This window comes from Bradyrhizobium sp. CW1 (assembly GCF_023100665.1).
GTDB classification, from domain to species: domain Bacteria; phylum Pseudomonadota; class Alphaproteobacteria; order Rhizobiales; family Xanthobacteraceae; genus Bradyrhizobium; species Bradyrhizobium canariense_D.
The window spans coordinates 3,693,382-3,749,961 of the sequence record NZ_CP064684.1; the positions used below are offsets into that span (position 1 = coordinate 3,693,382).

General features: G+C 64.5%; 51 protein-coding genes and 3 tRNA genes (1 of these 54 only partly in view). 28 read left to right on the forward strand and 26 right to left on the reverse strand.

From position 1 onward, the window contains the following. The 3 genes in view from IVB54_RS18125 to IVB54_RS18135 are tightly spaced (at most 54 nt apart) and all read left to right on the forward strand, a layout consistent with a single transcriptional unit that may run on beyond the window. Positions 1 to 4, forward strand: partial view of a YdcF family protein gene (locus IVB54_RS18125; protein ID WP_245288410.1) — the end only. The gene continues 746 nt to the left of window position 1, outside the view; 4 of the gene's 750 nt are visible here — the last part of the coding sequence; its start codon lies beyond the left edge, outside the window; it ends in the stop codon at positions 2 to 4. Between the two features lie 54 nt (positions 5 to 58). After that, positions 59 to 841 carry a DUF169 domain-containing protein gene (locus IVB54_RS18130; RefSeq protein ID WP_018455136.1) on the forward strand — a complete coding sequence of 261 codons (783 nt, stop codon included), beginning with the start codon at positions 59 to 61 and terminating at the stop codon, positions 839 to 841. A gap of 14 nt (positions 842 to 855) precedes the next feature. Next, positions 856 to 2,034 (forward strand): saccharopine dehydrogenase NADP-binding domain-containing protein, encoded by a 1,179-nt coding sequence (locus IVB54_RS18135; RefSeq protein WP_085353387.1) that lies wholly within the window; start codon positions 856 to 858, stop codon positions 2,032 to 2,034. Positions 2,035 to 2,192: 158 nt separating this feature from the next. Here IVB54_RS18135 and IVB54_RS18140 read toward each other — a convergent pair whose 3' ends face one another. Further along, positions 2,193 to 3,389: an FAD-dependent monooxygenase gene (locus IVB54_RS18140; protein WP_018455134.1), complete on the reverse strand. Its 1,197-nt coding sequence runs from the start codon at positions 3,387 to 3,389 to the stop codon at positions 2,193 to 2,195. A 146-nt stretch (positions 3,390 to 3,535) separates the two neighbouring features. Here IVB54_RS18140 and IVB54_RS18145 point away from each other — a divergent pair, with 146 nt between their 5' ends. Then, positions 3,536 to 4,012 carry a MarR family transcriptional regulator gene (locus IVB54_RS18145; RefSeq protein WP_051112981.1) on the forward strand — a complete coding sequence of 159 codons (477 nt, stop codon included), beginning with the start codon at positions 3,536 to 3,538 and terminating at the stop codon, positions 4,010 to 4,012. Here IVB54_RS18145 and IVB54_RS18150 read toward each other — a convergent pair. The 3 genes from IVB54_RS18150 to IVB54_RS18160 form a co-directional block, all read right to left on the reverse strand. Next, on the reverse strand, positions 3,981 to 5,237 hold the full coding sequence (locus tag IVB54_RS18150; protein ID WP_026232883.1) for an O-antigen ligase family protein: 1,257 nt from the start codon (positions 5,235 to 5,237) through the stop codon (positions 3,981 to 3,983). The genes IVB54_RS18145 and IVB54_RS18150 overlap by 32 nt on opposite strands. A 180-nt stretch (positions 5,238 to 5,417) precedes the next feature. Beyond that, the gene (locus tag IVB54_RS18155; RefSeq protein ID WP_018455131.1) at positions 5,418 to 6,968 is read right to left on the reverse strand and encodes an undecaprenyl-phosphate glucose phosphotransferase; all 1,551 of its coding nucleotides are present in this window, start codon (positions 6,966 to 6,968) and stop codon (positions 5,418 to 5,420) included. A 120-nt stretch (positions 6,969 to 7,088) separates the two neighbouring features. Further along, entirely contained in the window at positions 7,089 to 8,222 is a 1,134-nt protein-coding gene (locus tag IVB54_RS18160; RefSeq protein ID WP_085353585.1) for a glycosyltransferase family 4 protein, read from the reverse strand. A gap of 203 nt (positions 8,223 to 8,425) precedes the next feature. On the opposite strand from IVB54_RS18160, the gene IVB54_RS18165 reads away from it, so the two are divergent. Beyond that, entirely contained in the window at positions 8,426 to 10,702 is a 2,277-nt protein-coding gene (locus tag IVB54_RS18165) for an exopolysaccharide transport family protein (protein ID WP_247777419.1), read from the forward strand. Positions 10,703 to 10,885: 183 nt separating this feature from the next. Here the strand turns inward: IVB54_RS18165 and IVB54_RS18170 are convergent, their stop codons facing one another. Further along, complete coding sequence (locus IVB54_RS18170) at positions 10,886 to 12,067, reverse strand: GNAT family N-acetyltransferase (protein WP_085353381.1); 1,182 nt, start codon at positions 12,065 to 12,067, stop codon at positions 10,886 to 10,888. A 126-nt stretch (positions 12,068 to 12,193) separates the two neighbouring features. Between IVB54_RS18170 and IVB54_RS18175 the strand changes: the two genes are divergently transcribed. Continuing rightward, the gene (locus tag IVB54_RS18175) at positions 12,194 to 13,237 is read left to right on the forward strand and encodes a polysaccharide deacetylase family protein (RefSeq protein ID WP_018455127.1); all 1,044 of its coding nucleotides are present in this window, start codon (positions 12,194 to 12,196) and stop codon (positions 13,235 to 13,237) included. A 21-nt stretch (positions 13,238 to 13,258) separates the two neighbouring features. On the opposite strand, the gene IVB54_RS18180 is transcribed toward IVB54_RS18175, so the two are convergent. Then, a complete protein-coding gene (locus tag IVB54_RS18180; RefSeq protein ID WP_007603477.1) occupies positions 13,259 to 13,480 on the reverse strand; it encodes a DUF2842 domain-containing protein in 222 nt (73 codons plus the stop codon). 93 nt (positions 13,481 to 13,573) lie between these two features. Between IVB54_RS18180 and IVB54_RS18185 the strand changes: the two genes are divergently transcribed. Next, positions 13,574 to 14,656: a COX15/CtaA family protein gene (locus tag IVB54_RS18185; protein ID WP_247385782.1), complete on the forward strand. Its 1,083-nt coding sequence runs from the start codon at positions 13,574 to 13,576 to the stop codon at positions 14,654 to 14,656. A 13-nt stretch (positions 14,657 to 14,669) separates the two neighbouring features. On the opposite strand, the gene IVB54_RS18190 is transcribed toward IVB54_RS18185, so the two are convergent. The 4 genes from IVB54_RS18190 to IVB54_RS18205 form a co-directional block, all read right to left on the reverse strand. After that, positions 14,670 to 15,014 carry a hypothetical protein gene (locus IVB54_RS18190; protein ID WP_247385784.1) on the reverse strand — a complete coding sequence of 115 codons (345 nt, stop codon included), beginning with the start codon at positions 15,012 to 15,014 and terminating at the stop codon, positions 14,670 to 14,672. Between the two features lie 121 nt (positions 15,015 to 15,135). Continuing rightward, a complete protein-coding gene (locus IVB54_RS18195) occupies positions 15,136 to 16,416 on the reverse strand; it encodes an O-acetylhomoserine aminocarboxypropyltransferase (RefSeq protein ID WP_085353375.1) in 1,281 nt (426 codons plus the stop codon). Between the two features lie 137 nt (positions 16,417 to 16,553). Further along, positions 16,554 to 17,138, reverse strand: coding sequence for a CoA-binding protein (locus IVB54_RS18200; RefSeq protein WP_018455123.1), 585 nt, complete (start codon positions 17,136 to 17,138; stop codon positions 16,554 to 16,556). Between the two features lie 117 nt (positions 17,139 to 17,255). Next, positions 17,256 to 18,080, reverse strand: a complete 825-nt coding sequence (locus IVB54_RS18205) for an enoyl-CoA hydratase (protein WP_204511362.1) — start codon at positions 18,078 to 18,080, stop codon at positions 17,256 to 17,258. Positions 18,081 to 18,166: 86 nt separating this feature from the next. On the opposite strand from IVB54_RS18205, the gene IVB54_RS18210 reads away from it, so the two are divergent. From IVB54_RS18210 to IVB54_RS18235, 6 genes are all read left to right on the forward strand, one after another. Continuing rightward, positions 18,167 to 18,595 carry a PaaI family thioesterase gene (locus IVB54_RS18210; RefSeq protein ID WP_007603483.1) on the forward strand — a complete coding sequence of 143 codons (429 nt, stop codon included), beginning with the start codon at positions 18,167 to 18,169 and terminating at the stop codon, positions 18,593 to 18,595. Between the two features lie 157 nt (positions 18,596 to 18,752). Then, positions 18,753 to 19,217 carry a 50S ribosomal protein L13 gene (gene rplM / locus IVB54_RS18215; RefSeq protein ID WP_018455120.1) on the forward strand — a complete coding sequence of 155 codons (465 nt, stop codon included), beginning with the start codon at positions 18,753 to 18,755 and terminating at the stop codon, positions 19,215 to 19,217. Between the two features lies 1 nt (position 19,218). Further along, positions 19,219 to 19,698, forward strand: a complete 480-nt coding sequence (gene rpsI, locus IVB54_RS18220) for a 30S ribosomal protein S9 (protein ID WP_007603485.1) — start codon at positions 19,219 to 19,221, stop codon at positions 19,696 to 19,698. A gap of 229 nt (positions 19,699 to 19,927) precedes the next feature. Continuing rightward, positions 19,928 to 21,160 (forward strand): GGDEF domain-containing protein, encoded by a 1,233-nt coding sequence (locus tag IVB54_RS18225; protein WP_247777420.1) that lies wholly within the window; start codon positions 19,928 to 19,930, stop codon positions 21,158 to 21,160. 57 nt (positions 21,161 to 21,217) lie between these two features. Further along, complete coding sequence (locus IVB54_RS18230; protein ID WP_018455118.1) at positions 21,218 to 21,454, forward strand: hypothetical protein; 237 nt, start codon at positions 21,218 to 21,220, stop codon at positions 21,452 to 21,454. A gap of 101 nt (positions 21,455 to 21,555) precedes the next feature. Continuing rightward, positions 21,556 to 21,852: an antibiotic biosynthesis monooxygenase family protein gene (locus tag IVB54_RS18235; protein ID WP_018455117.1), complete on the forward strand. Its 297-nt coding sequence runs from the start codon at positions 21,556 to 21,558 to the stop codon at positions 21,850 to 21,852. Between the two features lie 6 nt (positions 21,853 to 21,858). Here IVB54_RS18235 and IVB54_RS18240 read toward each other — a convergent pair whose 3' ends face one another. Beyond that, positions 21,859 to 22,995, reverse strand: coding sequence for an AI-2E family transporter (locus IVB54_RS18240; RefSeq protein ID WP_039799329.1), 1,137 nt, complete (start codon positions 22,993 to 22,995; stop codon positions 21,859 to 21,861). Between the two features lie 136 nt (positions 22,996 to 23,131). Here IVB54_RS18240 and IVB54_RS18245 point away from each other — a divergent pair, with 136 nt between their 5' ends. Together IVB54_RS18245 and IVB54_RS18250 are read left to right on the forward strand one after the other, a co-directional pair. Beyond that, on the forward strand, positions 23,132 to 23,836 hold the full coding sequence (locus tag IVB54_RS18245) for a hypothetical protein (RefSeq protein WP_247777421.1): 705 nt from the start codon (positions 23,132 to 23,134) through the stop codon (positions 23,834 to 23,836). Between the two features lie 90 nt (positions 23,837 to 23,926). Further along, positions 23,927 to 24,700, forward strand: coding sequence for a gamma-glutamyl-gamma-aminobutyrate hydrolase family protein (locus tag IVB54_RS18250; RefSeq protein WP_018455114.1), 774 nt, complete (start codon positions 23,927 to 23,929; stop codon positions 24,698 to 24,700). 318 nt (positions 24,701 to 25,018) lie between these two features. Here IVB54_RS18250 and glnA read toward each other — a convergent pair whose 3' ends face one another. Next, entirely contained in the window at positions 25,019 to 26,428 is a 1,410-nt protein-coding gene (gene glnA / locus IVB54_RS18255) for a type I glutamate--ammonia ligase (RefSeq protein ID WP_007603494.1), read from the reverse strand. Positions 26,429 to 26,577: 149 nt separating this feature from the next. Beyond that, entirely contained in the window at positions 26,578 to 26,916 is a 339-nt protein-coding gene (locus IVB54_RS18260; protein WP_007603495.1) for a P-II family nitrogen regulator, read from the reverse strand. A gap of 380 nt (positions 26,917 to 27,296) precedes the next feature. On the opposite strand from IVB54_RS18260, the gene IVB54_RS18265 reads away from it, so the two are divergent. Together IVB54_RS18265 and IVB54_RS18270 are read left to right on the forward strand one after the other, a co-directional pair. Further along, entirely contained in the window at positions 27,297 to 28,796 is a 1,500-nt protein-coding gene (locus IVB54_RS18265) for an NAD(P)H-hydrate dehydratase (RefSeq protein ID WP_247777422.1), read from the forward strand. After that, a complete protein-coding gene (locus IVB54_RS18270; RefSeq protein WP_204511359.1) occupies positions 28,796 to 29,236 on the forward strand; it encodes a GNAT family N-acetyltransferase in 441 nt (146 codons plus the stop codon). The genes IVB54_RS18265 and IVB54_RS18270 overlap by 1 nt, the downstream gene beginning before the upstream one ends. A 1-nt stretch (position 29,237) precedes the next feature. On the opposite strand, the gene IVB54_RS18275 is transcribed toward IVB54_RS18270, so the two are convergent. Further along, complete coding sequence (locus IVB54_RS18275; protein WP_247777423.1) at positions 29,238 to 30,542, reverse strand: multicopper oxidase domain-containing protein; 1,305 nt, start codon at positions 30,540 to 30,542, stop codon at positions 29,238 to 29,240. Positions 30,543 to 30,695: 153 nt separating this feature from the next. Here IVB54_RS18275 and IVB54_RS18280 point away from each other — a divergent pair. From IVB54_RS18280 to IVB54_RS18315, 8 genes are all read left to right on the forward strand, one after another. After that, a tRNA-Leu gene (locus IVB54_RS18280) sits at positions 30,696 to 30,780 on the forward strand. A 173-nt stretch (positions 30,781 to 30,953) separates the two neighbouring features. After that, a complete protein-coding gene (tig, locus tag IVB54_RS18285; RefSeq protein ID WP_085362115.1) occupies positions 30,954 to 32,315 on the forward strand; it encodes a trigger factor in 1,362 nt (453 codons plus the stop codon). A 302-nt stretch (positions 32,316 to 32,617) separates the two neighbouring features. After that, positions 32,618 to 33,253, forward strand: a complete 636-nt coding sequence (locus IVB54_RS18290; protein WP_007611005.1) for an ATP-dependent Clp protease proteolytic subunit — start codon at positions 32,618 to 32,620, stop codon at positions 33,251 to 33,253. 440 nt (positions 33,254 to 33,693) lie between these two features. Beyond that, complete coding sequence (clpX, locus tag IVB54_RS18295; protein ID WP_007603503.1) at positions 33,694 to 34,965, forward strand: ATP-dependent Clp protease ATP-binding subunit ClpX; 1,272 nt, start codon at positions 33,694 to 33,696, stop codon at positions 34,963 to 34,965. A 322-nt stretch (positions 34,966 to 35,287) separates the two neighbouring features. Beyond that, entirely contained in the window at positions 35,288 to 37,711 is a 2,424-nt protein-coding gene (lon, locus tag IVB54_RS18300) for an endopeptidase La (RefSeq protein WP_247777424.1), read from the forward strand. Between the two features lie 87 nt (positions 37,712 to 37,798). Next, on the forward strand, positions 37,799 to 38,203 hold the full coding sequence (locus IVB54_RS18305) for a GFA family protein (RefSeq protein ID WP_018455108.1): 405 nt from the start codon (positions 37,799 to 37,801) through the stop codon (positions 38,201 to 38,203). A 63-nt stretch (positions 38,204 to 38,266) separates the two neighbouring features. Then, positions 38,267 to 38,343 (forward strand) — tRNA-Val (locus IVB54_RS18310). 128 nt (positions 38,344 to 38,471) lie between these two features. Further along, complete coding sequence (locus IVB54_RS18315) at positions 38,472 to 39,332, forward strand: methyltransferase domain-containing protein (protein ID WP_247385793.1); 861 nt, start codon at positions 38,472 to 38,474, stop codon at positions 39,330 to 39,332. A 79-nt stretch (positions 39,333 to 39,411) separates the two neighbouring features. Here IVB54_RS18315 and IVB54_RS18320 read toward each other — a convergent pair whose 3' ends face one another. The 6 genes from IVB54_RS18320 to IVB54_RS18345 all read right to left on the reverse strand — a co-directional run bounded on the left by IVB54_RS18320 (position 39,412) and on the right by IVB54_RS18345 (position 46,612). Then, a complete protein-coding gene (locus tag IVB54_RS18320; RefSeq protein WP_247385794.1) occupies positions 39,412 to 40,374 on the reverse strand; it encodes a cation diffusion facilitator family transporter in 963 nt (320 codons plus the stop codon). Positions 40,375 to 40,376: 2 nt separating this feature from the next. Continuing rightward, a complete protein-coding gene (locus IVB54_RS18325; RefSeq protein WP_247777425.1) occupies positions 40,377 to 43,595 on the reverse strand; it encodes a CusA/CzcA family heavy metal efflux RND transporter in 3,219 nt (1,072 codons plus the stop codon). Continuing rightward, positions 43,588 to 44,577, reverse strand: a complete 990-nt coding sequence (ihpB, locus tag IVB54_RS18330) for a divalent metal ion exporter adaptor subunit IhpB (protein WP_018455105.1) — start codon at positions 44,575 to 44,577, stop codon at positions 43,588 to 43,590. Before ihpB ends, IVB54_RS18325 begins: the two co-directional genes overlap by 8 nt. Then, positions 44,574 to 45,848 carry a divalent metal ion exporter subunit IhpA gene (ihpA, locus tag IVB54_RS18335; RefSeq protein ID WP_247362607.1) on the reverse strand — a complete coding sequence of 425 codons (1,275 nt, stop codon included), beginning with the start codon at positions 45,846 to 45,848 and terminating at the stop codon, positions 44,574 to 44,576. Before ihpA ends, ihpB begins: the two co-directional genes overlap by 4 nt. Positions 45,849 to 45,904: 56 nt before the next feature. After that, entirely contained in the window at positions 45,905 to 46,267 is a 363-nt protein-coding gene (locus IVB54_RS18340; protein WP_026232878.1) for a hypothetical protein, read from the reverse strand. 120 nt (positions 46,268 to 46,387) lie between these two features. Then, positions 46,388 to 46,612 carry a hypothetical protein gene (locus IVB54_RS18345; protein WP_018455102.1) on the reverse strand — a complete coding sequence of 75 codons (225 nt, stop codon included), beginning with the start codon at positions 46,610 to 46,612 and terminating at the stop codon, positions 46,388 to 46,390. Positions 46,613 to 46,965: 353 nt separating this feature from the next. Here IVB54_RS18345 and IVB54_RS18350 point away from each other — a divergent pair, with 353 nt between their 5' ends. Continuing rightward, positions 46,966 to 47,859: a hypothetical protein gene (locus IVB54_RS18350; RefSeq protein WP_018455101.1), complete on the forward strand. Its 894-nt coding sequence runs from the start codon at positions 46,966 to 46,968 to the stop codon at positions 47,857 to 47,859. 55 nt (positions 47,860 to 47,914) lie between these two features. Here the strand turns inward: IVB54_RS18350 and pepT are convergent, their stop codons facing one another. The 6 genes from pepT to IVB54_RS18380 form a co-directional block, all read right to left on the reverse strand. Next, entirely contained in the window at positions 47,915 to 49,165 is a 1,251-nt protein-coding gene (pepT, locus tag IVB54_RS18355) for a peptidase T (RefSeq protein ID WP_018455100.1), read from the reverse strand. Positions 49,166 to 49,267: 102 nt separating this feature from the next. Continuing rightward, positions 49,268 to 49,582 (reverse strand): HU family DNA-binding protein, encoded by a 315-nt coding sequence (locus IVB54_RS18360; RefSeq protein ID WP_018455099.1) that lies wholly within the window; start codon positions 49,580 to 49,582, stop codon positions 49,268 to 49,270. A 193-nt stretch (positions 49,583 to 49,775) separates the two neighbouring features. Then, positions 49,776 to 49,852 (reverse strand) — tRNA-Asp (locus tag IVB54_RS18365). Positions 49,853 to 50,012: 160 nt separating this feature from the next. Beyond that, the gene (locus tag IVB54_RS18370; protein WP_026232877.1) at positions 50,013 to 50,216 is read right to left on the reverse strand and encodes a hypothetical protein; all 204 of its coding nucleotides are present in this window, start codon (positions 50,214 to 50,216) and stop codon (positions 50,013 to 50,015) included. A 141-nt stretch (positions 50,217 to 50,357) separates the two neighbouring features. After that, positions 50,358 to 51,653 carry an MFS transporter gene (locus tag IVB54_RS18375; protein WP_026232876.1) on the reverse strand — a complete coding sequence of 432 codons (1,296 nt, stop codon included), beginning with the start codon at positions 51,651 to 51,653 and terminating at the stop codon, positions 50,358 to 50,360. A 60-nt stretch (positions 51,654 to 51,713) separates the two neighbouring features. Next, positions 51,714 to 52,904, reverse strand: coding sequence for an aromatic ring-hydroxylating dioxygenase subunit alpha (locus tag IVB54_RS18380; protein ID WP_018455096.1), 1,191 nt, complete (start codon positions 52,902 to 52,904; stop codon positions 51,714 to 51,716). 179 nt (positions 52,905 to 53,083) lie between these two features. Between IVB54_RS18380 and IVB54_RS18385 the strand changes: the two genes are divergently transcribed. Together IVB54_RS18385 and IVB54_RS18390 are read left to right on the forward strand one after the other, a co-directional pair. Next, positions 53,084 to 53,599, forward strand: a complete 516-nt coding sequence (locus tag IVB54_RS18385) for a MarR family transcriptional regulator (protein ID WP_018455095.1) — start codon at positions 53,084 to 53,086, stop codon at positions 53,597 to 53,599. 199 nt (positions 53,600 to 53,798) lie between these two features. Further along, on the forward strand, positions 53,799 to 56,051 hold the full coding sequence (locus IVB54_RS18390; RefSeq protein ID WP_018455094.1) for a TonB-dependent siderophore receptor: 2,253 nt from the start codon (positions 53,799 to 53,801) through the stop codon (positions 56,049 to 56,051). Positions 56,052 to 56,580 lie beyond the last annotated feature (529 nt).

Sequence of the window (56,580 nt, forward strand, 5' to 3'; positions counted from 1 at the left end):
CTAGAACCGTTCAAGAAGCAATAACAGCCGGCGCGCCACTGCCGGCCGGGAGGACGCCATGCAACAGCAGAGTGCAGACAGCATCGATCTTGCCGGCCTCGTCGCCGATCTCAACAGCCTGTTGCGACTGAAGACCACGGTGATCGGCATGAAGCTGTTCGCGCGGACCGCGGACATGGAGGCAATCCCGAAAGTCCGGCGGCCGAACGCGGTCCACACCACCGACCAGATCGTCAGCATGGCCGCGCGTCTGGGCTGGACCGTGGGCATCACGGCCGATGATCTCGTCGGCGCGCAATGCCGCGCGGTGATCGGCCTTGCACCGCAGGACGAAAAATGGCTCGCCGGCGAAAACTATGTCGGGGTCTGGCACGGCACGGCGGAGGACGCACGCAAGCGCCAGGAGGCGCTGGACGTGGTTCCGTTCGGGCAATATCAGGCGCTCGCGGTCAGTCCGCTGGCGAGCGGCCGGCTCGATCCGCCGGACATTTGTCTCGTCTATGCCACGCCGGGGCAGATGATCATCCTGATCAACGGGCTGCAATACACCGGCTACAAGAAGTTCGAATGGGGCGTGGTCGGCGAGACCGCTTGCGCCGATTCCTGGGGCAGGGCGCTCAAGAGCGGTGAGCCCAGCCTGTCCTTGCCATGCTACGCCGAACGGCGCTATGGCGGCGTGCCGGACGAGGAGATGCTGATGGCCCTGAAGCCGGAACATCTCGCCAAGGCGGTTGTGGGCATGAAGGCGCTGGCCAAGAACGGCCTGCGTTATCCGATCCCGCCCTATGGTATTCAAAGCGACGTCCGTGCCGGCATGGGCGTGAGCTACGCGAAGAAGTAAAGCAAAGGCGGATCATGAGCTCTGCGAAATTCGACATCGTCGTTTATGGCGCGACCGGTTTTACCGGCCAGCTCGTCGCCGAATACCTGACCCAGCGTTACAAGAGCGACCACGCGCTCAAATGGGCGATGGCAGGCCGCAGCCTCGGCAAGCTGAAATCGGTCCGCGATGCGATCGGCGCGCCCGGGAATACGGCGTTGATTGTCGCGGATGCGTCGGATGCGGCTTCGCTGAAGGCGATGGCGGAGCAGACCATGTCGGTGATCACCACCGTCGGCCCGTATCAGCTCTATGGTGAAGAACTGCTCGCCGCCTGCGTGGCCACGGGCACGGATTATTTCGACCTCTGCGGCGAGCCGATCTGGATGCGCCAGATGATCGACAAGTACGAGGCGGCTGCAAAAGAGAGCGGCGCGCGGATCGTGTTTTCCTGCGGCTACGATTCCGTGCCGTTCGAGCTCGGTACGTTCTTCGTCCAGGAAGAGGCCAAACGTGTCTTCGGCGCGCCGGCCCCGCGGGTGAAAGGGCGTGTGCGCGACATGCGGGGCACGCTCTCGGGCGGCACCGCCGCCAGCGCTAAGGCGACCTTCGATGCGGTGGCCAAGGATCTCAGCCTTGTCGCCATTCTCAACGATCATTTTGCGCTGACGCCCGGCTTCACCGGCCCGAAGCAGCCGAAAGGCAACAGGGCCGCCTTCGAGGAGGATCTGCAATCCTGGGCCGCGCCGTTCACGATGGCGCTGATCAACACGCGCAACGTTCACCGCTCCAACATGCTGATGGGATTCCCCTACGGCCAGGACTTCGTCTACGACGAGATGGTCCTGACCGGTCCCGGCGAGAAGGGCGAGGCCAACGCCAAGCTCGTGATGGCTGCCAATGCGGGCAAGACCGGCCCCGACGCACCGAAGCCGGGCGAGGGGCCGTCGAAGGAAGAGCGTGAAAACGGTCTGTTCGATCTGCTCTATGTCGCGATCGCACCCGATGGCCGCATGGTTCGCGCCGGCGTCACCGGCGACCGCGATCCCGGCTACGGCTCGACCTCGAAGATGATCTCCGAATGCGCCATCTGCATGCTGCGGGACACGACTGACGTCGCAGCCGGCTTCTGGACCCCGGGCGCGGCGATGCAGCACAAGCTGATCAAGCGGCTGGTCGAGAATGCCGGGCTGACGTTCGCGGTGGAGAAGTAGAGGCGGTCACTTGCCGCAATCACGGTGTCATCGTCCGGCTCGACCGGACGATCCAGTATTCCAGAGACGGCACCGATTGAATCGAGAGGCCGCGGCGTACTGGATGCCCGCCCCGGTGCGCAAGTGCGCACAAGGCGGGCATGACAGCGTTCGTGCCACTACACCGCCCGCGCGTCGTAGGCGTACATGAACTCCATGCTTTTCGCGCCCAGCGGCAGCAGCCATTTCATCATCTGATTGCGAATCCACGCGCCGGTGGCGCTGAACTCGCGCTTGTTGTTGCCGTTACGGCGGGCCATGGCGACGATCTTTTCCGTGCGCGGGCGCCGTTCGGCCTCGAAGGCCTGGAAGGTGGCGCCGAGCTCCCGGCCTTGCTGCATCAACCGGGCGAGGCGCATCGCATCCTCCAGCGCGAGCGAGGCGCCCTGGCCGGCATGGGGGCTGGTCGCATGGGCGGCATCGCCGATCAGCAGCGAGCGCTTGCGCGACCAGGTCGGCAGGGTGGCGACGTCGAGCGTGTCGGTGACCACGATGTTCTCGGCTGCCTCGATGATGCCAGGGATCGGATCGTGCCAGCCGCGGTGGAAGCCGCGCAGGTGCTGCTTCAGCGTTGCATGGTCGAGCGCGCGAAACATCGCCGCGTCCATGCCGTGCGCGGGTTGCGTGCTCCACCACATCACGCCGTCGTTCGGATCGGGGCTGCAATAGCCGTAGCCAAAGAAGCCGCTCTGTCCGAACGTGGTTTCAACGTGCCGGCCGATCGGCCGGCCATCCAGGACGGCGTGCGGCACGAAGCCGCCGAAGCCGATCAGTCCGGTATCGAACGGCTGCGGCCCGTCCGGGACGACTTGGCGCCGCGTCACCGAGTGCACGCCGTCGGCGCCGATCACGAAGTCGCCTTCGGCCGTGGTACCGTCGGCGAAGTAGGCGATGATCGGCTGGTCGGCGCGATCCTCGATCTTGATCAGGCGCTTCTCGAAATAGAGCGAAACGCATGCGCACCAGGCCTTGTCGATCAGCATCTCGTTCAGCGTGGCGCGGCAGACATTGACCGCGGGCTGGCCGAAGCGCCGCGCCATGTCGCGATTGATCGAGCCGAGCCTCTCTCCGGCTTGCGAATAGAAGTCGAACGATTCCGCGATCGAGCCGCGGCTGATCAGCTCATTGGAAAGGCCAATCTCGTCCATGACTTGCATGCCGTTCGGCGCGATCTGAAGGCCGCCGCCGATGCCTTTCGAATAGGGCCAGCCTTCGTAGATCGCGGACTCGATGCCGGCGCGGCGCAGCAGGACCGCCGCGACGGGGCCGGCGATGCCGGCGCCGATGATCAGGGCCTTGCGAGGACGATAGGACATGGCTTGCTCCCGACGTTTCCGTGGTGCTAGGAGAATTACAGTCGCTAAATCTCTTAGTGACTAAGATATATATCGACTAAGATACGAGGTTTGCCTTGTCAAGGACGAAGGCGCGCGCCGCGCTGCTGCAGGAGCTCGAGGAGGCGATGCGCAGGTCGTCCGCGCAGGGCGTGCTTTATGGCCAGACCGTTGCGAACGTTGCCGGAATCGCCAATTCCGACCTCGAATGCATGGACATCCTGTACCTCGAAGGCCGCGTCACCGCCGGCCGGCTCGCCGAAGTCACGGGGCTCACGACCGGCGCCATCACCGGCGTGGTCGACCGGCTCGAAAAGGCGGGCCTGGTCCGTCGTGAGCGCGACGATGCCGATCGTCGCAAGGTCTTCATTGCCGTCGTGCCGGAGGCGATCGAAAGGCTCGGCCAGTTCTACGTGCCGATGCAGCAGGCGATGGAGAAGGTTTTTGGCGGCTATTCCGACCAGGAATTGCGCCTGCTGCTGCGCTTCGCCAATGAGGGCTACAAGGGCGTGCTCGCGGCGACCGCGGCGCTGAAGGGCCTGCTCGACACGCCGCCGGAGAAACGCCCCGATCTCAAGCTGAAGAAGCTTCGTCGCCAGACCTAGCCTTGTAGATCTGTGCAGCCGCGATCATGCCCCACATCGCGCCCAGCATCATCCAGAAGTGCCGCCAGTGGTCGGTGTCGATCACGAAGCTTTCGCCGACGGTGCCGACGAAGGCGGAGAACACCGCCAGATAAGCGCGCTGCCAGGGCACGGGCACGAAGATGTGCCTGACACCCATGATGACGGTCGTGAAGACCAGCGCGGGATAGCAGATGCCTGACAGCCAGCCGCCGGACATGAAGGCGTTGAGATAGGAGTTGTGGGTGTCCTCGGGGAAGAAGCGGTGGAATTGCAGAGGGCCGATGCCGAACGGCAGGTCGAGCGCCATCTCCGCTCCCAGGATGTGCCGCCCGAACCGGCCGAAGCGGCCTTCGTCATAGCTCTGATCGAAGCTCGCGCGCTGCTTGAACATCTCGGCGGTGGAATCGAACGACATCAACACCGCGATCAGCGCAAGGCCCAGCACCGCGGCCAGGATCGCCATGACGATGATACGCGAGCGTTGCGCGTTGGTGCGGCTGGTCAGCACCATCAGCGCCAGCATGAAGGCGGATGTCAGCACCAGCCCGCCCCAGGCGGCGCGGGAGAAAGCGAGCAGGATCGCCAGCGACATGATGCCGAAGGCGATGACGTTGCGAAACGCCTTGCCGAACTTGTCGGAGACGACGCTCTGCAGCGAGAACAGTGCCGGCAGGATCAGGAAGGCGCCGAGCACGTTCGGATCCTTGAAGGTGCCGCGCGCGCGTCCGTACAGCGTGAGGAGGTCGTCGCCGCCGGGAACCAGGTGGAAGTAGCCGGCGACCGCCGACAGCGAGGCGACCATCGCGCCGATCACGAGCCCGCGGCGGAGCATATCGAGCCGGGCGGCGGTGTCCTCCGACGTGACCATGGCGAAGAACACGACTGTGACCGCCATGTACCAGGAGGTCGCAATCCAGCTCACCACCTCGGACTGCTCGAACAGCGGGATCGCGCTGATCGTATAGCCGATATTGAGCAGGACCAGCATCAGCACCAGCGGCATCAAAGCGAGCCGCAGACGCAGTCCGGTGGCGAAGAAGGTGACGGTGGCCAGCAGCGTCACGATCTCGTAGGGGCTCGGCTCGATGAACACGATCGCGCCGGAGGCGCCGACCAGCCATACCAGCGCGCGCTGGAGCGCCAACACGCCGGGCGCAGCCCGAACCGCTGCATTCATCTCCCCGGCTGTTGCCGCATACGCCATCACACGCTCATACGTTTACGCAACTGGTACGCCACAAATACCGCTGTCATCGCCCGGCTTGACCGGGCGATCCAGTACTCCGCGGCGTCTATTGCGGAAGCGGCCGGCGCCGCGGAGTACCGGATGCCCCGCCCCAGTGCGCAACAGCGCACAAGGAGGGGCATGACGGAAAAATTCAACTCAATACGCGTTCTCGTTCTTGGTCAGCAGCGAGATCGGCGTCTTCAGCAGAATGACGAGATCGAACAGCACCGACCAGTTCTCGATGTAATAGAGGTCGAACTCGACGCGCTTCTGGATCTTCTCTTCGTTGTCGATCTCACCGCGCCAGCCGTTGATCTGGGCCCAGCCGGTGATGCCGGGCTTGACCCGGTGGCGGGCGAAATAGCCGTCGACGGCTTCGTCGAACAGGCGGCTCTGCAGCTTGCCCTGTACCGCATGCGGACGTGGGCCGACCAAAGAGAGATCGCCGGAGAAGACCACGTTGAAGAGCTGCGGCAGCTCGTCGAGGCTGGTCTTGCGGATGAAGCGGCCGACGCGGGTGACGCGCGAGTCGTTCTTGGTCACGACCTTCGAGGCCGTCGGATCAGCCTGATGATGGTACATTGAGCGGAACTTGTAGACGTCGATGCGCTCGTTGTTGAAGCCGAAGCGCTTTTGGCGGAATAGCACGGGTCCGGGGCTGTCGAGCTTCACGGCCAGCGCCACCAATCCCATCACCGGCAAGGCCACGAGCAGCGCGAGGGTGCCGACCACGCGGTCGAACAGCCATTTCATCACCAGGTCCCAGTCGGTGATCGGCGCCTCGAACACGTCCAGCGTCGGTACCTCGCCGATATAGGAATAGGAGCGGGGGCGGAAGCGTAGCTTGTTGGTGTGTGCGGAGAGGCGGATGTCCACCGGCAGCACCCAGAGCTTCTTCAGCATCTCCAAGATGCGCGTCTCGGCGGAGATCGGCAGCGCGAACAGCACGAGATCGACGCGGGTGCGGCGGGCGAATTCGACGATGTCGTCGACCTTGCCGAGCTTGCGCGCGCCGGCACAGGTGTCGAGCGCGCGGCTGTCGTTGCGGTCGTCGAACACGCCGAGCACATGGATGTCGGAATCCTCCTGCTGCTTCAGCGCCTCGACCAATTGTTCGCCGTTGCGGTCGGAGCCGACGATGATGGTGCGGCGGTCGAGCCGGCCCTCGCGCCCCCAGGCGCGCACCAGCGAGCGCAGCACCAGACGCTCGCAGAGGAGCGCGGCGAGCCCGAGGACGTAAAAGGCGGCAAGCCAGAGCCGCGATATTTCGCTGCCGAACTTGGCGAAGAAGGAGATGCCGATGAACAACAGGAAGACGAACGACCAGGACGAGATCATCCGCGTCATCTGCCGGAGCTGACCGCGGAACAACTGCACCTGATAGATGTCGGCGGCCTGGAAGCAGACCACGGCGGAGACCGCGACGGCGATGATCTGCGCGGGATAGATCCAGCTGAAGGAGCCGGCGTGCGGCATGACATAGCCGAGATAGAGTACGATGCCGACGAGGCTCAGCAGCGCGAAATCGGCGAGGCGCACGAAGCCGGTGATCACGATCGGCGAATAGGCGCGGGCGACCTTCTGGTTGACGACGTCGAGCGCGGCGGCCGAGAGCCGTTGACGCCGCTCCACAAAGGGCCGGTCAGCCGGCTTCGCCGCGGCGCTGGTCGCGGCATCGAGCATCGAGCGTGCGTTGAGCGGTTCCACGGGCGTCCACGTCCATTCCAAAAACCCGCGGGCCGCGTCCTTGCGTCCCGGGCGAGTATCCCCTGGCGCTTGGGTTATCGGACAAATCGGAAGATTCTCTAAAGCGGGTCTTAAGAATGGTTAGTGATTGGTAAATGCGTCGCGATAGCCCGCGAGCACGCCCTCGACCATCGCCTGCTGCGAGAAATGCGCGGAGATGCGCTCGCGAAGCGACAAGGCGCGCTGCGCTGTTCCCAGCGGATTGTCGAGCGCGGCCGCGATCGCCTCCGCCATGGCTTCCGCGTTGCTCGGCGCAAACAGCGCCGGGTTCTCCGCGCCGAAAATCTCGAGAATGCCGCCGATCTTGGACGCAATCATCGGTATCCCGGCGGCACCGGCCTCGATCACGACATAGGGCATGGAATCGCCACGCGAGGGAACGACCAGCAGCCGCCCCTTGGAAAAGCCGTAGCGTGCCTTGACGTGACCGATGAAGCGGATGGCGCTGGAGAGGCCGAGCCTCTCGACTTGCGCTTTGAGCGCCGCGGTCTCCTCGCCGTCACCGCCGAGCGTCAGCGTGACCTTCTTACCGCCCTCGTGCAGGCGCGCCACCGCGTCGACCAGCAGATCGGCGCCCTTGATGTGCCTGAACTCACCGACATAAGCGAGGTCGGTGGCGTCGTCGGCCATGACGACAGGTTCGAATTCCTCCGGCGTCACGCCGTTGAAGACGCAATGCACCACGCCCTTCGGCTTGCCGACGATGCGCTGATAGGTGTCGCGGGCAAACGCGCTTTCGAACAGGAACAGGTCGGTCGCATCCATCAGCGCACGCTCGAGCCGCGCGTAAAACTCGCCCTTGAGGGTGTTGAGGGGATAATGCAACGAGCCGCCATGCGGGGTGTAGATGCGGATGGTGTCGTCGGATCGCCGCCGCATCCGGATGAAAGCGCCGGCCTTGGCGCCGTGGCCATGCATGACGTCGGGCTTGAGCGTGGCGATCAGGCGCCGCAAGCGAAACCAGACCAGGACATCGTCAGGCGACGGTTCGCGGCGGATCGCCATCCGGTGCACGCCGAGCTTCAGCCGCGGTGCGAGCTCGGCAAGGGCCTTGTCGGCGCGCTCACCGCCGGTGAGACTGTCGGCGAGAATTCCGACGTGATGGCCACGATCGACCTGGCCGTTGGCGACGTCGAGGATGTGGCGGAAGATGCCGCCGACCGGAGCGCGCACGGCGTGCAGGATGCGAAGCGGCTGGTCGGGAGAGGGGGGCATGATCAAAACCAGCGCTCGACGGCGAATGCTCGAACAATCTGACGAAATATCGAGACGGATTAAGAGGCCTCGTGGTTAACAAACGGTGACGGACGCACCTGCGCGAGCCGCCCGACGCTGCGATTAACCCAGCGGCAACCTTAATGGAGTGTAATCGCCCTGGTTGAGGTAGGTTCGTGGCGTTGCGCCTGCGGGAGTGTTCGATGCGTTTAGCGTTCTGGCGTGCCGGCAAGGACAAGGCGGTGGTCAAGCGGGCTGTCTCGAAGGCAGCAGCCAAGCGGGCTGAACTCGAGCCCAGCATTGAAGCAAAGCCTGCGCCCGTTGCTCCGCGGCCGGCGCCAGTCGAATCCGGCGACATCGACCTGCACGCGCTCGGCGCGGCATTGGCGCGCAAGCGCGGCTGGATCATCGTTCCGACGGTGCTGGCGCTCGTCGCATCCATCGCAATCGTCAATCTCATCACGCCGCGCTACAAGTCTGAATCCCGTATCCTGATCGACGGCCGTGAGAACGTGTTTCTGCGGCCCAATAGCGATCGCGCCGAGGAACGGCAGGCGCTCGACGCCGAAGCCGTCACCAGCCAGGTGCAGCTCGTGCTGTCGCGCGATCTCGCGCGCGAGATCATCAAGAAGAACAAGCTTGCGGAGCGGCCCGAGTTCGATCCGGTGCTGCAAGGCGTTTCGCCGCTGAAGTCTCTTGCGGCGCTGGTCGGCATCGGCCGCGATCCGTTCTCGATGACGCCGGAAGAGCGGGTGCTGGACGCCTATTACGAGCGCCTCCAGGCCTACGCCGTCGACAAGTCACGCGTCATCGTGATCGAATTCCAGTCTGCCGATCCCGATCTCGCCGTGCGCGTCGCCAATTCGATCGCCGACGGCTATCTCGTGCTCCAGCAGGATGCGCGCCAGGACCAGGCCCGAAACGCCAGCCAGTGGTATGCCGGCAGGATCGATGAGCTGCGACGGAATGTCTCCGAGGCCGAAGCGAAGGCCGAGGACTTCCGCTCCAAGTCGAGCCTGTTCGTCGGCACCAACAACACGACGCTATCGAACCAGCAGATGGGCGAGGTCAACACCCAGCTCAACAATGCGCGCGCGCTCAAGGCCGATGCCGAGTCCAAGGCGCGCCTGATCCGCGAGATGATCCAGAGCGGCAAACCGATCGAATCGTCGGAAATCTTGAACTCGGAATCGATGCGCACGCCTTCGCAGCAGCGCGTGGCGTTGCGGGCCCAGCTGGCCGAGCAATCGTCGACGTTGCTCGGCAACCATCCGCGCATCAAGGAGTTGAAGGCGCAGCTCGCCGACCTCGACACCCAGATCCGCGACGAGGCCGCCAAGCTCGCCCGCACGCTCGAAAACGATGCGCGTGCCGCCAGCGGGCGCGTTCAGGAATTGTCGGCGAGCCTCGAGCAGCTCAAGAAGCAGGCGACGGCCACCAACGGCCAGGACGTGCAGCTCCGCGCCCTCGAGCGTGAGGCCAAGGCGCAGCGCGACCTGCTCGAAACCTATCTCGCGAAGTACCGTGAGGCCAACACCCGCGAGACCATCGACACCGCGCCGACGGATGGCCGCATCATCTCGCGCGCCGTCGTCTCGAACACGCCGGCCTACCCGAAGAAGCTGCCGATCGTGCTGATCGCGACGATCGCGACACTGCTGCTCTCGTCGGGCGTCGTCGTCACCGGAGAGTTGTTGCGCCAGACCGCGCCCCGTGCGGTGGCGGTGTTCACGCCAACGCTCATGCGGGCGTCGGCTCGCCAGGAACAAATCGTCCAACCGGAGGTCGTCGAGCCCTTCGCCGATCCGGTCGTCGACCCGGTCATGGCAGAACCCGCGCCGCTGCAGCCGGAGATGACGGCCGATGCCGATGTCGCCGAATTCGCGGAGATCGAGCATCTGGCCGACAGCCTGCGCGCCGCCGGAGCCATGGCGAAGAAGGTCACGGTGCTCGGCACTGCGAGCGGCGAAGCCATCACGCTGTCGACGCTGACATTGGCCCGGCACCTGGCGCGCGATGCGCGGGTCGTCGTGGTCGATCTCGCCGCGTCCTCGCCGACCATGGCCGCCGTGTCCGTCGATGCCTCGGCACCCGGCCTCGCCGAACTGATGCAGGGCGAGGCGTCGTTCGCGCAGATCATCACCCGGGACAAGCTCTCGCGGCTGCATCTGGTCATGGCAGGCCGCCCCGGCTTCGATCGCAGCCTGTTGCAGTCGCCCCGCGTGACGCTCGCGATCGACGCGCTGCTGCGCGCCTACGACCACGTGCTGCTCGATGCCGGCAGTGCCTCCGACCTTCCGGCGGAGCTCCTGACGGCGAATGCCCGCGCCGTCGTCGTGCCCGACGCGTCGATGGCGCCGGATGCGCGCGCACTGATGTGCGAGCAGCTCAGCGCCGTCGGATTCAATGAAGTGACGATGCTGAACAGACCGGTGCAGCCGTCGGATGCGAGGGACGCGCCGCGCGTCGTGGCGGCGTAGGCGTTTCTTACCCTCTCCCCCTGTGGGAGAGGGTGGCTCGCCGCGATAGCGGCGAGACGGGTGAGGGGTCTCTCTCCGCGCGTGCCTCTCGCATTTTGACTTGCTGATACAACCCCTCATCCGGCGCTTCGCGCCACCTTCTCCCACAAGGGGAGAAGGTGGGCAGTCGTGCAATGGCGAGAGCTACCCGAACGCTCGCCGCAGCCGCTGCGCCAGGTCGAACAACATCTGGTTCTGTTTCACCAGCCGCTTGCCGTGGCTCAGCGAGGACATCGCCATGGCCGCGAGCTTTCCGCGTGACGTCAGCGGAACGAAACTGTCGAAGATGTCCTGGTCGTCCTTGCAGAACATCCGCTTGTACTCGTCCGAGCCGATGCCGAGGTCGAGCGAGCGGTAGCCGCGCTCGGCGCAGCGGTCGATGATGTAGCGCATCAGGATCAGCCCGGGGCTGTAGCGGGCGTGCTCGGACATCGTGTAGGTGTTGAACATCATCGAGAAGCGCTGGCCGTCGGCGACGCCAGCGAAGATTGCGATCACCTCGTCGTCGCATTCGAGCGCGTGGATGTCGATGACGCGGCCGTCGCCGCGTGGTGCAAGGCAGGCGCTGCGGACGAATTGCTCGACGCCGGGCTCTGCGAAGACGTTGGGCAGCTTCTGTTCGGCCATCCGAGCCGGCTTGATACGGAAGAACCAGTCGAGCAGGCGGGTGATGTCCGCATCGGTGGTCGCCAAATGATAGCGATAGCCGGCGAGCGCCTGGAGCTTCTTCTCCTTGCTCTTGAGGCGGCGGCGGAAGGAGTTGCTGATCCGCGATGCCGGCGGACCGCCCGGTTCCATCGTGAGCAGCGGGCAGCCGTTGATCGCGCTTTGGCGTGGCAAATGCGCGAACGGGTTCTGCTGGTCGTTCCAGTGCAGCGGCTGCTGCGTCAGTGCGAGCACGTCGGCATGTTCGTTGAGCGGCGCAAGCAGCGCGTCGAGATCACCGCTGGCGACCTGCGCTGCAAATTCGGCGTTCCACAAGCCCATGTTGAAGGTCGTATGCTTGCCGCCCATGAAGCAGGCGGTGCGCACGCCGTGGCTTTGGCGCAGCGAGAGCGGCAGCAGCAGCAGCGGCCGATGCTCGGAGTCGCGGGCAATGACGATAAAGGGGCGGGCGCGTTCCTGCTCGCCGACCAGACGCTGCCAGGGACTGAGCAGATCAAATCGCTGATAGGGCGTGAAGAGATGACCGGGCTGCTCGAAGGCGCGCCAGACGGCCTCGGCCGCGCCGAGATCGGTCACGATATCGACATGCGCGATGCGGCCCGCTTTCGACTGCGCTGGCAATTCTGCCGTCCGGCTTTGCATCGCCGCAGCCATGGTCATTCGCGAACCTGTCGAGAAATCAAAAATATGCGTAATTCGGCCTGTGGCCGACCTTTGCAAAGAAATGTCAACAAAGGGTAATGACTACAAGAGGGGACCGGCCGCCGACGGGCGCGAGGTGGGACATTGGCATCCGACGACAGATGGCTGGAACGGCTGCGACTTGAGCTGACCTGGTTCACGGGCCAGGCTGCGCTGCGCAGTCGTGGAGCCGGCGCCATCCTGCGCTTTGCGCATGTGCGGTCGCGCCGGCGCGGCGGGTTTCAGCCGCTGCGCGAGAACGAGATCACGCCGCATTTCCTCGATCGCGCCATTCGCGCGCTGAAGCGGTGGAACTATGATTTCGTCGGCATGGACGAGGTCTGCCGGCGCGCGGTGACGCTGTCGGAACAGCGGCGCTTCGTGGCACTCACCTTCGACGGCGCCGGCAAGGATCTGATCGACTTTGCCTATCCGGTGCTGGCGCGCCACGCCGTGCCCTTCACGATCTATGTGCCCACGGCGTTTCCCGACGGCGTCGGTGAGGCCTGGTGGCTCGGACTCGAACAGGTGATCGCGCGCGAGAGCCGTGTCAGTCTCTTGATGGGCGAGAAGGAGCAGCGCTTCACTGTGACTGGCAACGCGGAGAAGCAGGCGCTGTTTTCGTTCCTCGAGGCCTGGCTGCGCTCGCTGCCGCCGGCGGATGTGTCGGCTGCGATCGCAGACCTCTGCACGCGCTACCGGGTCGACCTTGCCGCGCTCTCACGCGAGGCATCGATGAATTGGGAGGATCTGGCAAGGCTTTCGGCCGATCCGCTGGTGACAATCGGCAGTGCGACCGTGAACTATCCCGTTCTCGCCAACATGAAGGATGCGGCCGCACTGCGCGAGATGACGATGGGCAAGGCGGTGGCGGAGGCGGCCTTCGATCGCGACATCCGGCATCTCGCCTTTCCGTTCGGTGATCGCGCCTCGTTCCGGCGCAGCCATGTCATCATGGCGGAGGAGGCGGGCTTTGCCAGCGCGGTGACGACGATCCCGGGCGTGGTGGACGCGGAGGGACGCACCAATCTGCGCGCGCTGCCGCGCATTTCCTGGGACGGCCGGGTGCGCTCGCTGCGCATGATGCGGGTGCTGGTGTCGGGGGTCGCTTTTGCGCCGGTGAAGCCGACTGGCACTGCTGGGACCTAGAAGCGCTACGAACTGGAAGCGCTACGAACTCGACTTGGCCCGGTCCGGCCGCTGCATCCAGCTCACGATCGGCATCGCCGGCAGCACCCAGCCCATGCCGACCACCACGTAGTAGATCGCCTGCCGCCAGCCGGATTCGGCGATCCACGGCATCTGCGCCAGCGCCATGCCGAGCAGTGCCCAGACGGTGGCGAGCACCAGGAGCAGGATGGTGCCGAGGAACTTGCGAGTGCGGATCGTCATGACGGAATATCGCGGCTTTCGCGTAACTTGCGCTGCGGGAGCGGGGGACTATAAGGGGCACGCAGTCCGGTTCAAGCTCTGGTTTTGCCTCGAATGACGACGAATTCCGCCCCGTCCGAGCCGTATCGCGCCGTGCGCTGGTGGCTGATCTCAGTGGCTGCGCTGATCGCGCTGATGGTGCTGGTCGGAGGCGCAACGCGGCTGACGGAATCCGGGCTCTCGATCGTCGAGTGGAAGCCGGTCACGGGCAGCGTGCCGCCACTTTCGGAAGCGCAGTGGACGGCGGCCTTCGAGGCCTACAAGACGATCCCGCAATATCGCGAACTCAACGCCGGCATGAGCCTGTCCGAGTTCAAGGAGATCTTCTGGTGGGAATGGAGCCATCGGCTGCTCGGCCGTTTCATCGGCGTCGCCTATCTGTTGCCGTTCCTGTTCTTCCTCTGGCGCGGCGGCCTGTCCGGTGAGTTGAAGCGGCGGCTGTGGCTATTGTTTGGGCTCGGCGGCCTCCAGGGCGCGGTCGGCTGGTGGATGGTGGCCTCGGGGCTGTCCGAACGCGTCGAGGTGTCGCAATATCGGCTGGCGACACATCTTATGCTCGCGCTCGTGATCTTCGCCGGCATCGTCTGGACGGTGCGGCGGCTCGCCGGGCGTCCGCAGATCGCAGCATCGTCGCGGCTGCGCTTTACCAGCGCCTTGCTCCTCGCGGTGACCTTTATCCAGATCTATTTTGGTGCTCTGGTTGCGGGCCTGCGCGCCGGCCGCGCCTACAACACCTGGCCGCAGATCGACGGCGCGTTCATTCCCTCAGGGGAGCGGCTGTGGTTCGAGACGCCGTGGTGGCGCAACATGTTCGACAATGTGCTGACGGTGCAGTTCGAGCACCGGATGACGGCCTATGCGCTGTTCGCGCTGGCGGCGTTGCACGCGTTCGATGCGGTCCGTTCACGCGCGGGTTCTGCGGCAAGCGGCGCGCTCTTGCTGCTGGGCGCGGTCAGCCTGCAAGGCGTGCTCGGCATCCTCACGCTGCTCAACCAGGTGCCGATCGATCTCGCGCTCGCGCATCAGGCAGTTGCGATCGTGGTGCTGACGCTTGCGGTGATGCAGACAGAGCGGCTCGCGCCGCGTGGCGCAACCGAAGCGCAGCCGCGCGCCGTTCCCGTCGGTCAGGCCGGCTGATCGGATCTGCTCTTCAGCAATAGCCGTAGATGCCGCACGAGTAGGGCAGGCGCCAGAAATAATCGACCTGCTTCCCGCCGTAATACGCGCCCTGGTAATCGTAGTCCCAGGGGCGGCCGTAATAGCCCGGCAGCGTGTGCGACCCCGGCAGCAGTGGCGTACCCGGTAAATTGCGGACGTAGCTGCCGATGCCGTAGGCCGGCGAGATCAGCGCATCCGGATCGGTCTCGACATAGACCTGCGGCGGCTCCTGCGGCGGAGCGGCGGCCCGCCGCCTCGGCGTGGCCGGCAGATCGGCGGCGAACGCAGCTGAGACTGTCAACATCGCCGCAAGGGCAGGCACCATCCAGCGCAGCATCGTCGGCTCCGAATCAAAGGGGGCGATCCAGTGACGATGTATGCGGCAGATATGGTTAATGACTGTTAACTGGAGCCGGACTCCCGGGGCACATCAAAGCGCCCCGGAATGTCCAGGACAGCTACGTGCCCAGTGCCTGTTCCAGATCGGCGATCAAATCTTCCTTGTCCTCGATGCCGATCGAGAGCCGCACCACGTCGGGGCCGGCGCCGGACTTGACCTTGGCGGCGTCGTCGAGCTGGCTGTGCGTGGTCGAGGCCGGATGGATGACCAGCGAACGGGTGTCGCCGACATTGGCCAGATGCGAGAACAGCTGCAACTTCGACACCAGGCTGACGCCGGCATCGTAGCCGCCCTTCAGGCTGAAGGTGAACACGGCGCCGGCACCCTTCGGCGCGTATTTGCGCGCGAGCTGGTTGTACTTGTCGCTTGCAAGGCCCGCATAGTTCACCGCGGCCACCGCCGGATGGCCGGCGAGGAATTCGGCGACCGCTTTCGCGTTGTCGCAGTGCTTCTGCATGCGCAGCGGCAATGTCTCGATGCCGGTGAGGATCATGAAGGCGTTGAACGGCGACAGCGCGGGTCCGAGGTCGCGCAGGCCGAGCACGCGGCAGGCGATCGCGAAGGCGAAATTGCCAAACGTCTCCTGGAGCCGGATGCCGTGATATTCGGGCCGCGGCTCCGATAGCATCGGATATTTGCCGCCTGTCGACCAGTCGAAAGTGCCGGCATCGACGATGATGCCGCCGATCGAATTGCCGTGGCCGCCGAGAAATTTCGTCAGCGAGTGCACGACGATGTCGGCGCCGTGGTCGATCGGGCGGATCAGATAGGGCGAGGCCAGCGTATTGTCGACGATGAGCGGTACGCCCGCCTTGCGCGCCACCGTCGAGATCGCCTCGATGTCGGTGATGCTGCCGGCGGGATTGGCGATGGACTCGATGAAGATCGCTTTCGTGCGCGGCGTGACCGCGCGTTCGAAGCTCGCGATGTCGTCGGGATCGGCCCACACCACGTTCCAGCCGAAGCTCTTGAACGCGTGGGTGAACTGGTTGATGGAGCCGCCATAGAGCTTTCGCGCGGCGATGAACTCGTCGCCGGGCTGGAGCAATTGCTGCAACACCACGACCTGCGCGGCATGGCCCGAGGCCACCGCCAGCGCGGCCGTGCCGCCTTCGAGCGCCGCGACGCGCTCTTCCAGCACGGCGTTGGTGGGATTGCCGATGCGGGTATAGATGTTGCCGAACGCCTGCAGGCCGAACAGAGAGGCGGCGTGGTCGGCATCGTTGAAGACGAACGACGTCGTTTGATATATCGGAGTCGCGCGCGCACCGGTGGTGGGATCGGGCTGTGCACCGGCATGCACGGCGAGGGTCGAAAATCCCGGAAGGCGATCGCTCATTGAGGGCGTCCTGTTCTCGTGGTCTGAAATCGCGCGGCATGCTGATTGGCGCCGCGGCTGCCGTCAAGGCGCGGCTTCACATCGGAACGATCGTGCTACGCATTGTCGCGTTCGCGAATGAAACCTTCGCAATTGCGTCAGCTTTGCTCGGTCTTGTTTTTGGCGGCGCGGTCCGATGCCGCAGTGTCGCCGCCGCCGACACTCATCCGATTGAGGGATAGCCGCATGCCCTGCGTCGGTACCGGAGCGCGTTTGGAGCTCAGCGTGCGCGAATTGACGCCCATCCACGAGATCTCCGACGACAGGCGGCCATATTCGATCTTGGGGCAGCGGTTCATCACCACCTTGATACCGACCGATTCCGCCTTCAGCGCCGCCGCATCGTCGCGCGCCCCCAACTGCATCCAGATCACCATCGGCAGCGGATCGAGCGTGAGGGCTTCCTCGACCACCGGCATGATGTGGCTGGAGTTGCGGAAAATGTCGATCATGTCGACCGGACGGCCGATGTCGGACAGCGAGGCGACGAAGGGTTTTCCGAGCAGCTCCTTGCCGACATGGCCGGGATTAACCGGAATCATGTCGTAGCCGCGCTGGGCCAGATATTTGAACGCGAAATAGCTCGGCCGCACGTTGGCAGGCGAAGCGCCGACCATCGCGATCGACTTCACGTTGTTGAGGATGCCCCGGATGTAATTGTCGGGATAGGCGTCGTGGTTCATTGGCTCATCTTTTCGGGCTCATCTTTCGCCGTCATTGCGAGGAGCGAAGCGACGAAGCAATCCAGTCTGTCTCCGAGGAGGGATTCTGGATTGCTTCGCTTCGCTCGCAATGACGAATTACTCATCCCGCCATGTCGGCGTGCGCTTCTCGATGAAGGCGCCAATGCCTTCCTCGGCGTCGCGCGCCATCATGTTCTCGGTCATCACCTCTGCCGCATAGCGATAGGCATCTGCAAGGTTCATCTCGGCCTGGCGGTAGAACGCCTCCTTGCCGAGCTTGACGGTATAGGCGGATTTCAGCGCGACCTGTTCGGCGAGCGCAATGGCGGCATGGCGCTCGCTGCCGGCGGCGACGACACGATTGACGAGCCCGATCTCGCGAGCGCGTGCGGCCGGGATCGGCTCGCCTGTCAGCAACATCTCCATCGCCTGCTTGCGCGGCACATTGCGCGACAGCGCCACCATTGGCGTCGAGCAGAACAGGCCGATGTCGACGCCCGGAGTGGCGAAGTGTGCTGCTTCCGAGGCGATCGCGAGATCGCAGCTTGCCACGAGCTGGCAGCCGGCGGCAGTGGCGATGCCCTGAACGGATGCGACCACGGGCTTGGGCAGGTGCACGATCGCCTGCATCATCGCGCTGCAGGCGGTCATCATCTCGGCGAAGAAGGCACGGCCGCGATCCGGGTCGCCGCGACGCGCGGTCAGCTCCTTCATGTCGTGGCCGGCGGAGAAGGCGGGACCGTTGGCCGCGATCACGACGCCGCGGACGGACTTGTCGTCGCGGATCTCGTTGAGCTCGGCATGCAGGCTTGCGATCATCGCCGCCGACAGGCTGTTGCGGGCGGCCGGGCGGTTCAGGGTCAGGACCGCGATAGGGCCGACGGTCTCGCGCAGCAGGATCGGCAGTTGCGGGGAGGGGGCGCGGGCGGCCTGGACGGACATCAAAGCGTTTCCGGTTGGATTATTGCGATTGGATGACGCAGATAACTTAATGTAACAGGGGACGTGAAGCGAGGGTGAGGGGCAGCATGGCGTTAGCGAAAATGAGCGTGGCGGAGCTCGAGCAGTTCCTCCGCAACGAGTTTCCCCAGGCCTTCAGCGGCGACGACATCACGATCGAGAGCGCGGACGGTCAGGCCTGCCTTTTGCGTCAGCGCTATAGCGAAAAGATGCTGCGGCCGGGTGGAACCGTGTCCGGCCCGACCCTGATGGCGCTCGCCGATTTCGCGATGTACGTGGTGCTGTTGTCCGCGATCGGGCCGATCGGGCTCGCGGTGACCACCAATCTCAACATTAACTTCCTGCGCAAGGGCCAGCCCGGGCAGGACGTGCTGGCGGAGGCGCGGCTGCTCAAGCTCGGCAAGCGCCTCGCAGTCGGTGAGGTGAAGCTATTGTCCGGCACCTCGCCCGATCCGATTGCGCATGTCACCTCGACCTATTCCATTCCAAACGTTTGAACTTTTTACGGGTATCTTAATACCATATTTCCAAGTCGTTGATATTTAACAAGTAAATTCCGCCTTTGGGCATTGACCGCGGCGCCTCTGTTCTCTAGAAAACCGCCAGTCCGGTGCGGTGTTCGCGCCGATGCTCCCCGTTCACGGAAACTCTGACATGAAAACCTTTTCGGCAAAGCCGGCTGAGGTGACGAAGAAGTGGGTACTGATCGACGCCAAGGGTCTGGTCGTCGGCCGTCTCGCCACCATCGTCGCCATGCGCCTGCGCGGCAAGCACCTCCCGACCTACACCCCGCACGTTGATTGCGGCGACAACATCATCATCATCAACGCGCAGCATGCGGTTCTCACCGGCCGCAAGCGCGAGCAGAAGACCTATTACAAGCACACCGGCTATGTCGGCCACGTCAAGGAGCGCACCGCGCGCCAGATCCTCGAGGGCAAGCATCCCGAGCGCGTGCTCGAGAAGGCCGTCGAGCGCATGATCCCGCGTGGCCCGCTCGGTCGCGTCCAGATGGGCAACCTCCGCGTCTATGGCGGCGCCGATCATCCGCACGAGGCCCAGACGCCCGAGAAGATCGACATCGCCAAGTTGAACCGCAAGAACACGAGGGCCGCATAACATGGCCGAATCCATCCAGTCGCTCGACCAGCTCTCGCAGCTCAAGACGGCGGCCGCGCCCGACGCGCCCAAGCACGAGAAGAAAGTCGACAAGTTCAACCGCGCCTATGCCACCGGCAAGCGCAAGGACGCGGTCGCCCGCGTCTGGATCAAGCCAGGCGCCGGCAAGGTCACGGTCAACGCGCGCGAGGTCGAGGTCTATTTCGCCCGTCCCGTGCTGCGCATGATGATCGAGCAGCCGTTCTCCGTGGCCGCGCGGTCCGGCCAGTATGACGTGATCTGCACCGTCGCCGGCGGTGGTCTGTCCGGCCAGGCCGGTGCCGTCCGTCACGGCATCTCCAAGGCACTGACCTATTTCGAGCCGGAGCTGCGCACCGTGCTCAAAAAGGGCGGCTTCCTCACCCGCGACTCCCGCGTGGTCGAGCGCAAGAAGTACGGCAAGGCCAAGGCCCGCCGGTCCTTCCAGTTCTCGAAGCGTTAATCGCATCGGTCGCATTCGTCGCGAAAGCGGCTTCAATGAGATGCAAAAGGGCGCTGATTTCAGCGCCCTTTTTGCTGTTCGTTTGTATGCAAATTGATGGCGTGTTTCCTGAAAACTTGGGCTCGCATGAAAACCTGAATGGAACCCGCGGGACATAGCGTCGCTTTTGGAAGGGCGCGCAAATCGGTTGATCCGATCGCGTAACTGCTATGTCTAGAAGGGGGTCGACATGATGTCGCTCGATAGCATCACGCTCTATTTGGTCGCCACCATGGTCGCCGCACTGCTCGGCGCCATGATGGTGTTTTTCGGAAGGCAGGAGAATAGCGCTGCGCTGAAATGGTGGGGCACCGCCTATCTCCTCGGCGCCGCATCGGTCGCGCTCTGGACGGCGGCGGGCGACAGATTGGGGCCGCATCTTTACCTTGCGCTGAACGCGGTCGGCTTCGTCGCGTGCGGCATGGTGTGGAATGCGGCGCGCGTCTTCCGCGGCCGCAAGCCGAATTGGCCGGGTCTCCTGGTCGGCGCGCTCGCCTGGGTCGCTGCCGCCACGTTGCTCGATCCCGCCGCGTCCATGCTGCGCATGATCGTCGGCGCCGGCATCGTGTCGGTCTATGCGGCGTTGACCGCCAGCGAGCTCTGGGTCGAGCGACGCAAGAGCCTGCAACGGCGCTGGCCGGCCTTCGTGGTGCCGGTGATGCACGGCTGCGTCTTGATGCTGCCGATCGTGCTCGGCAGCTTCCTGCGTCCGCACGATGCGGGTTTCGCCAGCAGCATCTGGGTCACCGTGTTCGCGGTCGAGCTCGTGCTTTATGCCGTCGGCACCGTGTTCGTGATCTTCATGCTGGTGTCCGAGCGCACCGTCACCGCGCACCGGACCGCCGCCTCCACCGATCCGCTGACCGGCATGCTCAACCGCCGCGGCTTCTCGGAAGCCTGCGGGCGCGTGATCGAGCGCGAGGCAAAGGCCGGACGTCCCGTGACCGTGATGATCTTCGATATCGATCATTTCAAGTCGATCAACGACCGGTTCGGCCATCCCGCCGGCGACGAGATGCTGAAACTGTTCTCGACCGTCGTCGTCAGCAATCTGCGCATCAGCGACATGTCGGGTCGCATCGGCGGCGAGGAGTTCGCCGCCCTCCTGCCGTGTTCGCTCGAGGAGGGCGTGCTGGTCGCTGAGCGCGTGCGCGAGGCCTTCGAGACCTCCGGCGTCGTCGTCGACGAGGGCCCGGTCGACACCACCGTCAGCATCGGCGTCGCCGGCGGTCCGGCCGGCACCGAGCTCGAAGTGCTGCTGGCCTCGGCCGACACCGCGCTCTACCAGGCCAAGCGCGGCGGCCGAAACCGCGTCGAGTCGGCGGAGGAGCTGCCACTGTCGCTGGAGAACTGGCGCCGCCAGAGCGCCGCGCGGATCGGCGTGCCCAACACGCAGTCCAAAGCGCAGCCGGCGATCGCCTAGGCAAAGGAGGCCTCGCGGTAATCCCCTGTTTACCATTCGACCCCTACCATTGCGGTCATGGAATCGATCCGTCGACAGAACCCGCAGACCGCCTTGATGTCGCTCGAAGCCGCGGCGACTTCGGCACGCGGCGGCTTCGCGTGCCTGTTCTCGACCGCGGACGAATACGAGAGCGCGCTGATCACCGAGCGCCGCGCCCAGGGGCGCTACACGCAAGGCCGCAATTACTGGCCGCTCGCGCTGTTCGCCGGTTGTGCGCTGATGGTGGTGGGCACCGTTCTGCTGCTCGCCTGAGTGATCTGCATTCTTGGACCGGGCAGGGCGCCGTTTCGGCGCCTTTTTCTTTGTCGCGGGCTGCGGTAGACACGCCCATCGAACAAAATGGGTGGAAACAGATGATCACCGAGATCGCGCAAATCGACGTCAAGCCGGGCAGCGAGAAGGATTTTGAGGCCGCCGTTGCCAAGGCGAAGGCCGCTTTCGGCCGCTCCAAGGGTTTTCACGGTTTCGAGCTGCACAAGTCGATCGAGAAGCCGCAGCGCTATCGTCTGATGGTGAAGTGGGAGACGCTCGAGAACCACACCGTCGATTTTCGCGGCTCCGAGAATTTCACCGAATGGCGCGGCCTCGTCGGCCAGTATTTTGCGGCACCGCCTGAGGTGGAGCACACCGAAACCGTGCTCATCACCTGAGGCGGCTCAGGCCGCCTCCGCCAGAGGCGGCGCTTCATACGTCTTGAAATGGTCGATCACGACTTTGGCGATGGCGACCAGTGGCAGCGCCAGCGCCAGGCCCCAGATCCCGAACACGACGCCGAGCAGGATCTGGAACGCGAACAGCGTGGCCGGCGGAATGTCCAGTGCCTGCCGCTGCAGCAGGGGCGTCAGCACGTAGCTCTCCATGGCGTGGACGCCCATGAAGAGGAGAAACGCCGACAGCGCCGGAATCCATCCTGAGGCGAGGCTCGCCAGCACGACCACGACGCCGGCTATGATGGCGCCGACGGTCGGAATGAAGCCGAGCAGTCCCGCCTGAATCCCGAGAATGAAGGAGCCCGGGATGCCGATGATGAGAAGCCCGATCCAGGTTACCGCGCCGACCGCGAGCATGACGATCATCTGTGCGATCAGCCATCGTTCAAGTGTCTCGCTGACGCGGTCGATGATGACGGCCGTGCGCGCGCGATGTTTTGCAGGCGCGATGAACAGCAATCCCTCGCGATAGACGCTGGGTTGGGCGGCGAAGGCGACTCCCAGAAACAGCACGATGAAGATGTTTCCCACGCCGTGGATGGTGCCAAGCAGCAGCTTGAACGTCTGGCTCACGATCGCCCCGCCGCTGGAGGCAAGGGCGCCTGCGCCGGGTATTGCCCCGCGCGACGCCGTGCCGGCCGACGGCGTCGGCTCCGGTTGCGCGTCGGGAGACGAACCGGGTCCGGAGCTCCCGAAATCGAAGAAGCTGGTGTCGATGCCGTGATTGTCCAGGAATGATTTGACGTTGCCGATCTGGGATTTGATGGTTTTGCTGAGTCCCGCCGCCTGATCGGCGATGGTGGCGCCGCCGAGATATGCGATGCCCGCGAGCATCAGCGCGAGGGCCAAGCAGACGATCGCGAGCCGCAGCGTATGCGGAAGACGCGCGTGCCGGCCAAGCGCGTTGGTCAGCGCGTTGAGCCCAAGGCCCAGCAGCACCCCGGCGAAGATCAGGAGCAGGGTGGTGGCGAAGTACCAGGAGAACGCGAGCAGCACGGCGAACAGCACCACACCGATGCCGCCGACCGAAATGCCCCAAGCCAGATCAAAACGGGTCGGGGGTCGTTCATTCGGGAATGTGATCACGCAATGTCCTTTAGGTGGACCGGGGGGCACTCTTTCGACAAACACGCTTTTGATCAAGACCGCGTCAACGCGCTGGTTTGACGCTGCCGTATGAACGGTGCAGACCGACGAGGAGAGAACAGGTGGGGCGCGCTTGAGTTTCATCAGCAAATGGGTGGGTCTGCTCGGGCTTCTGGCCGTGCTCGTGATTGGCGACCAGATCCGGATCAATCGGCCCGGTCACAAATATCGCCTCGCGGTCGAGGTGACGACGCCTGACGGGATCAAGACCGGGTCGGGCATTCTGTCCGTCGTGCCCGATCGCGGCTATAGCCGGGGCGGCCGCACCACGATGCGCGGCGAGGCCGTGTTCGTCGACCTCGGCCGGGGAAAGAATGTGGTGGCATTGCTCGCGCATCAGCAGGGCGCGAAGCTCGATCTCGACGACATCAACTATGTCGCGCTCCGCGCTTATGGCGCTGCGCGAGGCAACCGCGTCTCGTTCAACGAGCTCAACCGGCAGACCGGCGTCGTCGCGGTGCAGGGCGACCTAATGCCCACGCTGGTGAGCTTTGGCGATCCCCTGGACCCTACGACCGCGCGCCTTGTCGCCGGCGACCATGTGGAGGCGGTGCTGGGCGACGGTTACGCACTCCGTGGCCTTACCGCCGAAACAGTGCCCAACGGGCTTTGGCCGATCGATTTCGGTGGCGCGCTCGGGGAGCCCGTGACGCGCGGAATCGAGACGAAACTGCCCTGGTTGGCTGCGCCGGGCGACCCGGCGGCGACCGCGCTGAAGACCGCCGGCCTGCCCCTTGGCGGCGCGATCGTGGCCCGGGAGGCATTTGCGCGAAAATAGCATTGCCGTCCCGCGTACCCTTCTGTTGAATTTGTTCCACCCCAGGGGCATGTTTGGAGAATCGTCTTCGGCGAGAGGTCTGAACGGGAGATGAGAAAGCCGGTCGTCGGCGTGATCGGGAACGCCCATCGCGTTGAGAATCGATTTCAGGTCCAGATGGTCGGCGAGCGTAATCTGCGCGCCGTGGCCGAGGTTTCCGGCGGTCTGCCGGTGATGTTCGCGGGCTCGCCCGACATCACCGATATCGGCGCGCTGCTCGATACCGTCGACGGAATCGTGCTCACCGGCGCCCGCGCCAACGTCCATCCGACCCGTTTCAACGTCGATCCGTGTGAGGCGCACGAGCCCTACGACATCCACCGCGACGAGGTGGCGCTGGCGCTCTCGGTCGCCTGCGTTGCCCGCGGTATCCCGCTGTTCGGCATCTGCAGGGGCCTCCAGGAGATGAACGTCGCCTTCGGCGGCTCGCTGCATCCCGAGATCCGCGAAATCCCGGGCCGCATGAACCATCGCATGCCAAGGCTTGAGAACGGTGAGATCCATCCCGACCCGACAGTGGTGTTCGCCGATCGTCACGACGTCGATCTGACACCGGGCGGCGCGTTCGCGGAATTGCTCGGCTGTGACAAGATCAGGGTCAATTCGCTGCACGGCCAGGGCATCCTCGATCCCGGCAAGCGCGTGCTGATCGAGGGCATTGCCGAGGACGGCACCATCGAGGCGATCCGCATCGCGGAAGCCAAGACCTTTGCGCTCGGCGTGCAATGGCACGCCGAATACGACCCGCAGCACAATCCGATCAACCGAAAACTGTTCGAGGCGTTCGGTCAGGCCATGGTGGCGAAGCAGCGCGCGGCGGCGTAGCTGCGGGGCTGCGCCGAGGCCTATAAGGCTATCGATCGTTGCGACCGGCGGCGGAGGATTGGCGATTTTCGCAAACAGGCACGAGAACTAGTCTCCAGGATGGATTTCGCGGCGCTGAATGCATCCTGCGAATTACCAACAGCGCTCGCGATCTCTCGGGCGCAATAAACCAGATATCAAGAATTGATGCGCGCCAGTTTTCTCGATTCCGATTCGTTCTTTGAGAACGAAATGGAGTCAGACGCAGAACGAAACTCGATGACCACAAAAAAGGCGCCCCGAGGGGCGCCTTTCGTGCGTCGTGGTCGTTCGGGCCGCCTAGCCCGAATAGTACATCTCGAACTCGACCGGGTGCGGGGTCATTTCGAAGCGGGCGACTTCGGTCATCTTCAGCTCGATATAGGCGTCGATGAAATCGTCGTCGAACACGCCGCCGTTCTTCAGGAAGCCGCGGTCCTTGTCGAGGTTTTCGAGCGCCTCGCGCAAGCTGCCGCACACCGTCGGGATCTGCTTCAGCTCTTCCTTCGGCAGATCGTAGAGGTCCTTGTCCATCGCCGGACCCGGATCGATCTTGTTCTTGATGCCGTCGAGGCCAGCCATCAGCATCGCGGCGAAACCGAGATAGGGATTGGCGAGCGGATCGGGGAAGCGCACCTCGACACGCTTGGCCTTCGGCGAAGCAGTGTAGGGGATCCGGCAGGAGGCCGAGCGGTTGCGCGCGGAATAGGCGAGCAGCACGGGAGCCTCATAGCCCGGGACCAGACGCTTGTAGGAGTTGGTCGACGGATTGGTGAAGGCGTTGATCGCCTTGGCGTGCTTGATGATGCCGCCGATGTAGTGGAGGCAGGTCTCCGACAGGTCGGCGTATTTGTTGCCGGCGAACACCGGCTTGCCGTCCTTCCAGATCGACTGGTGCACGTGCATGCCCGAGCCGTTGTCGCCGAAGACCGGCTTCGGCATGAAGGTGGCGGTCTTGCCGTAGATGTGCGCGACCTGGTGGATGCAGTATTTGTAGATCTGCATGTGGTCGGCCATCAGCGTCAGCGTGTCGAACTTCATGCCGAGCTCGTGCTGGGCGGAGGCGACTTCGTGATGGTGCTTCTCGACCTTCACACCCATCTTGGCCATGGCGCCGAGCATCTCCGAGCGCATGTCCTGCACGGAATCCTGCGGCGGCACCGGGAAGTAGCCGCCCTTGGTGCGGACACGATGGCCGAGATTGCCGCCTTCATATTCGGTGTCGGAGTTGGTCGGCAGCTCCGAGGAGTCGAGGCGGAAGCCGGTGCTGTAGGGATTGGCGGAGAAGCGCACGTCGTCGAACACGAAGAATTCGGCTTCGGGGCCGACGAAGACGGTGTCGCCAACGCCCATCGACTTCACCATCGCCTCGGCCTTCTTGGCGATGCCGCGGGGATCGCGGTTGTAGGGCTCGCCGGTGGTCGGCTCGAGCACGTCGCAGGTGATGACCATGGTGGTCTCGGCGAAGAACGGATCGATCGTCGCGGTCACCGGATCGGGCATCAGGCACATGTCGGACTCGTTGATCGCCTTCCAGCCGGCGATCGATGAGCCGTCGAACATCGTGCCTTCGGCGAAAATGTCCTCATCGATCATGCTGATGTCGAAGGTGACGTGCTGCCACTTGCCGCGCGGATCGGTGAAGCGCAGGTCGACGTATTTGACGTCGTTGTCCTTGATCGATTTCAGGACGTCTTTGGCGGTCTTCATGCATACCCCTTTTGGCTCTGCGGGTCGGTTTCCAAACTTCGAGCGACCGTGTTCACGCTTCTTGAGGCGCGCGAGGCACAAACAAAACGAGGCCGCCGAAGCAGCCTATTTCTTGTCAGAATGTCGCAAAATGCGGGATAGCACCCGGCTCAGATAGCGTCCAGCCCGGATTCGCCGGTTCGGATGCGGATCGCCTCTTCGATGTTGGAGACGAAAATCTTGCCGTCGCCGATGCGCCCGGTTTGCGCGGCGCGGCGGATTGCGTCGATGGCGCGCTCGACCAGATCGTCGCCGATCACGATCTCGATCTTCACCTTGGGCAGGAAGTCGACGATGTATTCTGCGCCGCGGTACAGCTCGGCGTGACCCTTCTGCCGGCCGAAGCCCTTGGCTTCGGTGACGGTGATGCCCTGAAGGCCGACTTCCTGAAGCGCTTCCTTCACCTCGTCGAGCTTGAATGGCTTGATGATGGCTTCGATTTTCTTCACTGCGCGCCTCCCGGCCTTTCGAACAATAGCAACGTCTTCGTCAGGATGCGCTTTTCTTAACGCATGATCTTGTCTTCGCTATGCCGGGATCCCTGACCAATCCGGCAACAACGGCCGGCCACACCCTGATAAATGCCAGTGAGCACGACGAACCGAAGCGACTTCCGCGAAAGCAGGGTCTATGCCAAGTTGCAAATGCCCTGATTATTGGAGCGTTATCAGCCCTTTAACGTGCAGCTCTGATAGGTGGCGCCGACCCGCACAAAATACCGCAGACTACGAAATAGGCAAACGGTTCAATATCTGTGCAGATCGTCGTTCCGTCGGATGGCCCGGTGCGGAACGTGCCTCTTGAAAAGGCTTTTGGACAGGGAAGTGGCATGGAAGTTCTGACCAACGCCGAAATGCAGCGCGCCGACCAGCTCAGCATTGCGGCAGGCACCCCCGGCTTCAAGCTGATGCTCAGCGCCGGTCAGGCGGTCGCCGAGGCCGCCCACGCGCTGGTGGAGGAGGGGCCAATCCTGATCGTGGCCGGCCCGGGCAACAACGGCGGGGACGGTTTTGTCGCAGCCGCCGAGCTCGCCGCGCAAGGCCGCGAGGTCTCGGTGATCCTGATGTGCGAGCGGGACCAGCTCCAGGGCGACGCGGCCTCGGCCGCGCGGGGTTGGAAACACCCGGTGCTCCCGTTCAACCCGCAGGCGATCGGGCGACCGGCGCTGATCATCGATGCGCTGTTCGGCGCGGGCCTCAGCCGTCCCGTCGAGGGCGAGGCGCGTGAGATGATCGAGGCGATCAACGCCAATGGTGCGCCGGTGCTCGCGGTCGACCTGCCGAGCGGCATCAACGGCACCAGCGCGGCCGTGCTGGGCGTGGCCGTGAACGCCGCCGAGACCGTCACCTTCTTCCGCAAGAAGCCGGCGCATCTGCTGCTGCCGGGGCGCATGCATTGCGGTCACGTCCGCGTCGCCGACATCGGCATCGAGGCGCAGGTGCTGGACGAGATCGCGCCGCAGATTTTTGAGAACGATCCGGACTTCTGGGGCTCGGCCTTTCCGGTGCCGCGCATCGACGGCCATAAATACGCGCGAGGTCATGTGCTGGCGGTCTCGGGCGATGCGGCGGCGACCGGTGCGGCGCGGCTCGCCGCGCGCGGGGCGCTGCGCGCCGGCGCGGGCCTGGTGACTCTGGCCACGCCGCGTGATGCGCTGGCGATCAATGCGGCTGCGCTCACCGCGGTGATGGTTCACCCCGTCGATACCGCCATCGAGTTCGGCGAGCTGCTCGGCGACAAGCGTTACAACACCTGCATCATCGGCCCTGGCGCGGGCGTCGGCGAGCGCACCTGCGATCTCGTCCACACGGCGCTTAACGCCCAGCGGCGCCTGGTGCTCGACGCGGATGCGCTGACGAGCTTTGCCGCCAATCCCGAGCGCCTGTTCGAATCGATCAAGACGTCGCAGGACAAGGCGGTGGTGCTGACGCCGCACGAGGGCGAGTTCCCGCGGCTGTTCTCCGAGCTCAGCAATAAACATCCGGGGCGCTCGAAGATCGAGCGCGTGCGCGCCGCCGCCGAGCGCTCCGGCGCGGTCGTGCTGCTGAAGGGCGCCGACACCACGATTGCCGCGCCCGACGGCCGCGCCACTATCGCCGCCAACGCTCCGCCCTGGCTCGCCACCGCGGGTGCCGGCGACGTCCTCGCCGGCATCATCGCAGGCCTCCTTGCGCAGGGCGTCCCGGCGTTCGAAGCCGCCAGCATCGCGGTGTGGATGCATGGCGAAGCGGCGAGCGAGGCGGGGCCGGGCCTGATCGCGGAGGATCTCACCGAGACGCTGCCCGCCGTGCACCGACGGATCTATCATGCGCTGGGGATCGAGTACTAATGCTCAGGCCGCTCGCGCTCACCGATATGGGCGCGGCGGCGCAGGTTCACCGGGCAGCATTCGACCATGCGATGCCCTGGCTTGCTGGGCTGCATACGCCGGATGAGGACCGCTGGTTCTACCGCGAGCATGTCTTGGCGACGTGCCGCGTGTGGGGACGCTTCGATGCCGATGTACTGAGCGGAATCATCGCTGTCCGTGACGGCTGGGTCGAGCAGCTTTACGTGCTTCCTGCTGTTCAAGGGCGCGGCGTCGGCACCGAACTCCTCGATATCGCCAAGCAGGCCAGCGAACAGCTGGAGCTCTGGACCTTCCAGCGCAACGCGTTGGCGCGCCGCTTCTATGAAGCGCGCGGGTTCACGCTGATCGAGCAGACCAACGGGACCCGAAACGAGGAGAAAGAACCGGACGCTCGCTATCTTTGGACGCGTGGCCGATAGCTCACTCCACCCCGTACCAGCGCACCAGCCGCGGCGCGGCCCAGTCGGTGACGACGGATTCGATCAGCCACCGCCCGGGAGAGGCCGCAGCGAATGCGATGCGCTGGGTCTGGCCGGGTTCGATCGCGAGCGTGTCGAGCCAATAGGGCTTCCAGCCGTCGTCGAGCTTGTCGAGCAGGCGGAAATGGTGGCCGTGGAGATGGAAGACGGTTGCGACGGAGGCGGGGTTCTTGAGGGCCAACACGACGGTGCGGCCGGCCTTGGTGCGAAAGGCGGGGGCGGAGGACGTCGAGAAATTTGCGGCCCGTACCCACCCGGCGTCGGCTGCCCCGAGAGCGACATCGAATCGCAGGGCGCCCCTCAGATCGAGCCGGTCGGGCAGGTCATTCGGAGGGAGTGGCAAGAGCGGCAACGGCGGCGCACGCCGCTCAAGCTTGCCGGAGACCATCAGGCGGCCGACCTGGCGCGCCTCCTTGCCGTCATGCAGCAGGAATGGGGCCGATGTGGCCGCATCCACGAAGGCGTCGGCGCGTGCGATGGGAGCCAGCACCAGCGCGCCGTTGCGAGCCGGGAACGGCTCAGCCGGCTGTCCGTCCAAGGCCACCACGTGGACCTCGTGACTTTCCAATTTGATCGCCAGAACAGAACGTTGCGAGCCGTTGATAAAGCGCAGCCGCAGCCGCTCATTTGCTGAAGCTGAGAGTTCGAATGAAGTCGTTCCGTTGATTGTATAGAGCGGGGATGTGTCCTTCGGCTCCCGGCCCGGGGCAAGTGCGGTCCCATCCGGCCGCAGCCGCCACTCCTCGATCAAGAGGACCACGTCGCGATCGGCGGCGACCGTGTTGGTCTCGGTGGCGATGATCGGAAGGGGGCGCGCGGGCTGCTTCAGGCCGTCCTCGAATAGCCGGAAGTCGGCCAACAGGGTTCCCGCGGTTGGCACTGAAATGATTGATGTTTCCGTCGCGTCCGGGGCCGTCGGTGCGCGACCCCGAAGCGGGTCGGCCGCGGCCGGGCCATTGAGGCCGTACCAAACTGGTGCAAGCGGCACAGGCAGGTCGTTGCGGAAGACCACCTCGCAGCGGTCGCCACGTTTGAGGCGGACATCCCCGAGATGGCTGACGGCGGCCAGCTCCCAGATGGGTGTAGCCGGCTGCCCCGACCTCAGAGCCAGCGTTGCCGGCCTTGCCTGAAGCGCGAGTTGGGCGGTCACGGCCGGGACTGCGCCGCCCGCCGTCAGCCCGGCCGCAGAGGCGCCAAATCCGGCCAAAACCTCGCGCCTCGTCAGGTCGAAGATCCGCGTTTTCATGGGCCGATCCGGACCACGCCGTGCTGGATAAGTCCAGCCGTCGTGCCTAGGTGAAGCCTGCCTCTATCGGGCCATTTTTTTGCTGCGAACAGGCGGGCACATGCTATAAGCCCGCCGCCCGCGGCATCGCGGCCGGTCTTGATGCAAATTTACGCGGGCGTGGCGGAACTGGTAGACGCGCTGGATTTAGGTTCCAGTGACGAAAGTTGTGGGGGTTCGAGTCCCTCCGCCCGCACCAAGCGCTTTCAGCGTTTGCACGGATTACGCGATCTGCTCCCGCGCGGATGTTTGTCCGCCGGAAGTCGGTCCGATGAACCACCGGCGTTGAGGCGTTCGCCTCGCGCCGGATCGATTAATGACAGCGTCCCGACGCATGCGCGCCGGGACCGAACGAGAAGAAGATTGGACACCATGCAGGTCACAGAAACCCTCTCGGAAGGTTTGAAGCGCGAGTTCAAGATCAGCGTTCCCGCGTCTGATCTCGACGCCAAGGCCGGTGCCAAGCTCGTCGACCTCAAGGACAAGGTTCGCATCAACGGCTTCCGTCCCGGCAAGGTGCCGGTCACGCACCTCAAGAAGGTCTATGGCCGCTCGGTGATGGCCGAGACCATCGACCAGACCATCCGCGACACCAACACTCAGCTGTTCTCCGAGCGCGGCTTCCGCCTGGCGACCGAACCGAAGATCACCATGCCGACCGAGCAGGCCGAGGTCGAGGAGCTGCTCAACGGCAAAACCGATCTGACCTACACGGTTGCGATCGAGGTGGTGCCGTCGATTGCGCTCGCCGACTTCAAGACCTTCGAGGTCGAAAAGCCCGTGGCCGAAGTCACCGACGCCGACGTCGACGAGGCGATCAAGCGCATCGCCGATTCGAACCGTGGCTATGCCGCGAAGGGCGAGGGCGCCAAGGCCGAATCGGGTGATCGCGTCACCGTCGCCTTTAAGGGCACCATCAACGGCGAAGCCTTCGAAGGCGGCGCCGGCGAGGGCATCCAGGTGGTGATCGGATCCAACACCTTCATCCCCGGCTTCGAAGAGCAGCTCATCGGCATCGCCGCCAACGAGACCCGCACGCTGAAGGTGGCGTTCCCCAAGAACTACATGAACGACAAGCTTGCCGGCCAGCCGGCCGAGTTCGAGACCACCGCGACGCTGATCGAGGCGCCGCAGGATCTCGCGATCGACGACGAGTTCGCGAAGACGCTCGGCCTGGAATCGCTGGACAAGCTGAAGGAAGCGGCGCGCGAGCGGCTGGTGGCCGAATTCGCGACCGCGACCCGCCAGCGCGTCAAGCGCGCGCTGCTCGACCGCCTCGACGAGGCCCATCGCTTCGAGGCTCCGCCCTCGCTGGTCGACGAGGAGTTCAATCTGATGTGGAACTCGGTGAAGGCCGAGATGGACTCCGCCGGCAAGACCTTCGCCGACGAAGACACCACTGAAGACGCCGCCAAGGAAGAGTACCGCAAGATCGCCGATCGTCGCGTGCGGCTCGGCCTCGTGCTCTCGGAGATCGGCGAGAAGAACAAGATCTCCGTGACCGATGACGAGGTCGGCCGCGCCGTGATCGAGCGGGCGCGCTCGATGCCGGGCCGCGAGAAGGAGGTCTGGGACTATTACCGCAGCAACGCCCAAGCGTTGGCCCAGCTTCGTGCACCGATCTATGAGGACAAGGTCGTCGACTTCATCCTCGAGCTTGCCAAGGTGACCGAGAAGAAGGTCTCGCGCGACGATCTCTACAAGGACGACGAGGCGGAAAAGACCGCGGCCTGAGGGCTCCAGAAGAGCCTTTAGGAGAGCCTCCAGGATAGCCTTGCATTAAGGATGATCAGCGAAGAGGTCGAGCTAGCCAGGTGGCCGGCTGGGCCTCTTTGTACGAATCAGCTTCAACTGCCTCACGGATTAAGCCTTAATTCGCTCCGCACTTGTCAGGCGCGAATTGGGCTATATCTGTCGCTACGCCCTCTGCTTCCAAGTTCCTGCATCACGGGACGTCCATCGGCCTTCCGGCAGATCCAGCCCCGACTGGCAGCCGGGCCTGGCGATGTCCGCCTCTTCAAAACCCTAGGTGACTCATGCGCGATCCGGTTGAAACCTACATGAACCTCGTGCCCATGGTGGTCGAGCAGACCAACCGTGGCGAGCGCGCCTACGACATTTTCTCGCGCCTTCTGAAAGAGCGCATCATCTTCCTGACCGGGCCGGTCGAGGACGGCATGTCGACGCTGATCGTCGCGCAGCTGTTGTTCCTTGAGGCGGAAAATCCGAAGAAGGAAATCTCGATGTACATCAACTCGCCGGGCGGCGTGGTGACGTCGGGCCTCGCGATCTACGACACCATGCAGTTCATTCGTCCGCCGGTCTCGACGCTGTGCACCGGCCAGGCCGCCTCGATGGGCTCGCTGCTGCTCTGCGCCGGCGAGAAGGACATGCGCTTCTCGCTGCCGAACGCGCGCATCATGGTGCATCAGCCCTCCGGCGGCTTCCAGGGCCAGGCCACCGACATCATGCTGCACGCCCAGGAAATCCTGAACCTGAAGAAGCGGCTCAACGAGATCTACGTGAAGCACACCGGCCAGACCTACAAGGCGATCGAGGACGCGCTGGAACGCGACAAGTTCCTGACCGCGAGCGACGCCAAGGAGTTCGGCCTGGTCGACAGGGTGATCGACAAGCGCGCCGAGGAAACCGCGTCGCCGAAGACCCCGTAGCACTACTGTGCCGGCAATCCCTCTGGGACCGCGGGCACATCAGGGAGCGTTCACGTTAAGGACACGTGCGCGCGTCGCAAAACGCACTTTTGCGCCCTGCGACAGGCAGAAAGTTCCGCTTTCGTGCTTGTTTTTCGTGGCAATCCAGCAACGCCGGGGTGATTTCGATCACTTCGCCCGTGCCAAGACCGGAAATCACGGTATTGTCACGGGTAGCCGGCGACCCCCGATTAGCGAATTCTTGATAGTCGGGTGCCAGCATGGTTCGCTATGACTGATCGGCTATGATCGCGGGGAATCGAATGACCGCGATTCGCACGGCATGTAACGCGTAGGGTCTTTTTTGGTACGGAATTTGCTCTATTTGAAGGACTGTACCGGCTGTCGTGCCGGAATAGGGCGATCGAGCGGACGGGATCGAACCGCGGACGGAGACATGAATGAGTAAGGTCGGCACGAGCGACTCCAAGAACACGCTGTATTGCTCGTTCTGCGGCAAGAGCCAGCACGAAGTGCGCAAACTGATCGCGGGTCCCACGGTCTTCATTTGCGACGAGTGCGTTGAGCTCTGCATGGACATCATTCGCGAGGAGAACAAATCCTCGCTGGTGAAGTCGCGCGACGGGATTCCGACGCCGAAGGAAATCTGCAAGGTGCTGGACGATTACGTGATCGGCCAGAACCATGCGAAGAAGGTCCTCTCGGTCGCGGTGCACAATCACTACAAGCGCCTCAACCACCAGACCAAGCACAACGACGTCGAGCTTGCGAAGTCGAACATCCTGCTGATCGGTCCGACCGGCTCGGGCAAGACGCTGCTCGCGCAGACGCTCGCCCGCATCCTGGACGTGCCGTTCACGATGGCGGATGCGACGACGCTGACCGAAGCCGGCTATGTCGGCGAGGACGTCGAGAACATCATCCTGAAGCTGCTCCAGGCCGCCGACTACAATGTCGAGCGTGCCCAGCGCGGCATCGTCTACATCGACGAAATCGACAAGATCAGCCGCAAGTCCGACAATCCCTCGATCACGCGCGACGTGTCGGGTGAGGGCGTGCAGCAGGCGCTGCTCAAGATCATGGAAGGCACGGTGGCTTCGGTCCCGCCGCAGGGCGGCCGCAAGCATCCGCAGCAGGAGTTCCTGCAGGTGGACACCACCAATATCCTGTTCATCTGCGGTGGTGCGTTCTCGGGCCTCGAAAAGATCATCTCGGCACGCGGACGTTCGACCTCGATCGGTTTCGCCGCTCAGGTGCTCGCACCGGAAGACCGCCGCACCGGCGAAATCTTCCGTCATGTCGAGCCTGAGGATCTCCTGAAGTACGGCCTGATCCCGGAATTCGTCGGCCGTCTGCCCGTCGTGGCGACGCTGGAGGATCTGGACGAGGCTTCGCTCAAGAAGATCCTGGTCGAGCCGAAGAACGCGCTGGTGAAGCAGTACCAGCGGCTGTTCGAGATGGAGAACATCGAGCTGACCTTCGCCGACGAGGCGCTTGGCGCGGTTGCCCGCAGGGCGATCGAGCGCAAGACCGGTGCGCGGGGGCTGCGTTCAATCCTCGAGGCGATCCTGCTCGAGACCATGTTCGACCTGCCGGGCCTCGAAGGTGTGGAAGAAGTCGTGATTTCCCGCGAAGTCGTGGAAGGAACGGCGCGTCCGCTCTACATCTACGCCGATCGGTCCGATCGCGCCGTCGAGAACGCCAGCGCCTGATTTCGGCGCTGGAACGCTCCAATCGTCTCCTCAAGCAGGGGCTGCGGAAAGTATCTCCGCAGCCGGTGTTGCGTCGCTTATTTGCGTGCGTAAGCGCCTGATGGCGCGCGTCTTTCAATGACTTGACACCCCCCGGGTCGATAGCCACCTAATGTCGGCGGCGAGTAAAAATTCTCTTCAAGATTCGCCTCAGTTCCGATTCGGCAAGCCGGTCCAACCTCAAAAGGAGCGATCGGTATTGCGGGTCACCTCGGCACCTTGTGGCGGTTGCGCATGAGCATGGCGGGCTGCGTGCAAGGGGGCAAAGCAAAAGGAAAAGGCCATGACCAATCCAAAACCCAGGCCAACCATCGTCCATGGCGAAACGCACGCCTATCCCGTGCTGCCCCTGCGCGACATCGTCGTCTTCCCGCACATGATCGTTCCGCTCTTCGTCGGCCGCGAGAAGTCGATCCGCGCGCTCGAAGAGGTGATGAAGAACGACGCGCTGATCATGCTCGCGACCCAGAAGAACGCGTCCGACGATGATCCGGCACCCGATTCCATTTACGAGACCGGTACGCTTGCCAGCGTGCTCCAGCTTTTGAAGCTTCCCGACGGCACTGTGAAGGTGCTGGTCGAAGGGCTCGAGCGGGCGCGCGTGCAGAAGTACACCGATCGCGCCGACTATTACGAAGCGACCGCGATTGCGCTCGCCGATACCGATGCGAAGTCGGTCGAGGCGGAGGCCATGGCGCGCTCCGTCGTGTCCGACTTCGAGAGCTACGTGAAGCTCAACAAGAAGATCTCGGCCGAGGTCGTCGGCGTCGTGCAGGCGATCACCGATTTTGCCAAGCTCGCCGACACCGTCGCCTCGCATCTCGCCGTCAAGATCGCGGATCGCCAGGGCATCCTGGAGACGCTGTCGGTCACGCAGCGCCTGGAGAAGGTGCTGGGCCTGATGGAGAGCGAGATCTCGGTGCTCCAGGTCGAGAAGCGCATCCGCTCGCGCGTCAAGCGCCAGATGGAGAAGACCCAGCGCGAGTACTATCTCAACGAGCAGATGAAGGCGATCCAGAAGGAGCTCGGCGACGACGACGGTCGCGACGAGCTCGCCGATCTCGAAGAGAAGATCTCCAAGACCAAGCTCTCCAAGGAAGCGCGCGAGAAGGCGCAGCATGAATTGAAGAAGCTGCGCCAGATGTCGCCGATGTCCGCGGAAGCGACCGTCGTGCGCAACTATCTGGATTGGCTGCTGTCGATTCCGTGGAACAAGAAGTCCAAGGTGAAGAAGGATCTGGAAGCCGCGCAGGCGGTTCTGGATGCGGATCACTACGGGCTGGAGAAGGTCAAGGACCGCATCGTCGAGTATCTCGCCGTACAGTCGCGCGCCAACAAGCTGACGGGCCCGATCCTGTGCCTCGTCGGCCCTCCCGGCGTCGGCAAGACCTCGCTCGGCAAGTCGATCGCGAAGGCGACGGGGCGTGAATTCGTGCGCGTCTCGCTCGGTGGCGTGCGCGACGAGGCCGAGATCCGCGGGCACCGCCGCACCTATATCGGCTCGATGCCCGGCAAGATCATCCAGTCGATGCGGAAGGCGAAGTCGTCCAATCCGCTGTTCCTGCTGGACGAGATCGACAAGATGGGCGCCGATTTCCGCGGCGATCCGTCCTCGGCGCTGCTCGAGGTCCTCGACCCCGAGCAGAACGCGACCTTCAACGACCACTATCTCGAGGTCGACTACGATCTGTCCAACGTGATGTTCATCACGACCGCGAATACGCTCAATATTCCGGGACCGCTGATGGACCGCATGGAGATCATCCGGATCGCGGGCTACACCGAGAACGAGAAGGTCGAGATCGCGCGCAAGCACTTGATCCCGACCGCGGTGTCCAAGCACGGCCTGGACTCCAAGGAGTTCTCGATCGACGACGACGCGCTGCTGCTTCTGATCCGCCGCTACACCCGCGAAGCGGGCGTGCGCAATTTGGAGCGTGAGCTCTCCACACTCGCCCGCAAGGCGGTGAAGGAGCTGATGATCTCCAAGAAGAAGTCGGTCAAGATCACCGAGAAGACTCTCGAAGAGCTTCTGGGCGTGCCGAAGTACCGCTACGGTGAGATCGAGAGCGAGCCGCAGGTCGGCATCGTCACCGGCCTTGCCTGGACCGATGTCGGCGGCGAGTTGCTGACGATCGAAGGCGTCATGATGCCCGGCAAGGGCAAGATGACGGTCACGGGCAATCTGCGTGAAGTGATGAAGGAATCGATCTCGGCGGCGGCGTCCTATGTCCGCTCGCGCGCGATCGTCTACGGCATCGAGCCGCCGCTGTTCGACCGGCGCGACATCCACGTGCACGTGCCGGAAGGCGCGACGCCGAAGGACGGTCCGTCGGCGGGCGTGGCGATGGCCACCGCGATCATCTCGGTCATGACCGGCATCCCGGTCCGCCACGATGTCGCGATGACCGGCGAAATCACGCTGCGCGGCCGCGTGCTGCCGATCGGCGGCCTGAAGGAGAAGCTGCTGGCTGCTGCCCGCGGCGGCATCAAGACGGTGCTGATTCCTGAGGACAACGCCAAGGATCTCACGGAGATTTCCGATGCGATCAAGGGCGGCATGGAGATCATCCCGGTCTCGCGCCTCGACGACGTCGTCGCCAAGGCGCTGGTCAAGAAGCCAGTGCCGATCGTCTGGGAAGAGGACACCAAGGTGACGGTGAAGCCGGACGGCGACGAAGCCGCCGGCGGCCTGACCGCTCACTGAGATCGCAGCTCGAAAAAGATGATAAAACGGCGCCTTCGGGCGCCGTTTTTTTGTGGGGCATTTTGTTTTGGGCAGCGGATGACGACAATGCACATCGACGGGCAATGCCATTGCGGCGAGATTACCTTTGAAGCCGAGATCGACCCGGAGACGGTGTCGGTCTGCCACTGCACCGATTGCCAGACACTGACCGGCTCGCCCTTCCGGGTGACGGCCGTCTGTTCGGGCGCCGAAGTCCGCCTGACTGCCGGCACGCCCAGGATCTACGGCAAGCGCGGCGACAACGGCCGGATGCGCTTCCAGCACTTTTGCGCCGACTGCGGTTCCCCGCTGTTCACGAGCGGCGACGGCGACCAGGAGGACGATTGGGGCATCCGCTGGGGCAGCATCCGCCAGCGCGACAAATTGCGGCCCGTCAGGCAGATCTGGTGCCAGTCGGCGGCGGTGTGGATCGACGCGGTGCCGCTGCTGCCGGGCCGGCCACAGGATTGAGGCCCTGGAATTGGCGTTCCGCGCTTGCCCGTTCGGGGCCGGTAGGGATAAAGAAGCGGCGAGGGGCGGTTAGCTCAGCTGGTTAGAGCATCTCGTTTACACCGAGAGGGTCGGGAGTTCGAATCTCTCACCGCCCACCAGCCTTTGCTCGCTTCGCGAGCTTCGGCTCGGCGAGCCAGCCTCACACGTTATTGGCGCGAAGCGAACGAAGGCTGCCGCGCCGAAGCCGATAGGCGCAGGCGGGCGATACCGAGCCACAGAGGCCCTGATGCAACAACCAAGCGGACACGAGCAGAACGCCGATCAGATCGCCTACTGGAATGGCCCCAGCGGGCAGCGCTGGGCCGATCGCCATGCGGCGCAGGAGAGCCTGCTGGGACCCATTGCCGACGTGCTGATCGCCCGCGCCAGGCCGAAGCCGGGCGAGCGCGTCCTCGACATCGGCTGTGGCTCCGGTGCGACGACGTTCGCGTTCGCGAAGGATGTCGCGCCTGATGGCTTTGCGCTCGGGCTCGACGTCTCCGAGCCGATGCTGTCGCAGGCGCGCGCGTTTGCGCCAAAAGGCCTGCCGCTCGATTTCGTGCTGGCCGATGCGACGGTGCATCCGTTCGAGCCGGCGAGCTTTGACCTGCTGGCCTCGCGGTTCGGCGTGATGTTCTTCGCCGATCCCATCGCGTCTTTCACCAATCTCCGCCGCGCGCTGAAGCCGACGGGACGGTTGGCGTTTGCCTGCTGGCGCGAGCCGAAGGAAAATCCGTGGATGATGGCGCCGCTTATGGCGGTCTACAAGCACGTTCCCAAGATGCCGCCGGTCGGGCCGGAGGAGCCGGGCCCGTTCGCCTTCGCCTCCGAAGAGCGCGTGACGCGCATCCTGAAAGGCGCGGGCTTCGTCGACGTCGCGATGGAGCCGCACAATCTCGCGATGGACGTCGCGATTGGCGGCGGGCTCGATGCCGCGGTCGAAGGCTCGCTCCAGATCGGCCCGGCGAGCCGCGCGCTGCAAGGGCATCCGCCGGAGACCTATGCCGCGGCAAAAGCCTCGATCCGCGAGACGCTCGCGCCGTTCCTGAAGGGTCAGAGCGTGGCGCTCCAGGGCGCGGTCTGGATCGTGACGGCGAAGGCGGCGTAGGCGTCGCTCTGTCCCCATCATTGCGAGCGCAGCGAAGCAATCCAGACCGTTCTCCGCGGAGGCAGCAACGCTGCGTCGCTCACACCACGTCATCCGGCGCCAGCGCGCAGCCGTTGTCCGGATGCGTCTCGATCTGAAGGGTGGTGTGGCCGATGCGGTGGGAGCGCTTCAGCATCTGCGCCGTCTCCATCAGGAAGGCATCGCCGGCGCCGGTGGGCATGACGAGGTGGCAAGTCAGCGCCGTCTCGGTGGTCGAGATCGGCCAGACGTGGAGATCGTGGATCGCAGTGACGCCGGGCCGCTCCAGCAGAAGGATCTTGATCGCGGCAATGTCGGTGCCCCTGGGCGCCGCCGCCATCGACATGTCGATGGAGCCACGGAGCAGGCTGGTGGTGCTCCAGAGGATGGTGGCGCAGATGACGAGGCTGGTGACGGGATCGAGCCAGAGCCAGCCGGTCCAGATGATCAGCGCCGCCGAGATGACGACGCCGAGCGAGACCGCGGCGTCGGCCGCCATGTGCAGATAGGCGCCTTCGATGTTGATGTCGTCCTTGCGACCGCGCGCGAACAACATGGCGGTAAAACCGTTGATGAGGATGCCGATGCCGGCGACCACCATCACGGTGATGCCGGCGACCGGCTCCGGCTCCCGCAGGCGCAAAGTCGCTTCCCAGCCGATCGCGCCGGTTGCGACCAGCAGGAACACCGCGTTCGCCAGCGCCGCCAGGATGGTGGAGGCGCGCAGGCCATAGGTGAAGCGGCCGCTGGGCGCGCGCCGCGCCGCGATCGACGCGCACCAGGCCACGACCAGGCCGAGCACGTCGCTAAGATTATGGCCGGCATCCGCAAGCAGAGCCGTGGAGTTGCCGATATAGCCGTAGACGGCCTCCGCCGCGACCAGCGCGGTGTTGAGTGAGATGCCGATTGCGAACGCCTTGCCGAAACTGGCGGGCGCATGGGCATGGGCGTGGCCACCATGATCGTGATCATGGCCGTGGCTATGATCATCGCGATGATGGCCGTGATGGTCGTGGCTGCCCACCTCTATCGCTCCCTGGACGCTGCCAAATCAGGCGCCATTGTAGGCGTTTCGGCAGCCCCGTCACGGCGGAACAGCACGTAGAGCGCCGGCAGCACCAGCAGCGTCAGCACGGTTGAGGAGATGATACCGCCGATCACCACAGTCGCGAGCGGCCGCTGCACCTCGGCGCCGGCCCCAGTGGCAAGAGCCATCGGCACGAAGCCGAGGGACGCGACCAGCGCCGTCATCAGCACCGGACGCAGGCGTGTCAGCGCGCCCTCGCGCACCGCGTCGGCAACGGGTTGGCCCTCGCTGCGCAGCCGCTCGATGAAGGCGATGATGACGAGCCCGTTGAGGACAGCGACGCCCGACAGTGCGATGAAGCCGACGCCGGCGCTGATGGACAGCGGAATACCGTGCAGCAGCAGCGCCATGACGCCGCCGGTCAGTGCCAGCGGCACGCCGGAGAACACGAGCGCCGCATCAGCCGCCGATCCCATGCCCATGAACAGCAGCAGGAAGACCAGCAGCAGCGCCAACGGCACCACGAGCGTCAGCCGCTTGGTGGCGGAGACCAATTGCTCGAACTGTCCGCCCCAGCCGATCCAGTAGCCCGGCGGCAGCTTGACCTTCTCCGCGACGGCTGCCTCGGCCTCGGTGACGAAGGAGCCGAGATCGCGCGCGCGGACATTGGCGGTGACCACAATGCGCCGCTTGCCGTTCTCGCGGCTGATCTGGTTCGGGCCAGGCGTCGCTTCGACGGTTGCGACCGACGACAGCGGCACATAGCGCATCTGGGCAAGGGGAGGGGCGGGCAATGCGGTCCGGATTGGCGCGCCGATTGCTGCTTCCTCACCCGGCGGCAGCGGGATCGGGATCGCCCGGATGACCTCGAGATCGCCGCGCAGATGTTCCGGCAGGCGCACGACGATGTCGAAGCGGCGGTCGCCCTCGAACAGCTTGCCGGCCGACTTGCCGCCGACCGCGATCTCGACGATGCCCTGCACCTCGCTGATGCTGAGCCCATACCGGGCGAGCGCCTGGCGGTCGAGGCGGACGGTGAGGATCGGCAGGCCCGAGACCTGCTCGATCTTGACGTCGCTGGCGCCGCGGATGCCGCGGATCGCGGCTTCGACCTGTTTTGCCGCGCCTTGCAGGATCTCGAGGTCGTCGCCGAAGATCTTGACGCCGACGTCGCTTCGCACGCCGGAGATCAACTCGTTGACGCGGAACTGGATCGGCTGGGAGATCTCATAGGCGCTGCCGGGGATGTCGTCAGCGGCACGGGCGATGGCCTCGATCACCTCGGCCTTGGAGCTGCCAGGGTCGGGCCATCCGGCGCGCGGCTTCAGCATGATGTAGCCGTCGGTCTGTGCCGGCGACATCGGGTCGGTTGCGATCTCGGCGGTGCCGATGCGGGTGAAGAACTCCTTCACCTCCGGAATCTGCTTGACGCGCTTTTCCAGCGCCTTTTGCAGGTCCAGCGACTGGGTCAGGCTGGTGCCGGGAATCCGGATCGAGGCCAGCGCGACGTCGCCTTCGTCCAGGCTCGGGATGAACTCGCCGCCCATGCGCGCGGCGGCAACGCAGCTTGCGACCACGATGATGGCGGCCATGATTGCGACGCCGAGGCGATGGTCGATCGCCAGCCGGAGCACGGGGAGATAGGCGCGCTTCGCCAGCCGCATGAACAGGTTTTCGTGTTCGGACACCTTGCCGGTGACGAAGATGGCAACCGCCGCCGGCACGAAGGTGATGGAGAACAGCACCGCGGCACCCAGCGCCATCAGCACCGTCAGGGCCATCGGCGTGAACATCTTGCCCTCGACGCCGGTCAGCGTCAGCACCGGCAGGTAGACCACTGCGATGATCAGCGTTCCGAACAGGCTCGGCTTGATCACCTCGCTCGACCCACTCCGGATCGCGCGCAGCCGTTCGGAGATCGTGAGCAGGCCGCCTTTCTCGCGCTGGACCTCGGCCAGCATGCGCAGGCAGTTCTCGACGATGATCACGGCGCCGTCGACGATGATGCCGAAATCGATTGCACCCAGGCTCATCAGGTTCGCGCTGACCTTGGCCTCGACCATGCCGGTGACCGTCATGGCCATGGACAGCGGAATGACGCAAGCCACCACCAGCGCGGCGCGGATGTTGCCGAGGATCAGGAACAGCACGGCCACGACCAGGGCCGCGCCTTCCAGCAGATTGCTCTCGACGGTGCGGATGGTGGCTTCGACCAGATCGGTGCGGTCGTAGACGGTCCGCGTCACGACGCCGTCGGGCAGCGATTTGGCGATATCCTCCAGCCGGGCCGCGACACGGCGCGCCACGGTGCGGCTGTTCTCGCCGATCAAAAGCATGGCGGTGCCGAGCACGGTTTCCTCGCCATCGCGCGTTGCGGCTCCCGTGCGCAAATCGCGGCCTTCGGTGACGGTCGCGATATCCCTGATCCTGACGGGATTGCCGCCGCGCGAGCCGATGACGATGTCCCTGATTTCGCCGACATTGCCGACCTGGCCCGGCGAGCGAACCAGATATTGCTCGCCGTTGCGCTCGATATAGCCGGCGCCGACATCGGCATTGTTGGCGGCGAGCGCCGTCATGACGTCGCGAAAGCCGAGCCGGTAGGCCATCAGCTTGCCGGGATCGGGGAGCACATGGAATTGCCGCTCGAAGCCGCCGATGGTGTTGACCTCGATCACCCCCGGCACGTTGCGAAGCTGCGGCTTGATGATCCAGTCCTGCACGGTGCGCAAGTCGGTCAGCGAATAGTCGTGGCCGCCTTGCGTCTTCGCGCCCGCCTTGGCCTCGACGGTGTACATGAAGATTTCGCCGAGCCCGGTCGAGACCGGTCCCATCGCGACCTCGACGCCGGCCGGAAGCTGGTCCTTCACCTGCTGGATCCGTTCGCCGACGAGCTGGCGGGCAAAATAGATGTCGGTGCCGTCCTTGAAGACGACGGTCACCTGACTCAGGCCGTAGCGCGACAGCGAGCGCGTGTAGTCGAGCTTGGGCAGCCCGCCCATCGCGGTCTCGACCGGGAAGGTGATGCGCTGCTCGGTTTCCAGCGGCGAATAGCCGGGGGCGCGGGTGTTGATCTGGACCTGGACGTTGGTGATGTCAGGCACGGCGTCGATCGGAAGGCGTTGGAAATTCCACGCTCCGAAAGCGACGGCGCCGAGCGCGAGCAGCAGGACCAGCCAGCGCTGCTGCAGCGAGACCGCGATGAGACGCTCAATCATGCTCGGCCTCGCCCTTGCCCATCTCCGCCTTCACGACGAAGCTGTTTTCCGCGACGTAATGCTCGCCGGCCGATAGACCGGCCTTGATCTCGACATGGCGCGGGTCGGAATCGCCAAGCTCCACCGGGCGCGCCTCGATCTTGTCGCCGTCCTCACGAACGAACACGATAGTCCTGTTCTCCAGCGTCTGGATCGCGCTTTTGCGCACCGCGACCGCGACGTTGCGGGCGGCGAGGATCAGCCGTGCCGTGACAAACAGGCCGGGACGCAAGCGCCCGTCCCGATTTGGCAGCACCACGCGCGCCAGCGCCGTCTGGGTCTCGCTCGAGCCGATCGGGGCCATGTAGGCGATCGTGCCCTTGATCTCGCCGCGGCCGTCGTCGGGATCGATCAGCACCTCGTCGTTGAGACGAACGCGCCGCAGATCCTGGCGATAGATCGACAGATCGACCCAGATAGTGGAGAGGTCGGCGACGACGAAGGCGGGCTTCTGCTCGGAGGCGTATTCGCCGAGCGAAATCTGCCGCTCGATGACGGTGCCGGCAAGCGGCGCCTTGAGCTCGTAGACGGTGAGACTCTGGTTGCTCTCGATCGCGGCGAGCAGATCGTCCTTGCCGACCTCGTCGCCGATGCGCTTCTGGATCGATTTGGCAACGCCGGGAAAGCGCGGCGTCACCTGCACCACGGCTTCCTGGTTGGCGCGCAGGATGCCGTTGAAGGCGAGCGTGTCGGTCAGCGTGACGCTCCCGGCTTCCGCCAGCGTCACGCCGGCGGCGGCAAGCTTGACGTCGGAGATGCGGATCCGGTCGGCACCGTGCTCGTCCTGCTCGACATGGTCGTTCGGCTTCTCCGGCTTCTTGTCCGCGGCGTGTTCGGCATGCTCGACCCTGGCCGGGCCGAGCAGGGAATAGCCGTAAGCGCCAAGTGCGACGCCAAGTGCGGCGGCAACGAATGCGACGAGGATGGTGGAGGACGTCTTCATCGTGCGCTCTCCCGCGCCAGCGTAAAGGGATTGCCGACGAGCCCTTCGATGGTCGCCACCCCCGCGTGGAAATTCTGCAGCGCCTCCTGCTCGCGCAGCCGCGCCTGGGTGACGCTGGCCTGGGCATCGAGCACTTCGAGCAGGCTGAAGCGGCCCTGGCCGTAGCCTTGCGCGATGGCGTCCGAGGCTTCGGTGGCCTTGGGAATGGCGCTCTCGCGCAGCACCGCGAGCTCGCGCAGCGAGCCCTGCAGCGAGTCGTAGGCGCGGCCGGCGACCACGATCAGCGTGTTGCGGTTGGCCTCGCGCTCGGCCTTGGTCTTGGCGAGGCTTTCCTGGGCCGAAAGGATATTGCCCTGGTTCTGGTCGAACACGGGGATCGGCACCGAGACGGTGAGGCGCGCCGCGTCGTCATTGGTCTCGTTGAAATGGCGCCAGCCGGCGGCGATCCGCACGTTGGGATAGGGCCGCAGCCGCGCCAGCAACAGCTCGGCGTTGCGCTGGGCATAGATCGCGGTCCAGCGCACCAGCTGCGGATTGGCATCGATCGCGGCGACGACCGACTGGAATGTCGGGGGCCGTCCCATGGTGTCGAGCCGGCCGGAGACCTCGCCGAATTTCGGTGCCGCGTCGCCCATCAGGACCGCAAGCTCGCGCCGGGCGCTGGCCAGCGTCGCCTTGAAGCGCTCGCGGTCGGCCTTCACCAGTGCGGACGCCACCTCCGCACGGCCGGTCTCGGCCGGCGAGGAGGCGCCGGCCTCGACGCGTCGGCGCAAAAGCGGCGTCAGCCGGTCGATGGCGGTGATCTGCTCGTCGAGGATCTGGATGCGCCGCTGTGCGCCGAGCACGCTGAGGAAGGCGATCGCGGTCTCCGACAGCACCTCCAGCCTGACGGCTTTGCGCTGGATCGCGGCGACCTCGATGCCGGCGACGCCAGCTGCAATCCGCGCGTCGCGCTTGCCGAACAGCTCGAAGGCCTGGCTGATCTGGAGCGTGGTCTCGGCCGATCGTGTGCCGCGATAGATGCCGGACCCGAACGAATTGTCCTGTTCGTAGGTCAGTTCCGGATTGAGAAGCGCACCTGCCTGGATGCGCTGGCCCGTGGCGATGCCGACATCGCGCTCCGCCGCGGTCAGCCGCGGGCTCGCGGCCAGCGCGCGCGAAAGCGCGCTCCGCATCGTCAGAGTCTGGGCGTGAGATGGCGCAAGCGCCGATCCGGCAATCAGACACGCTGCCGCGCACGCCAGGCGCGCGGCCATTCCCCTGAAAAACATGAAACCGACCTGTGAGGATGAACCGAATGGACGCTCGTGGCGCCCGACCAATCCGTTCAGGCCATATGTTTGGGAGGCGGGGAGTCGGTGTCGGGAACAATGCCGGCGAGCCGGGGTGCGCGTTGCGGGCGCGATGCGGACACGAGCCCGATCGATCCGGCCGGTGGCGTCGGCTGCGCCATCGTCACCGAGAAGCAGCCATGGCAATGATGCCCGCCGATGGCCTTGTGGTCGTTGTGATCCGCCGAGCCGTCAAGCACCGCGCTGATCTCCGAGCCGCCACCGGGCGTGGTGACGTCGATGTCGTGCAGGCCATGCAGCGCTCCCGCGAGCAGGTAGACGACCGCGATCAGCACAGACAGCAGCCCGCGCCAGTTGCGCGGCCGGCATGATCCTGAGGGCTGGCGGTTCGCGAGCACGACGTCACTCTGGTTGCGGTCTGCGCCCGGCCTAGCATGGCGTTGGGAACAGTGTCGACCCGCAACATTGTTACGTTCCGGGAACAATTGCCGCAGCGCTCGCGAAGACGGCAGCTCTTCTCATTGGCGTGTGATCAAGCTCAGCCGAGCATCGGCTGCCGCTCCGCGTGCAACGTTCGGCATATCGCCGCCTTCGACCGTGACGACGGCGCGGCAGCCCGCTTCCATGGCCCGTTCCAGCCATTTGATGGCTTCATCGATCCACTGGTCGTGGTGCTCGGGATCGGCGATCGCCTTTTCCCGGAATGCATCTGCCTGATGAAGGCACGCGGTTCTGCGATCCACGCGGCTCTCCCGATCCGGAGGTTCCCGCCCCGAGCGCATCCTTGATGATCCGAGAGCCGGCGTCGTTAACATAGGACAGGAACCGGCGCACAAAAAGAAAGCCCCAGCCGGGACTTACCGGCTGAGGCTTTCGTGCTCACAAACTTCATCCTTGGGACTTGGACAGATAATCCGCATCGCGCGGGTTCGTTCCCGCTGGCTCGGTCCAATTTGGAACGTTCCTTGTTCATTGTGATTAGCGACGAGGAGAAATTGAGGAGGACGGACCATGGACGGATTGATTTATCTCATCGGCTTGATCGTGGTGGTCATGGCGATCTTGTCGTTCTTCGGCTTGCGCTGAGAGAGCGGCGATGACCATGGAAACTCTCATACGGGAAGACATCGTGGAAGGCGGCGGCGTCGCTGCCGATGAAAGGCGCATCATCCAGTGGAGCTCGGTGATCGCAGGCGCTTTGGCTGCCGGCGCAATGTCGTTCATCCTGGTCGGCTTTGGAGTCGCCGTCGGCCTGGGCGTCAGTTCAGCCTCGCCGACATGGCGCGATGCATCGGCGGCGCTGGCTTTGCTGTCGGGGCTGTATCTGATCATCCAGGCGATTATCAGCTTCGGCTTCGGCGGCTATATCGCCGGCCGGACGACGCGACCAGCCCCGGCGGTCACAACGATCGAAGACGAGGGCGAACGGCGGGACGGGCTGCATGGCCTGATGTCCTGGGCGCTCGCCGTGCTGCTTGGTGCCGCTCTGCTCGCGATGCTCGGCGCAGCTGCGATTGACCGCTCGCCGATGCGCAGTTCGGCGAGCAGTACCTCCGCCGCCGAGCCTCTGTTGAGCTACGAGCTGGATAAGCTGTTTCGCGCAGCGCGGCGGCCCCCCAACACCGACCTCAGGGAACCTCGTGCCGAAGCGGGACGCATCCTGATGACGTCGTCGAGCCACAGCGGCGTCAGCACCGATGACCGGGCCTACCTCGTGCAGCAGGTGGCCGCGTTGACGGGACTTGCAGCACCCGACTCGGAGCGACGGGTCGACACGCTGATCGCGGATTCAAGGACGGCCATCAATCGGGCGCGGCGTAACTCCATCATCGTCGCCTTCTCCGTTGCGGCAGCAACCCTGATCGGCGCTGCGGTGGCCTGGGCTGCGGCTGTTGCCGGTGGCCGGCATCGCGACGGCGCGCCGCTCCCGAACTGGATGGCGAGCTCCAACCGCTTCCATCGCTCTCCGCGTGCGATGCGGGTGCCGTAACGTGCAGGACGATGGCCGGGAGCGATCCCGGCCATATTGCCTTTTGACGAGAGGCCTAAGCCTTCTCCTCCCAGATCATGGCGAGATGGACGATCGTCTGCACCGCCTTCTCCATGTCCTGCCGGCTGACCCATTCGAGCCGGGAGTGAAATGCGTGCTCGCCGGCGAAGATGTTGGGGCAGGGCAGTCCCATGAAGGACAGGCGGGAGCCGTCGGTGCCGCCGCGGATCGCGGTGCGCATCGGGCGCAGGCCGGCGCGGCGGATCGCTTCGATGGCGTATTCAAGAATGTGCGGGTGGCGATCGATCACCTGCTTCATGTTGCGGTACTGCTCCCGCACCTCGAATGTGTAAGTCGAGCGCGGAAAATCCTTCATCACGTCCTTGACGATGTTCTCGAGCAGGATCTCCTTCTCCTTCAGCCCTTCCTCGGTGAAGTCGCGCACAATGAAGGAGAGCGTAGCCTGCTCCAGCGCACCCTCGATCCCGATCGGATGCAGAAAACCCTGCTTGCCTGATGTCGTCTCGGGCGAGCAGCCTTCCCGGGGCAGGCGCTCGACGATGGCGGCGGCGATCTTGATGGCGTGCTCCATCTTGCCCTTGGCATAGCCGGGATGGGCGCTGACGCCGTTGATGGTGATGGTGGCGCCGTCCGCCGAGAAGGTCTCGTCCTCGACGCTACCCGCGCTCTCGCCGTCCATGGTGTAGCCGAAATCAGCGCCGAGCTTCTTGATGTCGACATTGTCGACGCCGCGGCCGATCTCCTCGTCCGGCGTGAACAGGATCTTGATGGTGCCGTGCTTCACTTGCGGGTTGTTGATGAAGAAATGCGCGGCATCCATGATCTCAGCCACGCCGGCCTTGTTGTCGGCACCGAGCAGCGTGGTGCCGTCGGTGGTGATGATGTCGTTGCCGATCTGGTTCTTCAGCGCCGGATGCTCGGCGAAGCGGATCACCTGGCTGGTATCGCCCGGCAGCGTGATGTCGCCGCCGCGATAGTTCTTCACCATCTGCGGCTTGACGTTCTTGCCGGTGACGTCGGGCGAAGTGTCCATGTGCGAGCAGAAGCAGATCACGGGCACCTTCTTGGTCGTGTTCGCCGGGATCGTTCCATAGACGTAGCCGTAATCATCGAGATGAGCGTCCTCGACGCCCATCTCCCTGAGCTCGGCGGCGAGCACACGGCCGAGATCTTTCTGTTTCTCGGTCGATGGCGAGGCCGGGGATTCCGGATCGGATTGGGTGTCGATGGTGACGTAGCGCAGGAAGCGCTCGGTCACGGTATGCGAAAAGGTGAGGGAGGACATTTCTGGTCAAACCGCCGGGTCAGGGGAGAGAGGCGGTATACCAGAAAAGCAGGGTGCGGTGAGGCCGGAGGAGGCTGATCAGGCTTAACGAAACGTGAGTGGTCAGATCGCCTCTTTTAGTTCCTTGACGGGGCGGAAGGCGACCTTCTTGGTGGCTTTGATGTGGATCGGCTCGCCCGTGGCGGGATTGCGGCCGGTGCGGGCGGCGCGCTTGCGGACCTGGAGGATGCCAAGGCCGACGATGCGGACGCGGTCGCCCTTCTTCAGGTGCTTGGTGATGAGTTCGACCATGTCGGTCAGAACGGCCTCGGCGCGCTTCTTCGACAGGTCCTGGCTCTCCGCAATGTCGGCGGCGAGGTGCTTGAGCGTGATGGTGGCGGGCGCGGCAGGCTTCTTCGTGGAATCCTTCTTAGCCATATCTGGCCTCCTCAATCACAGGGGCCCCGGAAAAGGCGGTAAAGGGTGGGGATCCCTCCAAGTCCTGCAAGGCCTAGACGATTCGGGCTTCGGCTGACTATGGCGCAAGTTCTCGACGGATGCCGGCGATCGCCGTCACAGCCGCGAAAGGCGTGTAGAAGTTTGTTCTAAGGCTATGAAGGAATTGCCAAAATGGCGCGAGAGACGGGGCTCGAACCCGCGACCTCCGGCGTGACAGGCCGGCGCTCTAACCAACTGAGCTACTCCCGCGTGGTTCGCTGACAGCGCGCGGAACGAGGGGGGACTTAAAGGCGGGGCTGGGTGAAGTCAAGGATGTTGCGCTTCACCGGCACATCCCGGCTAAGCATTGCTCTGGAAAACGAAAAAGGCCGCCAGGCGGCGGCCTCTGTCAGCCCCGAGCGGGGCGGTGTCAGCGGATCTCCGACGTCCCTGCGCTCGTCACCACCACCGGCTTCCCGGCCTTGATCACATGGGCGGACTGGGCGGTCTGGCTGTAATCGGCATTGGTGCGGGCTGCGATCCCGAAGCCGGCCACTGTAATTCCGGCCACCAGCGCCACCACCACGATCTTCAGATGGGTCGCACGATCAGCAGAGTGGATAGAGTGGTTCATCTGAGCCTCCCGACGGGCTTTGCCGCCGTCTATGGCTCGTCTTGTAAAGACCGTCTGTTTCCGGATGGTTTCGCGGGTTCCGCAAAATGGTTTCATTAATGCGCCCGGTTGGTTTCGCCGGGCTTGCGGCCTGTACCGGCGTCAGGCGGCCGCCCGGCCGATATCGTCCCGGATCGAGCGCGCCGCCCAGACGAACAGGAGTGCCCCCAGCGTGGTCGTGACCGCCGCCGAGAGCAGGGAATAGCGCACCGCGTCGGCGCCGTAAGCGCCCTTCAGGGCATCGTTGACCACGCCCACGGCGAGCGGGCCGAGGCCCTGGCCGAAGCAGGTGGCAGTGAGCGCGATCAGGGCGGAGGCCAGCGCCCGCATGCTCGGCTTGGCGACCGTCTGCGCGATCGCGAAGATCGGTCCGAGATGGAAGCCGACCAGGAACGAGGTCAGCGCCAGCGTGGCCACCATCAGCGCAAAGTCCTGCGTCAGCATGCACAGCGCGAACACCGGGCCGGCAAGGCCCGAGGTGATGGCGGGCGCCCACAGCTTCCAGCGGTCGTCGCGGCGGCTGATCTGCGCCACCACGAAGCCGCCGAGCAGGGTGCCGGCCATGCCGGCGAGACCCTTGAAGGTGCCGGCATAGGTGCCGATCTCCGCGCTCGACAGATGGTGCACACGCGCCAGGAACGGCGGGATCCACGCCGCGGTCGCATAGTTCGTGTAAGTGGTGAGACAGAAGCCGATCAGCACGATGATGAAGCTTCGCTGCGAGGCCAGGAAGCGCAGCGTCGGCCCGAGCGGCTCGGGCACGAAATTCTCCTGCATGGCGCCGCGCTTCGGCTCGGAGATCGTCAGCCACAGGACAACAGCAAGCAGGATGCCGGGCAGGCCCGCAACGTAGAACGCCATCCGCCAGCCATAGTGCTGGTTGACGTACCCGCCCACGAAATAGCCGAGGAATACGCCGAGATAGGTGCCGACGGCGTAGATGCCGAGCGCGCGCGGACGCTCGTTCTTGGCGAAGAGGTCGGCCACGATCGATTGCGAGGCGGGCGAGCCTGCGGATTCGCCGATGCCGACGCCGATCCTCGCCAGCGCCAACGAGGTGACGCTCGAAGCGGCGCCGCACAACGCCGTCATCGCGCTCCAGAACGCGAAGGCGGCGGCGACGATGTTGCGCCGGTTGAGCCGGTCGGCGACGCGCGCGATGGGGATGCCGAGCAGGGAGTAGAACAGCGCGAATCCGAAGCCCGCGAGCAGGCCCATCATGGTATCGCTGAGCTGAAACTCCTTCTTGATCGGCTCGATCAGCACGTTGAAGATCGTGCGGTCGAGGAAGTTCAGCGCGTAGATGATCGTGAGCAGGCCTAGCACGTAATAGCGCCGCGCCGAGGGCTTTGCCGTCGCGGCCGTTTGCACCGACATTTGTGACGTCACATCGACCATCGCTTCCCCCAATTAGTCTTTGTTATCGTTGTCGGTCCAGCCCTGATTGGGGCTGGCAGGTCAGCCTTCGCGGATGTAATTCCCCGCTTCGAATTCGACGGGAGGCGCGCTTGCATCGAACGAGATTCCGATCGGATCGCGGCCTGCTTCCATCGCCTCGAGCTGGTCGCTCAGCATGCGTCGGATCATGAGGATGCCGCGGTCGCTCTGGCCGAAATGCTCCTCGGAATGGATGGTCTGCGGTCCCTGGCCGACCTGGGCTTCGTAATCGCCCGGAAATCGCTGATGTTCTTCCTCGGTCATGTCCCACCAGAATTTGCCGTTGAATTTCGAGCGCATGCGACCGATGTCGCCGGCGTTCTTGACGCGGCCGGCGACGTAGATGCGGAACGAGGTGTCGTCGATCGGCAGCGTCCAGCCGATCGACTCGACGCGGGCGAATTGCGCCACGCGCGGGTTTGGCACAACGCGCAAGGTGGGGAGCGCCGCCTCGGTGACGCGGTAAAACACCTTGCCGTCATCCTGCTTGCGGATCGAGCGCACGGCGATCCCGCGCGGCGTCTTGTCGAACGTCACCTCCGGCATCGATGCCATCATGTTGGTGAATTGCGGACCCGAGAACGAGCCGTGCAGCACCGGCACGTGGTAGGGATCGACCACGTTCTCGAAATGCTGGAGCCAGTTGCAGGGGATGATCGCGGGACCACCGCCGCCGATCGAGGAATCGTCGGCGTCGACGAACTCGCCGTCGTCCATGGTCTCCAGGCACTCATAGGCCGGCAGCACCGGGCGTTTCTCGGCGGGGCCCAGATAGGCGAAGATGAGCCCGTAGCGCTCCTCGACCGGATACCAGGGCTGGCGCACCTTGTCCTTGAACTGGCCGCCATCGGGCTCGCAGGGCTGCTCCAGGCAATGGCCCTCGGTGTCGAACTTCCAGCCGTGATAACAGCAGCGGATGCCGTCCTCCTCGACCTTGCCATAATAGAGCGTGGTGCCGCGGTGGCAGCAGCGGGCGTGCAGCAGGCCGGCGCGGCCGTGCTTGTCGCGGAACAGCACCAGATCCTCGCCGAGCGCGCGGACCTTCTTCGGAGTGTCGGTTGCGTCTCTGATGAGCCCGACCGGATGCCAGTAGCGGCGGAGCAGTTCGCCCATCGGCGTGCCGCGCATGACCGAGGTGAGCTCGGTGTGGGTGTGCGCCGGCTTCATCGCATAGGCCGTTCCGAGATCGCGATCCCGCTGCGTGATGGTCATGCTGGTCCTCCCGCAATCGGCCGTACCGGCCGGGCTTTTTTGATGCCTTGTACCAAGTGAAGATTAGATCGATGACAATGTCAACGATTTCCAAATGCCTCTTATCGCATTCGGATCAGGCTGGGGAGGTCGCGCTACCAAGACTTGGCACGCCGCGGCTTTCTTGGCAGAGGTGGACCATGAGCCAGACATCAGGCAGGGACGGGCGCACATCGTCCGATGCGGACGAAAGTCAGTCGCTGGCGCCGATCACCGTCATGCTGTCGTCGCGGCTGATGGTGCTGGCCAATTTGCTCAAGCGCGGCGCCATCCTGCGCTACAAGCGTCTCGCCGGATTGTCATCGGTCGAGTTCGGCCTGGTCGCCTCGCTTGGCCGGCGGCCGCCGATGAGCGTGGCGCGGCTCGCGGAAGCCGTCGGCCAGGACAAGGGGCAGATCAGCCGCGCGCTTGCGGAACTCGTGTCGCGCAAGCTGATCGCGAAATCGGCGAACCCGAAGGACAGCCGCGAGGTGCTGGTCTCGCTGACCGCAACGGGCCTCGCGGCGCATGATGCGATCGTCGCCGGTGCGCAGGAGCGCAATCGGCGTTTGCGCGAACATTTGAGCGAAGCCGAGTTCGAGACGCTGCTGCAGCAGGTCGATCAATTGACGGCAATCGCCGCCGAGATGCTCGAGAGCGAGAAGATTTCGCGCTGACGTTTCGGCGATCCGGGAACATGTTGGATCGCTTCCAAGACCCTTTCCAAGACTCTTTCTAAGACTCCTTCTAAGAGGCTTTCAATTAGGGAATTCGCGCGCGCTGCCCTAAGCGTCACCGCAAGCGCATGCCGTCATGGGCCGACAGCATGTGCCATCAGAACACGCAGTTTTGGGGTTGCGCGTGAACAGTCTTGGAATGCTGCGGTCGGCCATGTTGGCGACCGCATCCGCTTGGGTTTTGCTGCCGCAGGCATCGCTTGCACAATCTCCTGCGCAGATGATTGGCGCGCAGAACATTCCGTCGGTGACCGTCGCCGCGCCGGAAGCGCGCCGACGAGCCATCTCCGTGCAGCGCCGTGCGCCGCGATCGTCCCAGCAGACCGCCAACCGAAACAGGCCGCAGCCGCCGCGCAATGTCGGTTTCGTCGAGACCCCGCTCGGCCCGGTGCACGGCTACGTCGCCGGCCGCAGCTCGTCCGGCACCAAGACCAACACGCCGATCATGGAGACGCCGCAGGCGGTGTCGGTGATCGGCGCGGAGCAGATTCGCGACCAGAAGGCGAACAAGCTCGACGAGGTCCTGCGCTATACTGCTGGAGTCCGCGCCGGGACCTTCGGCGCGGACACGCGCAACGACTGGTGGCTGATCCGCGGCTTTAAGTCCGACGACGTCGGACTGTTTCTCGACGGCATGCAGCTGTTCTACACCTCCTATGCGAGCTGGAAGCTCCAGACGCCCAACATGGAGCGCGTCGAGGTGCTGCGCGGTCCATCGGCCGTGCTCTATGGCGGATCGAGCCCGAGCGGCATCGTCAACGTCATCAGCAAGATGCCGCCGGCGGAGCCCGTCCGTTTCATCGAGACCGGCGTCAACAATTTCGGCAACGCCTATGTCGGCTTCGATGTTGGCGGTCCGGTCGCAACGAGCCACGAGAACGGCAAGCTGTTCTACCGCGTCGTCGGTCAGGTCCAGAACGGCCCCACGCAGGTCAATTTCACGCCGGACAACAACTACTTCATCGCGCCGTCGGTGACCTGGAAGCCGGACGCCGACACGAGGTTCACGGTACTGGCTTCAGCTTCCCGGCAGGAAACCCGTGGCATCAACTTCCTGCCCTATGAGGGCACGGTGATCAACGCTCGGTTCGGCAAGATCCCGACCAGCTTTTTCGCTGGCGATCCCAGCGTCGACAAGTTCACGCGCGAGCAGGAGATGCTGGGCTATCAGTTCGAGCGCAATCTCACCGACGATTTGACGTTCCGGCAGAATGCGCGCTTTGCCCATGTCGATGTGACCTATCGCGGCTATGTCGGCAATAATTGGGCTGACATCAACACGGCCAGTCTCGGTCGCTATAATTGGTATGCGAAGAACACCGCCAACCAGGCCAATCTCGACAATCAGCTGGAGTACCGCTTCAACACCGGCGCGGTGCGGCATACGATGCTGTTCGGGGTCGATTTGAAGGGCTACCAGATCGACGATTATCAGGCTTTCAACTTCGGCACCGTCCCTTCGATCAACGTCTTCAATCCCGCCTACGGGTTTGACATTCCGTTGACGGGCGCACCGTTCCGCAACTTCCAGATCACGCAGAAGCAGGCGGGCACCTATCTTCAGGACCAGATGAAGCTCGGCAACTTCACGCTGGTGCTGAGCGGCCGCAACGATTGGGTCGAGACGACGCAGGCTGCCCGTGATACCGGCGCCACGCTTGCCAGCCGCGACGACAGCAGGTTCAGCGGGCGCGCCGGGCTGATCTACAATTTCGACAACGGCATCGCGCCCTATGTGTCCTACGCCACGAGCTACAATCCGATCATCGGCCTCAACGCGCAAAACCAGCTGTTCCTGCCGGAGACCGGCCAGCAGACGGAAATCGGCGTGAAGGTCGCGCCGCGGGGATTTGACGGCTACTTCACCGCTTCGGTGTTCGACTTGAAACGTCAGCATGTGGCAACGACCGATCCGGTTTTCACGACCTTGCAGAACCAGACCGGCGAGGTGACCTCGCGCGGCATCGAGATCGAAGCGGTGGCGAACGCCACGCGTGAGCTGAAGCTGATCGGCTCGTTCACGGCCTACCGTTTGTTCAACAGCAGGGATCTGGACCCGGCGCTGGTCGGCAAGACCCCGACCAACACGCCTGAGCTCCTGGTGTCCGGCTGGGCGGACTACACCTTCAAGGACGGGCCACTCGCGGGGTTCGGCTTCGGCGGCGGTCTCCGCTATATCGGTTCGTCGTGGGCGGATACCGCCAATACCCTCGAGGTTCCCGCGGTCGTGCTCGGCGATCTCGCGCTCCACTACGAATGGCAGAACTGGCGCACCGCGCTGAACGTGGTCAATTTGACCGACAAGATCTACGTCGCGAGCTGCGCGGCGGCGTCATCCTGCTTCTACGGCGACCGCCGGCGCGTCACCGCCAGCGTCTCCTACAAATGGTGAGGCAAATGACGAGAACAGGCGAGGGAAGGCCATCGTGAGAGCCTGACCGGCCCGTCGCCGGCTTCCACCACGAGATCGATGAGCTCGCGGGTCATGCCCCCCGGCCCGAAGCTCATGCGAGTGCGGCGCGCGACGACCCAGCCATGTCGCCGCCGCGCTCGCCACCCATTTTCCGCTGCGGCGAAGTGGGCGCCTCCTGCCCGACACATTCGCCAGACGAGCCCAGGTCCGATCGTGATGCATGGCTCCCGGGTCGCTCGCCCGATAATGGGCGCGCTTGCCTCGTTATAATCTGGACTTTGCAGCGTCGCGGCCTAGATAAAGTGAGCCTTCCCAACCACGGACGTCACGGCGCAGCGCGTGTGGACTGATCGGGGCGCCCTTGCTGGCTGTCGATCTGCTCCATACCAGCCGCGGGGTGATTCCGGGATTTCCACCGTTCTGAGGGCGACAAAGGGCCTAAAAAGAGCGTGTCTTGCGCCCATTGGTGCACTGCGCTAAGGCTCAGAACAATTCCAAACTGGACGAA

Excerpts from the sequence above, each read along its gene's own strand:
- IVB54_RS18150 (WP_026232883.1), bottom strand. The coding sequence starts at position 5,237 with ATGGCGTATGCGGCAACAGCCGGGGAGATGAATGCAGCGGTTCGGGCT.
- IVB54_RS18380 (WP_018455096.1), bottom strand. The coding sequence starts at position 52,904 with ATGACCATCACGCAGCGGGATCGCGATCTCGGAACGGCCTATGCGATG.
- IVB54_RS18360 (WP_018455099.1), bottom strand. The coding sequence starts at position 49,582 with ATGGCTAAGAAGGATTCCACGAAGAAGCCTGCCGCGCCCGCCACCATC.
- ihpA (WP_247362607.1), bottom strand. The coding sequence starts at position 45,848 with ATGTTTTTCAGGGGAATGGCCGCGCGCCTGGCGTGCGCGGCAGCGTGT.
- IVB54_RS18290 (WP_007611005.1), top strand. The coding sequence starts at position 32,618 with ATGCGCGATCCGGTTGAAACCTACATGAACCTCGTGCCCATGGTGGTC.
- IVB54_RS18130 (WP_018455136.1), top strand. The coding sequence starts at position 59 with ATGCAACAGCAGAGTGCAGACAGCATCGATCTTGCCGGCCTCGTCGCC.
- IVB54_RS18190 (WP_247385784.1), bottom strand. The coding sequence starts at position 15,014 with ATGCTGCGCTGGATGGTGCCTGCCCTTGCGGCGATGTTGACAGTCTCA.
- IVB54_RS18265 (WP_247777422.1), top strand. The coding sequence starts at position 27,297 with ATGGAAGTTCTGACCAACGCCGAAATGCAGCGCGCCGACCAGCTCAGC.
- glnA (WP_007603494.1), bottom strand. The coding sequence starts at position 26,428 with ATGAAGACCGCCAAAGACGTCCTGAAATCGATCAAGGACAACGACGTC.
- rpsI (WP_007603485.1), top strand. The coding sequence starts at position 19,219 with ATGGCCGAATCCATCCAGTCGCTCGACCAGCTCTCGCAGCTCAAGACG.
- IVB54_RS18230 (WP_018455118.1), top strand. The coding sequence starts at position 21,218 with ATGGAATCGATCCGTCGACAGAACCCGCAGACCGCCTTGATGTCGCTC.
- IVB54_RS18165 (WP_247777419.1), top strand. The coding sequence starts at position 8,426 with ATGCGTTTAGCGTTCTGGCGTGCCGGCAAGGACAAGGCGGTGGTCAAG.
- IVB54_RS18325 (WP_247777425.1), bottom strand. The coding sequence starts at position 43,595 with ATGATTGAGCGTCTCATCGCGGTCTCGCTGCAGCAGCGCTGGCTGGTC.
- IVB54_RS18145 (WP_051112981.1), top strand. The coding sequence starts at position 3,536 with ATGCGCAGGTCGTCCGCGCAGGGCGTGCTTTATGGCCAGACCGTTGCG.
- IVB54_RS18305 (WP_018455108.1), top strand. The coding sequence starts at position 37,799 with ATGCACATCGACGGGCAATGCCATTGCGGCGAGATTACCTTTGAAGCC.
- IVB54_RS18195 (WP_085353375.1), bottom strand. The coding sequence starts at position 16,416 with ATGAGCGATCGCCTTCCGGGATTTTCGACCCTCGCCGTGCATGCCGGT.
- IVB54_RS18350 (WP_018455101.1), top strand. The coding sequence starts at position 46,966 with ATGACCATGGAAACTCTCATACGGGAAGACATCGTGGAAGGCGGCGGC.
- IVB54_RS18185 (WP_247385782.1), top strand. The coding sequence starts at position 13,574 with ATGACGACGAATTCCGCCCCGTCCGAGCCGTATCGCGCCGTGCGCTGG.
- ihpB (WP_018455105.1), bottom strand. The coding sequence starts at position 44,577 with ATGAAGACGTCCTCCACCATCCTCGTCGCATTCGTTGCCGCCGCACTT.
- IVB54_RS18390 (WP_018455094.1), top strand. The coding sequence starts at position 53,799 with ATGCTGCGGTCGGCCATGTTGGCGACCGCATCCGCTTGGGTTTTGCTG.
- IVB54_RS18180 (WP_007603477.1), bottom strand. The coding sequence starts at position 13,480 with ATGACGATCCGCACTCGCAAGTTCCTCGGCACCATCCTGCTCCTGGTG.
- IVB54_RS18135 (WP_085353387.1), top strand. The coding sequence starts at position 856 with ATGAGCTCTGCGAAATTCGACATCGTCGTTTATGGCGCGACCGGTTTT.
- clpX (WP_007603503.1), top strand. The coding sequence starts at position 33,694 with ATGAGTAAGGTCGGCACGAGCGACTCCAAGAACACGCTGTATTGCTCG.
- IVB54_RS18160 (WP_085353585.1), bottom strand. The coding sequence starts at position 8,222 with ATGCCCCCCTCTCCCGACCAGCCGCTTCGCATCCTGCACGCCGTGCGC.
- IVB54_RS18315 (WP_247385793.1), top strand. The coding sequence starts at position 38,472 with ATGCAACAACCAAGCGGACACGAGCAGAACGCCGATCAGATCGCCTAC.
- IVB54_RS18270 (WP_204511359.1), top strand. The coding sequence starts at position 28,796 with ATGCTCAGGCCGCTCGCGCTCACCGATATGGGCGCGGCGGCGCAGGTT.
- IVB54_RS18210 (WP_007603483.1), top strand. The coding sequence starts at position 18,167 with ATGGCGTTAGCGAAAATGAGCGTGGCGGAGCTCGAGCAGTTCCTCCGC.
- pepT (WP_018455100.1), bottom strand. The coding sequence starts at position 49,165 with ATGTCCTCCCTCACCTTTTCGCATACCGTGACCGAGCGCTTCCTGCGC.
- lon (WP_247777424.1), top strand. The coding sequence starts at position 35,288 with ATGACCAATCCAAAACCCAGGCCAACCATCGTCCATGGCGAAACGCAC.
- IVB54_RS18140 (WP_018455134.1), bottom strand. The coding sequence starts at position 3,389 with ATGTCCTATCGTCCTCGCAAGGCCCTGATCATCGGCGCCGGCATCGCC.
- IVB54_RS18205 (WP_204511362.1), bottom strand. The coding sequence starts at position 18,080 with ATGTCCGTCCAGGCCGCCCGCGCCCCCTCCCCGCAACTGCCGATCCTG.
- IVB54_RS18235 (WP_018455117.1), top strand. The coding sequence starts at position 21,556 with ATGATCACCGAGATCGCGCAAATCGACGTCAAGCCGGGCAGCGAGAAG.
- tig (WP_085362115.1), top strand. The coding sequence starts at position 30,954 with ATGCAGGTCACAGAAACCCTCTCGGAAGGTTTGAAGCGCGAGTTCAAG.
- IVB54_RS18170 (WP_085353381.1), bottom strand. The coding sequence starts at position 12,067 with ATGACCATGGCTGCGGCGATGCAAAGCCGGACGGCAGAATTGCCAGCG.
- IVB54_RS18275 (WP_247777423.1), bottom strand. The coding sequence starts at position 30,542 with ATGAAAACGCGGATCTTCGACCTGACGAGGCGCGAGGTTTTGGCCGGA.
- IVB54_RS18200 (WP_018455123.1), bottom strand. The coding sequence starts at position 17,138 with ATGAACCACGACGCCTATCCCGACAATTACATCCGGGGCATCCTCAAC.
- IVB54_RS18375 (WP_026232876.1), bottom strand. The coding sequence starts at position 51,653 with ATGGTCGATGTGACGTCACAAATGTCGGTGCAAACGGCCGCGACGGCA.
- IVB54_RS18225 (WP_247777420.1), top strand. The coding sequence starts at position 19,928 with ATGATGTCGCTCGATAGCATCACGCTCTATTTGGTCGCCACCATGGTC.
- rplM (WP_018455120.1), top strand. The coding sequence starts at position 18,753 with ATGAAAACCTTTTCGGCAAAGCCGGCTGAGGTGACGAAGAAGTGGGTA.
- IVB54_RS18385 (WP_018455095.1), top strand. The coding sequence starts at position 53,084 with ATGAGCCAGACATCAGGCAGGGACGGGCGCACATCGTCCGATGCGGAC.
- IVB54_RS18250 (WP_018455114.1), top strand. The coding sequence starts at position 23,927 with ATGAGAAAGCCGGTCGTCGGCGTGATCGGGAACGCCCATCGCGTTGAG.
- IVB54_RS18370 (WP_026232877.1), bottom strand. The coding sequence starts at position 50,216 with ATGAACCACTCTATCCACTCTGCTGATCGTGCGACCCATCTGAAGATC.